We start from the raw sequence: 57671 nt of genomic DNA, 5'->3' as shown, positions 1-57671 counted from the left end.
AATGGCTTGAGCAGGCCGGAAAGCATGCCGAGCTATGGTCAGATGCCCCTTCATTTGACTGGCATTTTGTAGTTGAGCTATTTCATGAGCATGTTTGGCCCGACCTCCTATCCCATACACCTAGATCATGTCTTCCAACGGAAGAAGCATCACTTTCTAGGCACTCCAGGCATGTGGAACAGATGTATGCAACGCAGCATTTCAGGAGGCATCATGCACTGGATGATGCCAGGGTGAATCGCGAAGTGTGGTTGGCAGAAAGTGCTGAGTGAAAGCAGTCCTAGATGGAACTACTTGCCATCTAATATACATGAGATAAATAGGAAAACTTGCTTTTGACTACCCCAATTCTTGTTATTGATCTTGAGGCCACATGCTGTGATCAAGGCACAATTCCGCCGGAGCAGATGGAAATCATCGAGGTGGGTGCAGTATGGGCAAAGCCCAATGGTGAAACCATCGAAACCTTTCAGCGCTTCGTAAAGCCACTGGAGCGACCTAAGCTGACATCCTTTTGCCGATCACTCACTCATATTGAGCAAGACAGTATTGATGCGGCACCATACTGGCCCGCAGTCGCTGCGGAGTTGTTAGAATTTTCCCGGCGTTACACCGGCGAATGTTGGGGAAGCTGGGGCGCCTATGATCGTCGACAGATTGAACGCGAGTGCGTTCGGTACGGTACCGAAAATCCTTTAGCAGATCTACCTCATGTCAATCTCAAAGGCTCATTTGCCAAAGCACGGAGTATTAAACAGGTTGGCATGACCACTGCTCTGCAGATAGCTGGTCTCGAGCTGGAGGGGACTCACCACAGAGCACTAGCAGATGCTCAGAACATTGCTCGGTTGCTGCCATGGGTGATGATTGAGGACGCTCATTTAATTAATATGGTTTACCAAGCGGTTAAGGACTCGCATCCCGAGGCAATCGCAAATGGGTTTGACTCTGGGAAATGGCTCCGAAATTGGCTAAGTGAACCACTTCCGACTCTTGGTGGGGTTGCACCAATTAAACTTATGGCGACACCGCAAGGGCGGGCTCTGGTGACAAAAGTACTGAGGCAGGCGCTTGAGGGTTCTTACGCTTAATTAAACAGCAGTTACTTACGGGAAAGGACACGGCTTATCGAATGGCGTAACGATTGTAGCGTGTCGCATTGCCCTAGTAACACCCACCCGCAAAGCTAAAAGATCCTGATTGTAGGCCCTTGGATATTGAGGAGCCCTGGCAATAGATTTGAACATGCCATCGTAGATGATGACTTCATGAAATTCTTTACCTTGGATTTATGGATAGTCATAAGATGGATGCCACGCCAGTCTTTTTGAGCCGTGGTGAAATACTCTTGCATCAAAGCATTTCTTACTGCATCTTCCGCCCCCTGATATCCGCCCTGCGCCCGCCACTGATGAAGGTAAATGGCGACGTAGAACGTTTCTTAATGCTGCTTCTTTCGATTCACCGTCTGAAGGCCAATGGAAGACAAGGTTTCGTATCCTATTCTCGATTGCATACAACTCTGTTGTTATGGATTTGTGAAATGCAAGAAAGTCTGGAGAGTGAGCCATAGGCAAAATCCTTAAACGTTGGAAAAGTATACGATTAATTGCCTTGGATTTTCCAATCTATCGAAAATAGGTGATAGGTAAATGACAGAATGAAACGTAAGTGAAATTATTGGTTGTAAAAATAATACATAATGTGTATGATTTTCGTACATAGGTTAGGGAGAAATTGCATGTCAGATATTGAGACTAGAATAAAAAGTGAATTAGAAGACTTCTGGGATGAGCGGGCAATCCCTTTAGGGCCGGGGGGTATTACTAGCGTTGATGATCTGGTCGATGGTATTGAATCTATGACAGCTGTCGATGTGCTTGCAACGCTGGATAGACTTCTGGATAAAAAAGTGCCTAATACCGTTATTCAGCCAGGTGGGTATAGAACGAAAGAAGAATTCATTGACAAGCTGACCACCAAAGTTGTTGAGTGGATGGCTGGAAAATGAACACCAACTCGTATGTTGATAATGATGAACAGCGAAGATTGCTTGCTCAGCGGCTCAAAGAGTCACGCGAATATTGTGGTTTATCTCAAGAAGAGGTAGCTGGAGTATTGGGTGTTACTAGGCCGGCAATCTCTAATATTGAATCTGGGTCAAGAAAAGTTGAAGCAATCGAACTAGATAAGTTAAGTACGCTTTATGGACGCACCATTCAATATTTTCTTAATGGGGAAGTGGAGTTTGAAGATGATAGGGTGGCTTTTCTAGCTCGAGCAACTCAAGGAATGGCGGAAAATGATTTGAAGGAGCTGGAGCGATTTGCCAGATTCTTAAGAAATTCACCTGGGAAATAATAATAAGGATAAGCATGGCAAAGCATGGTCAAGTTCTTAATGCAGCAAAAAAAGCTTCAGAAGTTATCATGGATCACAATCTGAAAGCCCGTGTTAAAGAGGATGGCTATACTAGAATAGATCCAGCCTTAATTGCTGCTGCTGAAAATGTTACGCTCATGTATCGACCTTTAGAAAAGTTATTGGGGGGGTTTTTGCGGGAGGATAATGCTGTTGGCATTATTGTTAATGTGGATAGACCAAAAGGTCTTATTCATATGACTTGTGCTCATGAGTTGGGACATTTTTTCCTCAATCACGAAAGTACTGCTGATGAAACGATTGATTACGGAGTAAAAGCAGAAATAGTTGAGCAAGAGGCAAACTATTTTGCTTATGCTCTCTTGGCACCTAAATGGTTGGTGGCATCAGTTATGAATCAAAGAGGCTGGACTTTATCACATCTTACCCTCCCTGCCATTGTCTACCAATTATCATTGCGTTTAGGAATTAGCTTTACTGCGATGATTTGGTCTTTATCTAACTTGAACTTAATAAGTATTGAAACTAGAAAAGTATTATTAGCTACTCAACCAAAGAGAATTAAAGAAGCTACTTTGGATGGGATTAAATATTCCTTGGGATTGAATGATGTATGGCTTCTTGACCATAATGATAAAAATCAAGTCTTACAACCTGTAGTTGGCGATAAATTCATTTTCGAATTGCCGAATCATTCAAGTTCTGGGTATTTGTGGACTATAGATGAGTTGCGTTCTGAAGGTTTTCGCTTGGATCCTATAACAGAGCCAGCTAAATCAAATAAGGAAAAAATTGGATTAAGTAATTTAATGATTGGTGGTAACCCAACACTTAAATATAGACTTGAGCATGCTCTAATGCAAGCAGATGATAATGACGACTTTGAGCATCCTGAGTCTTTGAATTTTCGGAATGAGATATCTTTAAATGAAGAGCGTTCGTGGGTTTCAGAGTCCGATATTAACCGGTTAAATTTCTTCACTGAGTTTGAGCAAGTGAAAGCTGGGCTCTCAACACAAGAAAAAGAGAAGCGCTTTGCTTCATTGAAGAGGTAAGTAATGATTGAGGTTAGTATTGATAATTCTGCAGCGTTGGGTGCTGTAAGAAATCAGGGTTGTCGTCCGACTTGCTTGGTGTTTGTAGTTTCGGATATAAATTCTTATGCCAACGTCACAGGAGAGCTTAGTGTTGAATATTTAGCTCATCATGCAGCGAATTTAACACCTAATTGGAATGGCGAGGGATTTATGGTATCGACTGTAACTCATGCAGTTGAGACTTTTGGGCAACCTCATGAATCCTTACACCCTTATAATATTAATGACCTGTATGCTCCAAAAACGCCTCCTCCTTCAAATTTGCAACCATTTTATAAAGTAAAGTTCAATAATATTGATCTTGGAATGGATGAAGTAATAAGTACTATCGAAAAAGGTAACATTGTAGGCATCGCTGTTGCCGTTACTACATCCCTTTATTACCCTGTTGATAATTTAGTTGAATTTGAAAGTAATGTTTTACCTGGGGAGTATCATGCGCTAGTGGTGACTGGGTTAGGGAAGCATAAAGATTCAACGGAGTTGTATTTTAAAGTTAGGAACTCTTGGGGAGACGCTTGGGGAGTCGGAGGTTATGCCTGGTTGCCAAAATCTTATCTTGATCTTCATCTTTACGGGACCTTTTCTTTGTAAATAACTATGGCAAAACTATTTAACACTTATCAGCGAACAATACCAACATGGTTAGCTGCTGCAAAAGCACTCAACACTGCTCAAGGGAAAAAAGACACGAATTATATTCTTGAGATTGAGGATCCTTTAAGCATGTTGGAGCCAGAGATCAAGCTTTATAACCAAGTTAATGACCTGTTGGTGGCAAAAGGCAAACTAACTCTGAAAACAGTTGCAGGTACAATTTTTCCGTTAGACCTATATAGAAAATTTGGTCATCCTGGATTGTTTGAGGAACATAAGAAAACTCTAGATCGGGGTAAAAAAGAAGGTACCTGGGGTACTTACTTTAGTCGAATGACAGTTAGATCTAAACATGATGGATCAGGAACGATAAATCCATTGTCTATGTTGATTCAAAAACTCTCGCATGAACAACAACCAAAAGGCAAGTCCTTTCCTAATGCCTACGAACTTAGTGTTGCTGATCCTGAAATTGACCTGGCTTATGGAGTGAGGGATATAGGGGGAGAAATACCAACATATAATGCAGACCAAGATGGGAGGCGCTGGTTAGGGAGTCCATGCTTATCTCATTTATCGTTTAAGCGTGAAGAGAGAAATGGATCTTATTATCTCAATCTTACTGTTATGTATCGTTCACATCATTATTGTGCACGAGGCTTGGGTAACCTAATTGGGTTGGGGCAGCTGATGTCATACGTAGCTAAAGAGGCTGGCTTGAAAGTTGGTACTCTTACATGCATTTCTACTAATGCTGAGTTAGATATAGGCAGCTGGGGTGGAGTTGCTGAATCTTATAGCATCTTAAGTGCAACTTTATGAGTGACATGCAAGTAAAGAAAGTTGACTTCCTATTCCCTCCTGCAGATCGTGACCATAAACTTTTCTCATTCCCATGCGAAAGTCTGCAATTCCTCCATAGCTAGGATGGCGGACACAATCAACTTCCAGGCCTAAAGATTTGGCATATGCGGCGGCATCCTGACCAATGCAAATGATGCGTTTAATATCTAACCAAGAGATGAGAGAATGGTTGAGCTCAGATACCATGGCCAGTTCTCGTGATGTGAACCGCCGATTTGTTAATGGGTTCCCAGGCTCGTGAGGGTGGAAAGGGAATACATTCCACAAGAGTGGAGGTTGTGCCAATCTAGTCAAAATGTTCCAGATCTCAGTAGCAGTTCTTTCTGCTATAACTGGCCCCTTAGTTGCTTTTTGCGGCAGGGCCCCAGGGTATAGTTGAGCAAAGAGGCTCAGTCTTTGCTCATCTGTCAGAGCAAGCCCAGTTCTTCGCCCACCCCGATAACCAAGATCGCGCCCCATCCAGATGGTATCGGTTTTAAGTTTCTCTACGGCTTCCAAATAGCTCGTTAGATTTCTCCGGCGCACTTTTGGGCCATCAACCAAATCATGGATGCCACAATGATCGCGATATGGATTGAATACCTCTTGCAGATGTATTTTTGATAGTGCTTCAACGAATAATTTTGCATTCATTTTGGTAATAAGTGTGCAGGTGTGCCAGAGCTAACGAGTACTGTGCTATACGTTTTTACAGGAGCCTCGATTTGCTCATCTGGTAATGTTTCAAATTTCATCGTCCGGTTAACAAGATCACAGTGGACGATCCCGCCACTGTTGTGTACCACTTGCCGGAAGATGTTAAAACCTTCAAGGATGGCTTTTTCCCATTGCCATAGCGGGCAAGCAGCCACTTCGTATCCTTCCACCATGTCCATGACTTGCTTTAAGAGGCCGTAGTCTAACCTACCTACCTTCACATCTTCAAAATGATTTCTACTACCAGCAAGATTGAATATCCAAGTAGCTATCCCTTCTTCTATGATGATGGCGCGGGCCCCATCCTCATTCTCATCAATGTCAGGATCACTCTTTCTTTTCAACTTGAGAAGCGCTCTAATGACAGGAGACCACCCCAAATGGACGAGGTAGGCAAGGTGGAAAACATCATGGAAGCGGTAGCCATCTGGCTCCGTCCGGTTGTCAGTTAGTCTGTCCCCAATATTGATACCTAGCATTTGTTGTATGACATGTGGCTTCCCAGAGGAGTTGTGCCTTTCAATGAAGCGCATCTCGAACTGGCGAGGAAATTGTTCTAAAGCTGGATACTTTTCATCGAATAGAGGGGTGTACTGTGCCTGATCAGAAGGCCATCGGGATTCGATTTTCTTAAGGTTGAATCTCGCAACCTCAGAAAAATTTTGCGTGAAGAGAGAACTTACAGTCACCATGTCGGCTAAAAGCGCAGCCAGAATCTTTAGCGGTGGTTGGTAAACCAAATCCTGCTGTTCACCATTAAATAAAGAGCCGCAGTGGATTCCTAACTGTTTGAGAGCAGCGGTAATTTTCTCAGTAGATGCCTCCTCTTTGGAGAAGGCCATTAATCCATCAAATTTTTCAAAGGTTAATTCGTCTGCAACAGCCGGAGCATTGACATTTAGTCGTTGCTGCAACTCAGTGATTGCCTCAAATCCCACATCTTGAAGAGTTAAGTCATATTGAATGGCTACAGTAGTTAAATACCAGAGTGCATCGCCAAGTTCTTCTGTAATTGCATTATGATCTGCGGCATGGAGATCCCTTGTCGATTTCTTTATTAAAGACAGTAATCCGCCGATTTCTCCAAAAAAACCGAAGCGTAATTGATCTTTTGCTTCCGTCTTTCCCTCGAATTGATTTGATTTGCAGGCCCTGGCTTGATAATCGGCTAGCTTAAGATCTTGTATTGTTTTTACGTTCCTTGGTGCAACCATGATGACTGTCTTCTCCCCAGAGATTAAGTTGGCTGAACGAATTTTGGCATGAGTGATTGTTAGTGTATAGCTGAGTTTTTAGTTCTTTTGCACAAGAAATCATAGTGCTTCTATCCCCTAGTTTCGCACCCATTCTCAAAGCTTTGTCCCTCATATTAACGGTGACATCATAATGCGGATACTTTGATTCATTTTGAAACCAAGACGCTTTCAATCCTAGCTTAACAGCAAATTGATGTAATTCGGGCAAGGTGTCCGCGACCATATGACACCATTCTTTACCTTTCCAAGATATGAGTTCGTCATCAACGTAAATGGTCATAATTGTAATTTTCAAAATATTATGCATAATTATAGCTATGATAAGTCAGAGAATCAAGAATAAATCGGAAGCTAGTGTATTGGCGGAAAGGCTTAGAAATGCCCGTAAATTAAGGGGTTTGAGGCTTGTTGAAGTTGAAAAGATCTTGAGGATTGATGTCGGTCAGCTATCAAAATTTGAAACAGGGAAATTCAAACTTGTGAGTAAGAATTTGCAAAAATACTGCAATTTCTTGCAAATTAATGCGCCCCTTCGTTTTGATGAGCCAGATAGTTTGATCCAAAGATTCTCAAGAGTTTTGTTGTGCTCGCCCCAACATGCAGAGGCAGCAGCACACATGGTGGCGCTTTTGGAGGCTTTTGATACAAAGTAGGTGCCGAACTAAAAGTTGATCCTCATTCGCGGTGGAAGAGCAAGCAAATGGCTCCCTCCCAAAAAGCGAGTGGGATTGAAGTCAATTGGAGGACTCTGTCAGACTAAATTCATCGTGTATCACACAATCACAACCAAGTTGGGATCAAACTCCCAATTTTCAGGTGCTCCACCTCTTGTCCGGTACCCACAGGGATTTGTCAGTACCCTACATCCCTGAATCATGTAGTCGACAGATTCGTGAATATGGCCATGCACCCATAGATCTGCTTGCTTGACCAAGAATTCAAGATCAGAGGCGAAACCAGCGGACACTGGATCATTGATGTATGTCTTGGTGATGGATTTGATGGAGGGGCCCATGTGTGTCACCACAATCGTTTTTCCATCAAATGGCTGCAACAAGCGCTCCTCAAGCCACTGCACATGCCGTTGGTGCAGCACGATTGTATCTTCAGGGGTGATGAATTCTTTTGTCAGAGAAGATCTCTTGATATAGCGGTAGTCAGCCAGAATATCTTTGGCCATGGACATAGCCTTCTGCTTAAGATCTACACTAAAGAGTTCATAGTCGGTCCACAATGTGGCACCTAAGAAGCGATAGCCATCCAAGAGCATCTCACTGCAATTGAGAAACCGAACATTCGACGTAGCACTTGCAGCGCTTGAGATCTTGGCCTCTATGTCCTGGATGCAATGTCCATAGAACTCATGATTGCCAGCGATGTATATCACTGGGGTATTTTGAAAAGTCTTTTGGGCCCACTTCACAGCCTTATCACCAGAATCTATGTCACCTGCAAGAATAACGACATCAACATCAGATGAATGTGTGCCAATCTGCGGGCCGGAATCCAACCAAAGCTCGCGATGTAAATCAGAGAGTATGAGTAAACGCATGGGAGCAAATTTGGCCTAGGCGCAAACTCGAGCTTTTGTATAGATCAAAGTTACTAGGCATGTTGTGTACATTGATCTAAAAAAGAGATTTTGAAGTTTCAAGATGAATCTTACCTGTTAGGAAATTCAAATTGTGCTGCAGCTGCAGTTTTTGAAGATCATCAATCAAGAAAGTTAAGCTAGGCAGGTTTGTACCATCAATGGGAATAATCTCTCCGTTCAGGGTTAGACCAATGAGTTTGGCGATCGCAGTATGCTGGATGTGTTTCTTCTTCAAGATATCTTGAAGCGTGACTGTGGCACCATTGTTGTTTCGACGTGATTTCACTACGGTGCCAAGTACTTTTTTCAGGAAGCCCTCTAAAGATAGCAGATTGTAGCCATGAGTACCGACTGCCAGCCTATCCAATATCAGTACACGCTCTGACTTGAGTGCCTTAAGTAGATTCGGCGAAATTTTCAACCAGGCAGCAGCATGCCTTTGATCCAGTGACTCCCCTTCAGATGGCAAGAAGGGAAGTGAGCTGACATCAAAGATATAGCGAATGCTAGCGCCAGCCTTAATTTTCTTACCTGAGATGAGACCATCCTTCATGTATTGCATAACGGTTGGCTTGGTCACCTTCAAATACTCAGCCAGAGCGTTGATACCCATAATGTTAGGAATCAAATTCGCCCGGTGCAAAGAACGCCTATCTAAAGTACATTTCTTCCAGCGCTGGTTTCCAAAGTCGATGAAGCTAGTATGTAGGAACGTAATAGGTTTGTTTTTTTGGCCTGCCTTGCAGAAGGCAAAATAAAACGTTCGAAATTGGGTAGTAATGTTGAGAGAGGGTTCCGGTTCAGCCGCATGATTCTCAAGATAGTCCCAAAACCCATTTGGCCAGTGGCTGAGCATTGCATGGGCAGCCTCAAGTGACCGTTCTCTAGCCGTGCTATAACTTGAGTTCTGAATATGTAGCTGAGGGCGAAGCTCCAGTCGCTTGAATATGCTCAAGAAAGAAAGTAAATCCAGATTTTCCAAGTGATCTAATGGATAGCTTGAAGCTGAGATTTCATTTAAAGATTGTTCATCTTTGTATAACTTCCATTTGATCAAATGCAATATCTGAGTGAGGTCCTCAGATAATTCGCTGTTGATGTGTTCAAGAGTCTGTCCACAGTTACACTTTAATAGCCCAGGTCTGTTCCATCTCAATTTTCTATCGCATGTAGGGCACTGCCGATTAAAAGCTAAAGCATGATCTGGGCATCCAATTGCATATTTGGTATCAAAGAAATTATGGTGATACCCATTCTGTTTGATGCAAATTGGACAAACGCGTGGAGAATGACTTCCCATATAGACATCTGGAATTTCGATATCATGGGTTAAAGAAGCGTACTTGTTGTGGGTAGAACAGGAAAAATAATCTGCAAGGTTAAAACCTAGTGCTTGGCTCAAAGATGAGTAAACACTGGGGTTGGTGGTGAAATGATCATTATCGATGCCAGCGTACGTCAAGATTAAAGAGGGTCTTGTGTATCCATTGGATTCAGATACCCGCAATAGATATCCTGGGAAGCTTTCGTAAGGGAAAGGCCTGGGGGTAACAACTAAAGTTTTCATTTTTGGAACACCTGAGAAGGAGTGACTCTACGCCTGGATTGCTTTGTATAGTTTGGATTGTTTCTAACTTCATCCCAACCTACCTCATGGGCTAATTTGACATAGTTAGGTATTTGCGCGAGTTCGAAGGTGGGGGAAAAAGGATCTCCGGCATGATTCCAAACAGTGTGATCAGGAACACTGTATTTCCAGGCATCAGAAAAGTCTTTCCAGTCTAGTGATCGTTTTTTAGACTTGATTGCATTAATGACAGTTTGGGTAATGATTTTGGATACATAGCCAATGAATCCACCACTGGCACAGAAGAAGGCATTAACGAAATGAGGAGATGACAACATTGGAACATTCTTAAAGGATTGCTCTAATGTTTTTTGGTATGAGTCCAAGATAGATTTGAACTCATTCGTGTCTCTTGTCTTGCTGATGTTGAATCTTTTGAGGTATACGCTAGACAACATCCTGCGCTTGAACTGGCTGCTTTCCAAAATGACAGGTTCACAAGATGGGAGCCCGGATACAATGATGCCGATATCCATATCCATAAAGTCTTTAGCCATTTCACTGATATCAAGAATTTTTTTCTTAGTTTGCCTATCAATCAAACGTTGATACTCATCAATGATGATTATTTTGGTTTGACATGCTTTTAGTAGAACCAGTATTTTCTGTAACTTATCGCCCAGTGTGCCTTTTGAATAAAGCGGATCACCTAATGCTCTTAGAATTTGCTCGTAAGTATTCTTTAGGTTAGGAGTATTAGGTAGTGCGAGATATAAGATGGGGATATACCAACCATCATTATGCTTTCTTCTTGGGGCTTCAGCTAAAAGGGAATATATGAGCGTAGACTTACCTGTGCCAGACTCACCTATGATAGCAACAGAGTTATGCCTGGAGCCACGTATGGAGTTGTCATAGACATCATGCAATTTGTTTAAGGCTGCTTTATAAGCACAATGTTCAACTACAATCGATTCTACTTGGTCAGCTAACGAGAAATTATTCATCATATCCTCCTGGCCGTTTAACAACTTTAGTTGTGAATGCAATGGTTGGAGAAGATTCATCTGCAGGCAGGGTGTTGGATTCACTAATAGCAATTGTAATTTGCTCGTCTTCTACTTGAGGTTCTTTGTTTGAGTAAGAAGGCTCAATGAATCTCGCAGCACGTTTTCCAATTTTTTTAGGTTCATTCCGGATAACGTCATAAATTTCAGCTAATGCGATACGCCAACTCGTATTGTCTTTTGGTAAACCATTTTTTCTGCAATAATCTTTTATAGTTTTATGCATATAAAGAGATAAGTTCTTGGTATATTCCTTATCTTTAGCTTCAACAACGATGTAATTATCATTGTCGTTCGGTAGAAAAACCCAGATTTTGCTTAGATCATCCTCGTCATATCGAATTTCTGTTTCAAAAACGTCTCCAAATTGTTTTCTTAGCTCCAGTAAATTCCGATTTGAATACCAGATATCTTCAAGAGTAACTCCTCGATGATCTACGGTTAACCTATCTGATTTTGAAAATATGAGATCGATATCATCGATATCTGTCATGAGCGGGATTTGACTCGGATTAATTAATCGTTGCCAGGCTTGGCGTGGAGACTCGCCTTTAAGCCCTTGATGAGGTTTTTCATGATATACGTCAACAATATACTTATTCATTATGGCTTTAAGCATATCCAATGTTATATTGGCTAACTTTTCTGATTTGTAATCTTTACGTTCTTTGGGGTTGCTTTTAGTTGTACCTGGAAGGACGTGTATAAGCTGGGTATTTAGTGTGCGAAAAAATCTTTCATTATTTGGCTTTTCCCATGGTGTACCACGGCCACAATAAAGAATTTCTGTATACATATATGAGCACAGTCGTTCAAAGTCTGAGGCATGAAATTCCAATCCATTGTCTACCATTAGCAAGTCAAATGGGCCAAAAGGTAGCCACTTGTTTTTTATAGATACATATTTGTTAGTAAGATCAGGCTTTGGTGAAACCGCGTGTTTAAAACACTTAGCTACTATATTAAGGCTTGGAGGATTGAAGCCTAAATAGTAGCCATAGATGCATCGTGATGGAACGTGAATGAAGATTGTCAGTGTTGGTCTTCCAAGCAATCTACCTTCTTCGTCGACAATCATGACGTCTAATATTGTATGGTCCATTTGACCGACATGCATTCCATTTGGATATGTTTTTGGTTGATTCATAACCTGCCTATACTTAGCCCTAACATAATTAGCACCATCGCGTGCTAAATCACGCTCATATTTTGGAATATCATTAATTAATCTGCGTAAATATTCAAAGCTTGGGTATTTCAATTTTTCATGTGACAGCCTATTTATATTTTCATCTTCGATTTCTTTAAAGATTGCTGTCATTGTTTTTTGCATTGAAGTTTTCTCTAGCGTCAGATAGTTTTCGTGAATTTTCCTTAAGCAAATATCTGTCACATATGGGTCAATTCTTTCATACTTACCTTTTTTTGAGTTGTCAGGCAGTAAAGATTCAGGGTTATGGTTTGATTCTTGATATTTAATTCTCCAATTCCGCACCGCACTAATGCAGGGTTCTTTACCCGGGTCGTTCATTGCTTTGTGCGCATCAACGATAGCTTGCCTCATCAGCTCACCATGAGGAAGACCTTCACATGCTTTGATGTATCTTTTCCTCTTGTTTATAATTTCCCATTTTTCTTCACTTAGTACTGGTAATTTCCTGATTTTGCTTTCAAATTTAAAAGGATTAACTCTTTGTGATGTGCTTGGTTTAACTTCTTTTTGTATTAAATTTGCATGTAGCTGATCATAAGAAATTAGTGTGTAATTTCCTTTTTCATCAGATACGGATATGCCGTCACTTGTAACAGTCTCAATGACCACTAACTCGTCATTAAAGCTGAATTTTTTCCCAGGTATTAAATGAAGTTTTTCCATGATAATTTTCCTTCTGATGGAGGTGTAAGAGACACAATGCTTCCGCTTTCTAATGGAGCATTCATATTGATATGTAAATGTCCTGACAAAATAAGCTGAGCTGCTAGAGGTATTTGTGTTTCAAGATAACTTCCCCAAGTTGATGGGGAGTTGAAACTTCCATCGTTTGGTAAATCTGTAAGGAATTTAAGTCGTGGTCTACGAGCGTATAAGAGAAGAGTGTGGCAATTTTCAACTACAAGAGTAGGTAGCTCAGACATCGTTACAAGCCTGTAGCGAAACCCAAGTTTTGGTAAATTTTCACTAAGCAACTGTGTGCGATCAATGATCTCTTGGTTGACTTTGCTTGGATGAGGCTTAACTTCCACAAAGGTGGGATAGTGATCACCGCAGTCCACTAGAAAGTCTGGGAAGTGCCTTTTTTGCGCGCCATTTTGAAGAAAATTGATGGTGGCTGGTTGCTCGCGATAGTCAAGGACATCAGGCATGCATTCCAACATGCGTTGGAATTCGATCTCAGCTTTTGACTCACACCTAACAGTCCTCAACGTAGTGGCTTTGTGAGAAATGCCTTTGTATCGTTGATGTAACTGACTTCGGTTGATAGATTGCCTAGCCATTTGGCCGGCAGGTGGGAAGGTTATTGTGATGCCAAGGCTGACATCATAGGTGTCGCGATACTGCATTTGCATTCTCCTTTTACGGTTTTAGCGCAAAAGGGTGGTCGCCCTGCATGTCGTGAAAATTGACATGCAGGGTTTAAAAGAGCAGACTATCGGTGGGTTTGGGGTAACTAAATCCACCAGAACCCCGGGCAGCGCTAACTGTTCCGGGGTTCATCATTTCTACTCATGCCACCCGTTCGGGTAAATCTAAGTCATTAATTTAATTTGTTTTAATCGAATTCTCCACCCAGGTGGAAGAAATTGTCCTTAGTTTTGGCAGGTCTATGATTATTCCTAATTTCCGAATAAAAGTCAATGTCTTATAGCTAATTGGTATAAACGCGTATGTGGTATTAGATACGCATTCTCATAAAAAACCCCTCAATTGAGGGGGAGGGCATTTAAGTTATTGAGAGTAAATATTTATGTTTATGGGTAGTGAATTTAGGTTTATGCCTTTATGCACATTAAACAAAAGCCGCGTTTGCGGGCTTTTCTTAACCACATTTGCTATCGCCGCAATTGAGGCAGGTGAGGCATCCATCCATCACGATCGCAGCCTTGGTGTTGCATTTGCTGCATAGCTGAGCGCCAGGCGGGAAGCCTTCGGCATTGGTTTTAGCACCTGATGCTGCATGCTTTTCCAAGTATTCGGCGCGTTTCTCGTTGATGAGTTTCTGTTGGTGCTCATCGGGCCCTGTTTTTTTCAGCATGCCTATCTGGTATAGGTGTTGTTCCAGCACTTCACCGATTTCGGCGACCAGACTGGGGATATATTTGCCGCCTTTTTTGAAATAGCCGCCGCTTGGTTCAAATACGCTCTTGAGTTCTTCAACCAGAAAGGTGATGTCGCCACCCTTGCGGAAGGTGGCAGACATGACGCGAGTCAGGGCGACTATCCATTGGAAATGCTCCATGTTCTTGGAGTTGATGAATATTTCGAACGGACGGCGGTGTTCCTGTGGCGTGCCCTCGTTCATGATCACGTCATTGATGGTGATGTAAAGCGCATGCTCGGTAACCGGGGTCTTGATCTTGTATGTATTGCCTACCAGCATTTCAGGACGGCTAAGAGGTTCGCCGAGCTGGACGATTTCTGCCAGTTTCTGTTCATGTGCTTTTTGTTCGGCAGCCGCCTTGACCTTGTCCTCTTCGGTGATGACGTTATAGCCGGTGATTTTCTTCTCTATCTTGATTGCCATGGTGGTCTCCTAATGCAATAGACGCTGTATCTGGTTTCCGGTAGAGCGGCGGACTCTTAATCCGTTTGTCTACCGGGGTAGCGGTGACGACAGTGCTAGAACTTTCCGTAGTAACCTTCCTTCAATGCATCGTAGAGGTTGGCAGCGCTGTGAATTTCTCCGTCATACTCAATTTCGTCATTACCCTTGGCCTCAATCACGGTGCCATCTTCCAGCGTGAATTTGTAGGTGGTGTTTTCCAGGTCTTTCTCGGTCACCAATACGCCCTGGAAGGCTTCCGGGTTGAAGCGGAAGGTGGTGCAGCCTTTTAGGCCCTTGTCGTAAGCGTAGAGATAGATGTTCTTGAAATCCTCGTAATCGTAGTCCGTGGGGACGTTGATGGTCTTGGAGATGGAGCTGTCTATCCACTTTTGTGCGGCGGCCTGGATATCCACATGGGCCTTGGCCTGGATGGTGGATGAATCAAGGAAATAATCTGGTAATTGTTCTTCCGCCTTGTCTGAGAATGGCATGGCGCTGGAATTCACCAGTTCACGGTAGGCCAGCAGTTCGTAGGAAAATACGTCGACTTTTTCCTTGGACTTCTTGCCTTCGCGGATCACGTTGCGTGAATAATGATGGGCAAATGATGGCTCGATACCGTTGCTGGCGTTGTTAGCCAGGGAAAGCGAGATGGTGCCGGTGGGGGCAATCGAGCTGTGGTGGCTGAAGCGGGAGCCAGTCTTGGCAATCTGTTTGCGCAGCTTTTCCGGGAATTGCTGCATGTAACGGCTGTAGAGGCCCATGAGCACCTTGCCCTTGAGCTTATCACCCAGCTTGATGCCATCCTTGAGCATTTCCGGGCGTTTTGCCAGCAGGTCTGCGGTGATCTCAAACTCTTCTTCCATGATGGGTGCGGCGCCTTTTTCCTCCGCCAGCTCTATGCCAACCTGCCAGCCCACCTCAGCCATGATCTTGGTCACTTCCTCAGTGAAAGCGAGGGACGAACTATCACCATACTTCATCTTGAGCATGGTCAGGGTGGAACCCAGGCCGAGATAACCCATGCCATGGCGACGCTTGCGCGCAATTTCATCACGTTGCTGTTGTAGCGGCAGTCCGTTGATTTCCACGACGTTATCCAGCATACGGGTGAACACTGCGACCACTTCACGGTATTCGTCCCAGTCAAAATAGGCATCGCCAGTAAACGGCTTGCGTACGAACTTTGTCAGGTTGACCGAGCCCAGCAGGCAGGCGCCATAAGGTGGCAATGGCTGTTCGCCGCAGGGGTTGGTGGCGCGGATGTTCTCGCAGTACCAGTTGTTGTTCATTTCATTGACGCGGTCAATCAGGATGAAGCCTGGCTCAGCAAAGTCATAAGTAGATGACATGATGACATCCCACAAGCGCTGGGCACGGATGGTGCGGTATACGCGGCATGCCACCTTGCCGTCGGATTCACGGGTCAGGTATTTGCCCTTGACCGGCCATTCTCGCCACACCACCTGTTCCTCATCATGAAGGTCGAGATGGTCGATATTGGCTTCTTTTTCGGTGACGGGAAACGCCAGTTTCCAGTCTGAATCCGCTTTCACTGCCTCCATGAATTCCTTGGTAATCAGGCAGGAAAGGTTGAATTGGCGCAAACGGCCAGCTTCACGCTTGGCCTTGATGAAGTCGGTGACATCGGGATGCGAAATGTCGAATGTTGCCATCTGCGCGCCACGGCGGCCGCCGGCGGACGAGACGGTGAAACACATCTTGTCGTAGATATCCATGAAGGATAGCGGGCCGCTGGTATAGGCGCCGGCACCTGCGACAAATGCCCCTTTGGGGCGGAGCGTGGAGAATTCATAACCAATGCCGCAACCGGCCTTGAGCGTCAGGCCGGCTTCATGGACTTTTTCCAGAATGCCGTCCATGCTGTCTTCCACAATGCCGGATACTGTGCAATTGATGGTGCTGGTGGCAGGCTTATGTTCCTGCGCGCCGGCATTGGATGTAATGCGGCCCGCAGGAATGGCGCCACGGCGCAGTGCCCAGAGGAACCGATCAAACCAGTGGCTGCGTTTCTCTTCAGTATCCTCAACATCAGCCAGGGCACGTGCCACGCGCTTGTAGGTATCATCCATGTCCTGGTCGATGAAATTGCCCTGCTTGGTCTTCAGGCGGTACTTCTTGTCCCAGATGTCCAAAGAAACTGACTGCATTGTCACTTCTTGCACTTCTGACTCCTGATTGGCTGGGTTAGCAGTTTTCACGGCCTTGAGCATGGGACTTCCTCTCCGTTGATGGCTAGATCGCCGTTTTTTTTAAGTATGCAGCCTGTACTGCCACTTATGCATGGACCACAAGATATAGTGATGTCATGAAAAATTATGTCATTTTATTGTGTTGGTCAAGGGTAATTTTTGGTGCGTGCGCGCAATTTTAGAGCATTAAAAACTGGCATGTCCCGGCATGCCTTGAGTCGCGGCGATTTAGGTTAGGGTAAGTCCTTGCTCACTAAAGTCAAAATAAATGATCTGGGCCAATCCGGGCAGGAAAGATCAAGAAGATGAGGTTGAGCAATACTGCAAAGCTTGCAATGCCAGTAAAAAAGCATCGCTCAAAATATGCGTTAAAGGTTATTTGGATAGTGGTACTTCTGGTGTCGTCATCAGCCTGGGCCACGCTTCTATCCAGCAACAGTAGTGGTCAAACCCAGGAATGATGACGATCTCTGGCAGTTTCTCTCTGGGGAACCGGTTTTGGTAGGACTTCGTCAAGACAGGCCCAATCACATTGTCGTGCTCGCCTGCGTAATGTAATTGAGGCACGGATGCAAGCTGAGGCCAGGCATCGGCAGGGTTGAGTGAGCCGGTCAATGGGCTTAATTGTTGTTGTGATGTCCATGCCGCTGTGTCCAGGTTGCCAGCAACTGTGATGAGTTTCTTGATGTCATGGCGTCTGGCGGCCACCAGCGCCGCCACCGCACCACCACCTGAATATCCCACCAGCACAAGATGCAGGGCACCATATCGTTGCTTCAATTGAGTGATGGCCCGATCTATAGAGGCAACGACTGCAGGTGCGAATCGTTCGTTTGTCCAGTAACGGGTGCTACAGTTCTTTCGATCTTCTGCATCCACATATTGGCAAGGTCGCGCTAGGTAGACTGCATGATGGTTGGGATCGTCTAAGGCGAGTTTTAATGCCAATGGATTACGTGGTGTGGGGTCGAATGACGGTGTGTATGAGTTGACCCAGGCAAGCCCGTCTCCTTCAATGTAAATCGTCAGGGTATCGGAGCGAGGCAGGTCAGGTGGAACAAATGCAGCCAGCACAAATGCCCCTGCATCCAGATTCAAGCGTTGCCAACCAGCATCATAAGCCACTTTCTCTGCAGCAATATGCCTATCCTGCACAGTGGGCATTTCCGTGCATGCAGAGAGACAGAAACTGATGACGAAGAAAAGGCCGGGTTTCATATGCATGCAGTGTTGTAGTGTTTTGTTGTAACAGTAACTGATGATTGCGCCATAAGCAAAAGCCCGCGCAAGCGGGCTTTTGCAGATCAACTATTCCTGGGAGAGGTATTAGAACGCCCAACGCACCTTGAGTGATGCTGTCTGGCCTACAAAGTCACTGCGGCCTTCTACATCGTAACGTGCTGTGATCTCGGTGCGTTCTGATGCATTGACGGTCAAGCCGAGACCGGCACGACCAATCCATGGGCTCAGTTCCAGCCCTTGGGTACGGAACGCTGCACCACCACCTACATAGCTGGCAGAAATGCTGTTTTGCTCATCGAATAGGTCATACCCGACACCGGCGTTGGCAGTGAATGCTGCACGATCGGTCAGGCGATGCTGCAAGCGGCCTTCCACCATGGCAATCAACTGCTCGCTGGTGGCGCTGCCTACCTTCAGGTTCAGCGCATCAGCACCTTTTTCTGTATAGGATTCGTTGCGGATCCAGAAGTAGTCAGCACGGGCGGATGGAATGAAGGAGGTTCTTTCGCTCAGCTGGATGCTGCGGCTGATGCCAGCACCTATGTGTGCAGTGGTGCTGTCGAAGTCAGACTTCGCTACCCGGTTCAAGCCGCCAAAATTGATCGTGCGGCGGCCATCGTTCTTGTTGATGCCGAAGTCGGCCTGCCAATTGATCTCTACATCGGGATCGTTGGCCAGGTTGTGGCTGCCATAGGCAATCACTTGGTAAGCGTCGATATCAGCGCCGTTGTAGCGCGAGGTCGATTTACCGTCCACGTTGCTGTTCATATACGAGAATGCGACACCCAGTCGGTTGGTGTCATTGACTTCAGCGTCAGCCCCGATGATGAAGCCATAGGTATCGGCATTGTAGCCTGCCACGCCATTGCGGTTGCCCTGGTTGGCTTTGGCCGCAATCGGCTTGAACCAGAAATATTTGTCGCCCAGGAAACCTTCTCCGGAAGAACGTCCGATATTGCCTTCCTGACGGGCCTGGATGACACGGTTGGTACCGCGCATGCTGTTGGTGGCCACTTGGTCTATGCTGGCGCTCATTAACGGCAGGGTCTGGGCAACAGCGTTGGAGACTGCACTGTCGGAACCCAGCTTGCCGAATGCTGTGACCACATTCGCCATGTCGCCCGTAGCGCCGCCCACCACAAAATTGTCCAATACCCGCGCAGCACCTACGCCTTGGCCAAAGCCTTCGTTCCTGACGCTGTTGAGCACGCCGCTACTGCTGGCGGCAATGGTCTTGAGGTCGATGTTATTGCCGTTCACGATGGCTTCAAAGCTGAATAACTGGCTGTTGTCGGTGATGGTGAAGGTGCTTGCGGTAAGCCCGCTGGTATAGACCACGCTAGACAAGACGTCGTTATTGGCTAGGGTATTCACTTGAGCGACATTGACATGCAAACCCGTGCCGGCATCAAAGGTGGCATTGCCAAGAACATGCAGTCGGCCATACTCGCCGTATGATGCACCGCGTGCACCAATCTCAAGGATGGCATTAGCAGTTTGGTGGTAATCGCCATTAATATGGCCGTGCGGGTTATCTGAAGTGAGTACTACTCTGCCGTTATTCTCGATATTACCGGAAATGGCCTGACCGGCATCATAGTTGCCAGGTATAAATATGCCGGTGCTTGCAATAGTGACTCCTCCAACATTGATGGCGTTTTCTTGTGTGAAAGTACCATTGATGTTTATAGCGGAACCTGTTGTTCCTGTGATTGTGCCGGTAATGCGGCCGCTGGTGTCTTCAAGATTAAGCGTGGCACCGCCCAATATGACATTGCCGTCAATCAGGCCGCTATTGTTGATGATAATGCCTGTGTGGCTGCTTGCATCAATCGCTGCTCCGCTGCTTGGGGTGATGCTACCTGCGCTGGTAACAGTCACGGTTTCATTGTTATCTGGCAGACATTGGCTTGTCTCGGCGCTATTGATGGTGGACGTGCTCCCGCTGCCACAAATGCCTGGGGCTGCCCATGCCTGGGTGCCTGCCATCATCGACATGGAGGCCAGTGCGCTAGCTACCAGAAGCGTGCCAAGGCGGGGCTTTGCTGAACAATGCTTGGTTTCTGGCAACTGGTGCCTGTCTGTATGTATCTGTTTCATGAATCCCCCCGAGAATAACAATATGTAATAAGTGCAATGTATCTGGCACGAGCCGGGATGCTAGCAAAGGAAGAGGGGAGAAAACCTACAGAAACCTACAGGATGTAGGGTTAATCGGCGATAGTGATGCTGGCGCAGAGTTGGTAGCCATAGTTGCGGATGGCCTGGATAGGGTTCAAGTCTGGTTGCGGGCTGATCTGCGTGAGTTTTTTCCTGAGACGGACAATCAGCACCTCGAGCGACGCCTTGCTGTAATCGGGATGATCGCGACCCGCCACCTCGAGCAGTTGCCAGGTTTCCAGGCGTTGGTCGGGCGCGCGCAGCAAGGCCAAGACCACAGAGGCCTCCTGGGAGTTGAGGGAGATGCTTGTCTGATGCAGGACTAGCTGGCGTGTCCTGGAGTGAAGCGTCAGGCAAGACAGGCTCGGGCTTTGCTGGGGCTTAATCCGCCTGGTCAGCGCATTGATGGCGCTATTGAGTTCTTCAAGGGCAGCAGGCTTGGTCAGATAGATGTCGGCACCTTGGTCGTAGCCCTGCATTTTGTGTTCGGCAAGATTGTTGGCGCTGACGATGATGATGCCGACATTGGGATGAATCTGGCGGATGCGATGGGTCAGGGTCAGCCCGCTTTCACCTGGCAGGTTGAGATCGATGAGCATCAGGTCGATGCACTGGATGTTGGGATGCTCGTACAGCGCCTCAGCCGACTCCAGCCCGGTGACGTGGTGCCCCTTGCTGGAAAGGGCGTTGACGGTAACTTCTCTCAGTGCGTCGTGGTCTTCCACAACCACGATATTCAATTGGGTAGCCATAGGGTGAGTCTGATACGGTGATGATACACGCTTGCGTTCAGCGAACCATTCAATGATAACGCGACAGTGCGTGACAAATAAAGCCCGAGGCCAAAACCGGTATGCTTGCTTGAGTTGGCTTCACGATAATATTTGTCGAAGATGCGGATGAGGTCGGGAGGCTGGTCCACGCTATTCTCAAATGAAATGGCAACCCCGCTTCTGCCATCATTCTCGGTCTGTGCATTGATTCTGATGGAGATCGGGCTGTTGGTGGGTGAGTATTTTAATGCGTTCTCAAGCAGGTTCCTGAGAATGAGCCTTAGCATGAGCTGGTCGCAGTGGAATGGCCCAGGGATATGGATGGAGAGTTCTATGCGTGCTGCACATGCGTACTCCGTGATCAGTGTATGCAGGAGCGCCCCCGGGTTGCATGCTTCATAGTTGACCTGGATATGCTGGTCTTCCATCTTGTTGATCTGGGCGCAGCGGTCAATCATGCTGCTGATATCGGTTATGCTTTGCTCGATATGCCGTTTCGATGGACCTGTGAGTTGCAGGGTGTCTAGTGACAGGCGGATGACTGATAAGGGCGTTTTGAGCTCATGGGTGATCATGGCCATGAAATAGCCCATTTCATCGCGCTTCTGACGTTCCAGGGTCAATTCCTGTTGTGTGAGTTCGAGTGATAGTTTGGCACTTTCGGATTCCTTGCGAATCATGGTTGAGCGTTGTTGCAGCATGATATACATCAGCAATGCCGAAATCATGCTGTGGCCCAATATCGCATTGAGGTTCCATTCTGCGGCAGAGGACCAGCCCATGATAGGCAGAATGGAGGCAAGAAGCGACAAGGTGTGCAGGGTATAAATGATTTGTAGCATCCTGCGGCTGGGTGCTATTTCCGGTGGATTATCCCGGCGTGTACTCATGGTGATCGGGAGCAGAAGCAGGGTCGCCAGAATGATGATGTAGGCATTGCACGCCAATGCTTCCCGGGCATAGCCATGGAATAACCCAAAGATCAGAACAGGGCAGAAGCCGGTCAAGCCTAACAAGATGCGCATGGCCCATCGATTGGGCTTGTATTGTGATAGCAGGGTGTAATGGAAGAAGATGCTCACCCATGTCACCATGAGAATGGCAATGCTGGTCAGTGTGTCATTAAGCGCAGGATGCTGCTGGGAAACCCAGGGAGCAAAATAGCCCAGGATGGCCAGTGCATAGGTGATATGGCCTGCTTGATAAAGAGTGAATAGCCCTGTGAGCAGGTGCGGCCTGCTGACGAAGTCATTGGCTGACCAGAACCCTAGCCAGAGCATGATTGCCAGGTAAAACACCATCATGAGATGCTGCCGCATTTCCTTGAGATTGGCCTCTGCGTGTGGCAGCGCTTCTACATACATCAAGGCAGTGCTGGTGGTGCGTAGCTTGAGATAGTACACCGCAGGCGTGGATCCCCCGTTAATCACGAAGCCATGCGTGATGGCGTGGCGGCGTTCCCTGTCCTGGTAGGCATAACGGTCGCCTGTTGCTTTTGATCGCCATTGCCCCGGTTGTTGAGGCTCCTGATAATACAGCGTGATTTCGTCCAGGTAAGTGGGGCGTATCCTGAGTTCAATGGTTTTTTCGGAAGTTGGGCCGACGGTAATCCGTAACCACTGGCTGGCGGGAGTATAGCCAGCAGTCAGCAGGTTTTTGACAGGTTGAAAATCCTGCTGCTGGATTTGCGCAATATCCAACTGCCCGCTGGCATCACTGAATACTTCGCGCTTGACGATTAGGTCCGCAGCCTGGACACCATTTATCCATGGCAGGCAAAGAAACAGCAGAAAAACGAAGGCTCTTGAAATCACCGCAGTCGGGTATGTATGCATCAAACAGAATGGCGTGATTATGCCTTTTATTCGTGCAGGATGTTATGCATTGGCCATTCATGCGAAAATCGCCCCCATGCCACGCCTACTTTACAGCCTGCTGATCTACCTTTTATTGCCATTTGCTCCTTTGCGCCTGTTGTGGCGGGGCGTACGTCAACCCGCATACCTGCAGCACTGGGCTGAGCGGTTTGGCTTTTTCCAGGTCCCGGTTACCAGGCCAGTAATCTGGATGCATTGTGTGTCGGTGGGTGAAACACGGGGAGCGGCACCGCTGATCAAGGAACTGCAACAGCGTTATCCCCAATACCAGGTACTGATCACGCATGCCACGCCAACAGGGCGTGAGGCAGGTGAGCTGTTGTTTGGCGATAGCGTGCTGCGTTGTTACCTGCCTTATGACACGCCGGGAGCGGTTTCACGCTTTTTGCGTCACTTCCAGCCCAAAATCGGCTTGTTGATGGAAACCGAGCTCTGGTTCAACCTGATTGCGGCCTGCAGGCGGCGCCAAATCCCTATCCTGCTGGTGAATGCCCGCTTGTCCGCCAAGTCCGCGCATGGCTATGCCAAGGTGGGCAGGCTGGTGGCGCAGGGCTTGCACAATTTAACTGCCATTGCTGCCCAGACTGAGCAGGATGCCAAACGGCTGCGAGAATTGGGCGCGACAGGGGAACATACCCTGAATGTCGAGGTGATGGGAAATCTCAAGTTTGATGTAATGCCTCCGCAACAGGCTGCATCACAGGGCGATGAGTTGAGGGCCGTGTTGGGCAGGCAACGTCCGGTGTTTCTTGCTGCCAGTACGCGGGATGGGGAAGAAGCCATGATTCTGGAAGCAGTGGCTGCCGCCGCGATTCCCCATCTATTGACGGTGATTGTGCCTCGTCATCCGCAACGTTTTGATGAGGTGGCCAACCTGCTTAATCGCCGGGGTATTCATTTCCTGCGGCGTTCGCGTCTGGAACATCCCCTGCCTGCCAAGATCAATGTGTTGCTGGGCGATAGCATGGGGGAGATGTTTGTCTACTATGCAGCCTGCGATGCTGCTTTTATAGGTGGCAGCCTGCAACCGCTAGGTGGACAGAACCTGATAGAGGCCAGCGCCATGAGCAAGCCGGTGTTGGTCGGTCCGCATACATTCAACTTTGCGGCGGCTACCGAGTTGGCGATTGCGGCCAAGGCAGCCTGGCGCGTCAGTGATGTGGCTGATCTGGCGCGCGCCTTGAAGCGTCTATATGGCGATCCGGAGTTGCGCCAGGCGATGAGCTGGAAGGCACTGGAGTTCAGTACCAGTGCGGGTGGCGCCACCCAGCGAGTCGCTGACCTGGTGGCCAGGCATATCCAGCCCTAGCAGCCAGGCTCGCTGCTTCTATCGGGTTAGCGCACCAGCCGGGAGATCTGCTTGAAGGCCTCACCTTCAGCACGGCCAAGCCATTCAAACACAATGGATTCAGTATTGCTGACTACTATACCTGCCTGGCGCAACCTTTCCATGGCATTGGCCTTGTTGGCTGCGGTGCGGGAGAGCACCGCATCTTCTACAATCAATACCTGATGACCGCTTTTGTGCAAGTCCATGGCGGTTTGCAGTACGCAAATATGGGTTTCCATGCCAGTCAGGACCAGTTGCGGTCGGTCAGTGGTGAGCTGGCTGCGGAATGCGGGAACGGCGTGGCAGGAGAAGGCCATTTTCTCTATCCTGGGGATATTCTCAAGCAGGGTTTGCAGTGATGCCAGGGTAGGTCCCAGCCCTTTGGGATATTGCTCGGTATACACCGTAGGTACTTCAAGCAGCCTGGCTGCTTGTATCAGGATGCTGCAATTCCGGATGACTGCCTGCATGCTGTCCTCGGGCATGGCCGCCGCCAGTTTTTCCTGCATGTCGATGATGATAAGCTGGCTTTGATCCGCTTGCGCCAGCAAGGAAGCTTTCATGGCGTTTTGACTTTGCATTATTCAGCCCTGCTGGCGTTGATCAGCCTTTCGTTGATTTGTACCAGGTCGCTTTCATTGAGCAGGCCAGTGGCGGATTTCAGCCTCAATACGTTCATCAGGTAGTTATAGCGGGATTGGAGCAGGTCCCGCTTGGCAGTGAACAATTGTTGCTGGGCATTGAGCACGTCTACGCTATTGCGTACGCCGACTTCATAACCCAGGTTGGTTGAGTCAAGCTGGCTCTGGCTGGAGTTCAGTGCCTGTTCGTATGCCTGGACCTGGGCAACGCTGCCGGTCAGGTTCAGGTAAGCCTGGCGGGTATCCAGCTCCGAACGCCTGCGGACTACCTCTACATCGTCCATGGCTTTCTGCTGGTTTGCCACGGCTTCACGCACGCGAGAGCTGATAGCCCCACCCTGATAGAGTGGGATGTTGAGCCTGAGGCCTATGGTGGCATTCTGCAGGTCACTGCCAAAGCCGTTGGGGCTGCCACCAGCGCGCACATCGTTGTAGCTGCCGACCATATCCAGTGTCGGCAGGTGGCCCGCGTTCATGCGCTCGACTTCCTGGGTGGCAAGGCGCAGTGCCTCCTGCTGTATGCTCAGGGCAAGATTGTTCTGTGCTGCCAGTTCTACCCATTTTTCCATTTCCTGTGGCTCTGGCGGCTGGGCATGGATATCTGCGCGCATCGTTGCCAGGCGTGCGGGCAGGCGGCCTATCACGGCTTGTACTGCACGTTTGCGTACTTCATAGTCATTGAGGGCGGTGATTTCCTGTGCCTTTAACAAATCAAACCTGGCCTGCGCTTCATTCACATCGGTAATGGTAGCGGTACCGACATCAAAGTTGGCCTGTGCCTGTTCCAGTTGCTTGCTGATGGCCGCTTTCTGGCTGTTGATCAGGTCGATCTGGTCCTGTGCGATCAGCACGTCAAAATAGACCTGGGCTGTGCGTAACATCAGCTCCTGCTGCGACTGGATCAACTGCTTGTCGGCCTGTGAAACCTGGGTTTGTGCCTGCTTGTATTGCACCCAGTTTTCCTTGCGGAAGATCGGTTGGCTGAAATTGACGCCGAAGCCAAACGTCTCAAAAGACTCACGTCCCGCATTGCGGAAAATGGCATTCTGACCCAGGTAGCGGATATTGGTTTCCGAATGGCTTGCATCAGTGGTGAAATTGACGGTGGGGCGGTACAAGGCCTTGCCCTGCTCGATCTTTTCCTGCGCTGCCAGATTGCCGCTGCGTGCAGAAGCCCAGGTGGGGTCATTGCTGACGGCCATTTGGTATATATCAAGCAAGTTCTGTCCATCTTCAGCCTGAGCCTGAAATGTGCTTAACCCTGTGATGGCCAGGATGATTAAGTATCTGTGGATGTGAACAAATGTCATGGTATTCATCTCTGGAAGTCTTTTAATGCCGGGTCAGGGATTGATTGTCAGGCATTCTAACCCGATACCAGGCGGCATACAGCGCTGGCAATGACAATATCGTCAGCACGGTAGCCACGGTTAATCCACCCATGATGGCAACGGCCATTGGGCCGAAGAAGGTATTTCTGGTGAGCGGGATCATGGCGAGGATGGCGGCGGCCGCTGTCAGCATGATGGGGCGGAAGCGGCGCACGGCTGATTCGACTATTGCTTCCCATTCAGGCTTGCCATCACGTTTGTCCTGTTCAATCTGGTCCACCAGGATGACAGAATTCCGCATGATCATGCCGGACAGGGCAATGGTACCCAGCATGGCTACAAAACCGAATGGCTTGTCGAAGATCAGCAATGCGATCGTGACCCCTATCAGGCCCAGCGGAGCGGTCAGTAACACCAGCATGGTGCGCGAGAAGCTTTGCAGTTGCAGCATCAGGATGGTCAGCACGGCAAAAATAAACAGCGGCACGCCAGCAGCCACCGATTGGCCACCCTTGGCAGACTCCTCGACTGCACCGCCAGTTTGCAGTTCATAGCCCAGTGGCAAATGCTGGCGGATATCCGCCAATTTGTTTTCCACTTGTCCGGATACCACGGGTGCTTGCAGGTTGCCGTTAAGGTTAGCGCGCACCGTAATGGTGGGCATGCGATTACGGCGCCAGATCACAGCATCTTCAAAACTGGAAGTAATCGTGGCTATTTGCGAAAGAGGCACGCTTGTTCCCGTACCAGTTGGCACCATTAGCTCCGACAGGTGAGAAAGGTGGGTGCGCTCCATAGTGTCGCCGCGGAGCATGACATCTATACGCTCAATACCGTCACGGAATTCGGTGACATACAGTCCGCGCATGGCGGCATTGAGCAGGTTGGCAATATCAGTGGAGCTGACCCCCAGTAGCCGTGCCTTGGATTGGTCCACCTCTACTTTCATGACCTTGCCGGGCTCTTCCCAATCCAGTTGCACATTAGTTAAATTGGGGTTGCTGCGCATGATGTCTGCCACCTGATGGCTGATATCGCGGATTTTCCCCACTTCAGGACCAGAAACCCGAAACTGCACAGGAAAGCCGACCGGTGGCCCATTCTCCAGGCGTAGGACTGATGCCCTCAAGGCGGGAAAGTCCGTATCAAACAAATGTAGCAATTTGCCGCGCAAAGCCTCACGTTGGGTTCCACCTTCGGTAAGGATGACAAACTGGGCGAAGCTGCGTTGTGACAGTTGTTGGTCCAGCGGCAGGTAGAAACGCGGGCTGCCACTGCCGACATAAGCCACATAGTTTTCTATGCCTGGCTGTTGATGCAGCCATTGCTCCAGTTTTTTCACTTCCGCATCGGTGGCGGCGTAGGATGAGCCTTCGGCCAGGCGCAGGTCTACAATCAGTTCAGGCCGTGTGGAGTCGGGGAAGAACTGCTGCTGGACCAGGCCAAAACCAGCCACTGAGGCGATGAACAGTGCCAGTGTGGTCAGGATGACGATCCAGCGGTGGCGTACACAATGCGTGATCAGACGACGCAAGCGTTGGTAGAAACGGGAGTCGTAAATATTGGCATGTTCCCCGGCAGCAATATGCTGCAGGTGTTGCTGCCTGCGTGCTGCCATATACCGGCCCAGCCTGGGAGCTATGCGTTGCAGCCAGCAGGCGGCTCGGGAAGGTGGCGTACCGGCTTGTTTTTGATAGTCAGGCAGCAGGTAATAGCCGAGGTAGGGTACAAAAATCACGGCAGCCACCCAGGATACCAGCAATGCAATGGCTGAGACCTGGAAGATCGAGCGGGTATATTCGCCAGTTGCAGATTCGGCGGTGGCAATCGGCAGGAAGCCCGCCACGGTCACCAGCGTGCCAGTCAGCATTGGTATGGCAGTGGAGGTAAAGGCAAATGATGCTGCTTTCATGCGTTCCCAGCCCTGTTCCATCTTTGAAGACATCATTTCCACGGCAATGATGGCATCGTCCACCAGCAAGCCCAGGGCCAGGATCAATGCTCCCAGGGAAATCTTGTGCAGGCCTACGTCAAAAATTTCCATTAGCAGAAAAGTAATGGCAAGCACTACCGGAATGACAATGGCGACAACGATGCCGGTGCGCAGCCCCAGTGACAGCAGGCTGACGCCCAACACAATCACCAGCGCTTCTACCAGTGAGTGTACAAAATCATTGACCGAATTGATGACGGCCCTGGGCTGGGAGGATACGTTGTCCAAATGCAATCCCACGGGCAGTTGGGCGCTGATGTGAGCGGTAGTCTGATCCAGTGCGCGGCCAAGTTGAATGATGTCGCCGCCCTTGTTCATGGCCACGCCCAGCAACAGGGTTTCTTTACCCATAAAGCGTACACGCGAAGTTGGCGGGTCTTCAAAACCTCGGTAGATCCTGGCGATATCCCCCAGGTTGAATTCATTGCCATTGGCCCGCAGCTTCAGGTCCCGCAAATTATCCAGCCGGTCAAAGCGTCCGCTGACGGCGATCCGGAGATGTTCCGGTCCGCTGTCATAGGCCCCGGCGCTGTTCACCTGGTTTTGCTGTCTCAGGGTTTCCAGCAGGGTGTTGGTGTTGATGCCCAGTGTGGCCAGTTTGGCGTTTGCCAGTTCTATATAGATGCGCTGGGCTTGTTCTCCAACAAACTCAACCTTGGCTACATCCTTGATCTTGAGCAGTTCACCCCGGATGGAGTCGGCTTGCTTCTTCAATTCGGCATAGTCATAGCCGTCCCCATGCAGGGCATAGAGATTGCCGTACACGTCGCCAAATTCGTCATTGAACCATGGTCCATGGACGCCATCAGGCAAGGTGTTGCGGATGTCGCCGATCTTTTTTCTTGCCTGGTACCAGACATCAGGCACTGCAGATGGAGGTGTTGAGTCCTTGGCCAGGATGAAAATCAGTGATTCGCCGGGACGGGAATAACTGCGCAGGATATCCAGGTAGGCCAGTTCCTGGAGTTTTTTTTCCAACTTGTCCGTCACCTGTTGTTCCACTTCGTGGGCGCTGGCGCCAGGCCACGAAGTGCGTACTACCATCACCTTGAATGTGAAGGGAGGATCCTCAGACTGGCCTAGCTGGGTGTAGGCCAGCATGCCTGCTACGGTCAGTACCAGCATGAAATAAAGCACAAGGCTGCGGTGATGCAGTGCCCAGTCCGAAAGGTTGAAATGTCCGCGCTGTTCACTCATCGGTTAACCTCGGCATTGACCGGTGTGACGACCTGTCCGTCAGTGAGGGTGTGTATGCCGGTGATCACGATGGTTTCGCCGCCAATGAGGCCGGAAAGAATGCTGACGCCTTGTTCGCTATAGCCGCCAATGCTGACGGCTTGAGGGTGTACCTGGTTGCTGGCATCAAGCACCCATATTTCAGCCTGTCCGTTTTGCTGGGAAACGGCAGTGGTAGGCAATAAAAATCCATGCTGATTATCATCCAGCCTGACACCGGCCGTCATGCCGATCTGTACGTGTTCATCGGGATCCAGCAATGACACCTGCGTCTGAAAAGTGCGGGTTGCCGGATCAGCTGCGGGCGCTATTTCCCTGATGCGCCCTTGATAAGCCTTGTCACGGTTAGCCCAGAGGCGAATGACCGCAGAATCTCCAGTGAGCCTGTTCTGCATGCGGGATTCAGGGATGGCGATGGTGACTTCCAGTATTTCAGGCACGGCGATGCGTGCGATGGTTTGCCCTGCACTCACTACTTGTCCCGGCTCTGCAGTGATGCTTGTGACTACACCATCACGCTCTGCAGTCAGCATGGTGTATCGGGCCTGGTTGCTGGCTACATTTTCCTGGGCTTTTGCCTGCTGGACCTGCGCATGGGATGATTTCAGGCGGGTTTCCACAGAGTCCAGCGCAGCCGCGGAAATAAAGCGTTGCTCGAAGAGTTGGCGCTGGCGTTTGCTGTCGGCCGCTGCCAATGCCAGTTCTGCCTCTGCAGCATGGAGAGCGGCCTGGGCCGAGGCGAGGGATAGGTTATTATCCTCTGCATCCAGCCTGGCGAGTGCCTGCCCCTTTCTGACGTGGTTTCCCACTTCCACATAACGCTGGACAATCTTCCCTGCAATACGGAACCCCTGGGCTGACTCATAGCGAGGACGAACTTCTCCGGTAAGCCAATGCCCATGGTTGATGTCATCTGCAATGCTCACTTTCATTACCAGCGCAGGTCTCGGTGGAGGAGTTTCCGGAGCTGGTTTCTGGCAAGCAACAAGCGCAGGGATCGCCAGGCTGACGAGCCACAGTGTGTAAGGCCGCTGAGGCCTGCTGACCGCCATTTGCTGGTTGCTTGCCGGCGATGCATCTCTCGGGAAGCTTTTGATTAGCGCGGATTTCTTGATCATATATGTATTTCCTAGTGAACTGGCCTGGGTCTGACAAGACCTTGAATCAAGGCTTCCTGCATGAGAAACACCCGTTGTTCTATAGGCTGCCAATCTACCCAGTCATCTTCTATCATGCTGATTTCCAGGGCGCACACTCCATGAATGCCGGCCCACATTGTCTGTGCAATCAGGTCTATGTTTTGTAGTTCAGGGCGAAAAACCTGCTGTTCGAATGCCTGTGTAACCATGGAACGCAGGAACGCATAGGCGTCCTGCTCTACATTGCCCTGGCGGATCCTGGATTTTTCCTTGCTGTTGACAGGCTTGGGTGTCATGAACATGAAGCGGTAGTGATTGGGGTAAGCCAGCGCGTAGCGGGAATAGGCCGTGCAGAGCTGCCTCAATTGTTCGGTGATGTCCTGTTTGCTGGAGGCATTGATGTGCTGTAGATCATTAGCTAGGATCAGGAAGTCGTTGTCGCACAGGGTTTGCAATAAATCGTTCTTGTCGGCGAAATGCAGGTAGATGGTGGTGGGAGAGTAGGCCATGCGTTTGGCGATCTCCCTCATGGAAACAGCTTCAATGCCACGTTCTATGAAGAGCTGCCGCGCTGCATCAAGTATCAGCATTTTCAGCCGCTGGCGTTCTTCTGGGGTTTTATGTCTCCGGGGCATGAGTGAGCCAAATAATGATTTTTATTATTAGAACACTGTTAATTTAACGGTGTAAAGTTATTGGGAATAAAAAAGCAGCAATCATGCTGCTTTTGTTGGATTCCTGTGACTTAGTTAGAAAGTGAAACGTTCTGGCTGCGCTGCATTGTCCAGTTCGGGCAGGCAGGTTTCAAACAGGATGTCCCTGCGGAAAGTGTCTGCGCCAATGCGCTGGATCATGGTGGCTTCCATAGCCGGTGCTTCCCCGATCACGGCAAACAGGCGGCCGTTTACATGCAGCGATTGTTGTATTTGCTCAGGCAATAGAGGCAGAGAGCCGGTGAAGACAATCACGTCATAAGGACCATTGCTTGGCCAGCCCATGGCACCATCTCCAACGTGCAATGTCACGTTGGTCAGCTGCTGCTGCGCAAGTCTAAGCTGGGCTGACTGGCTGAGTTCAGCATTGATTTCTATGCTGTGCACCTCCCTTGCCAATGTGGCAAGCAAGGCAGTGAGGTAGCCGCTGCCCGTGCCGATTTCCAGTACTTTGTCTGTCGGCTTGATTTCCAACGCCTGCAGGATGCGGCCTTCCATTTTGGGAGACAGCATGGTCTGCCCAAACCCGATGGGAATTTCGAGGTCTGCAAATGCAAGGCCCCGGTATTGCTCAGGTACAAACGCTTCACGGGGCACTTTCCCCAGCAAGTCCAGAACACTACCGTCCAGGACCTCCCAGGGGCGGATCTGCTGCTCGATCATGTTGAAGCGGGCTTGCTCTACATCTTTATGCATCACATCATCCATCGCATGGCTATTGGTTTGCCGATTATAGCGCCAGTCGCCAGAGTTTCAATGCTGTGCTGAATTTCGATTGTTAACCTGCCTGGAGTTCGGTGTGTTTTTCCAGCTTATAACGACTGAGCTTATACCAGAGTGAACGCTCACCGATGTCAAGCAAGCCCAAGCTGGCACACATTATTCTGGCAGAAGGTTTTACTGGGCAAACAGTAAGCATATGTAGCCGGTAAACTTGTCAGCAGACAATGCATTGCGCCATAAGTCTCCCAGCAGGTGCTGGACGGTCTGCTGGAATGCGATTTATTTCCATGGTACAACGCTCATCTTATGCAGGCATTCCCAGGCAGCCATGCTGTGCCATTATGCAGAACTCCGGAGGCACTTGGCTAAGTGAATGCTCGCTATATGGTGGATGTGCTTGTCAAGGAGGAGGTCTGGCTGCCGGTCTGATAGTACCGAAACCAGATGCAACCAAGCATGAATTGCGCACTATAAGCTTGATTTAACCAGGGTTTTAACGTAAATTCCACCTATCGCTGGGGGTCTGTATTTCCTGTTCAGGATTACAGTGAGAGTTACCCTTTGAACCTGACGCGGATCATCCCGCCGTAGGGAAGCGGCTGAAGGTTTCATAGGTTCACTATTATCATTCGATAATTCCCCGTGAAATTTCCATCGCTCCCTGCATCTTTTGGAGCCATGAATGAACGCCACCGACAAAAACCTGCATGCCAAATTCCTGAATGAGACCGCGGAAATTGATGCAGGCACCAAGCAGCCCTTTGCCAATTCCCGCAAAATCTACGTTGAAGGTTCGCGTCCTGATATCCGCGTGCCTTTTCGTGAAATTACTCTCTCTGACACACCGTCAGCATTCGGTGCGGAGAAGAACCCGCCAGTCGTGGTGTATGACACTTCCGGCCCTTATACCGATCCTGACGTGAAAATCGATATCCGTGACGGTTTGCCGGCGTTGCGGGCCAAGTGGATTGAAGAGCGTAACGATACCGAGCAACTGGATGGACCGAGTTCCGAGTTCGGCCAACAACGCAAGGTGGATCCTGCGCTGGCAGCCATGCGTTTCAACCTTACCCGCAAGCCGCGCCGCGCCAAGCCGGGCATGAACGTGAGCCAGATGCACTATGCGCGTCAAGGCATCATTACGCCTGAAATGGAATATATTGCCATCCGCGAAAACCAGCGCCGCGAAAATATGTCCGAGTTGCTGCAAACTCAGCATGCCGGCCATGATTTCGGTGCTTCTATTCCCAAGGTGATCACTCCTGAATTCGTACGTGATGAAGTCGCGCGTGGCCGTGCGATTATTCCTTTGAACATCAACCATCCTGAAATCGAGCCTATGATCATAGGCCGTAATTTCCTGGTGAAGATCAATGCCAATATCGGCAATTCCGCATTGGGTTCCTCCATTTCTGAGGAAGTTGAGAAGATGGTCTGGGGTACGCGCTGGGGCGGCGATACCGTGATGGATTTGTCTACCGGCAAGAATATCCACGAAACCCGCGAGTGGATCATCCGCAACTCGCCAGTACCTATCGGCACTGTGCCTATCTATCAAGCCCTAGAAAAGGTGAACGGCAAGGCTGAAGACCTGACCTGGGAAATCTTCCGCGATACCTTGATCGAGCAGGCAGAGCAAGGTGTGGATTACTTCACTATCCACGCTGGCGTGCGTCTGGCTTACATCCCGATGACCGCCAAGCGCATGACCGGCATTGTCAGCCGTGGCGGCTCCATCATGGCCAAGTGGTGTCTGGCCCACCACAAAGAGTCATTCCTGTACGAGCATTTCGAAGACATCTGCGAAATCATGAAGCAGTACGATGTTTCCTTCAGCCTAGGTGACGGCTTGCGTCCGGGTTCCATCTATGATGCCAACGACGCAGCCCAATTTGCCGAGCTGAAGACACTGGGCGAGCTTACACAGATCGCCTGGAAGCATGATGTGCAATGCATGATCGAAGGTCCAGGCCATGTGCCCATGCACCTGATCAAGGAAAACATGGATCTGCAACTGGAACACTGCGGCGAAGCCCCGTTCTACACGCTTGGTCCATTGACTACGGATATCGCTCCTGGCTACGACCACATCACCTCAGGCATAGGCGCTGCCATGATTGGCTGGTACGGTTGTGCCATGTTGTGCTACGTAACCCCCAAGGAGCACCTAGGCCTGCCTGACAAGGAAGACGTACGCGTCGGTATCATCACCTACAAGATTGCTGCCCATGCTGCCGATTTGGCCAAGGGCCACCCCGGCGCACAGATTCGCGACAATGCCTTGTCCAAGGCGCGTTTCGAGTTCCGTTGGGAAGACCAGTTCAACCTCGGCCTCGACCCGGAAAAAGCGAAGGAATTCCACGATGAAACCTTGCCGCAGGAAGGTGCAAAACAGGCACACTTCTGCTCCATGTGCGGGCCGCATTTCTGCTCCATGAAGATCACGCAAGACGTACGGGACTATGCTGACAAGCTGGGTGTGGATGAAGCGGAGGCCTTGAGCAAGGGCATGCAGGAAAAGGCGATTGAGTTCGTCAAGAAAGGCTCGGAGGTTTACCAGAAAGTCTAGCCGCGGTATTAGTATGGTTGCCATATGACCCCAATGAATAAAGCTGACAGTTAAGCTGTCAGCTTTTTTTATTTGTACGCTTGCTGTGAAAGTCATTTCAAGGCGGGAATGCTATATCAAGCTGTCCAGACCTGCCGAGGTCGCTATGTTAAAATCACTCCATGACCACGCTCAAACTGAAACCCGGTTCTACTTCCATTGCAAAAGATGTGAGCAAGCCACCGGTGCGCCGCGCGGATCCCGCCAAGCGTTCTCGTACAACAGCGCCAGCACCAAAAATCCGTGTTGCTGAAGCTCCCCAGCCTGGCAAGACCCAATCGAGACCTGCAACGGCTCCTGCACCTGGCAGGGAGCGCCAGGCCAAACCAGAGACTGCCAGGGCTTCGGCTGAAAGAGCAGGCAGAAACCCAAGCGGCAATAAGCCTGCTGCTGCAAGGCAACAGCACGGTCAAAAAGATGACCAGCCACGCCAGTTTGCCGATCGTGATACGCCTCGCCGTGGAGGCAAGTTCAGGGACGGTTTTGAGCAAGGCATGTTCAATCAGGATAGAAAGACCAATCCCAAATTTTCGCCACCGCCAGTTTCGAGCCAGCCCGAACAACCGCGCTTGTCCAAGCGCATGGCTGAGCTTGGCTTGTGTTCACGGCGTGAAGCAGATGAATTCATCGTCAATGGCTGGGTAAATGTGGACGGCAAGGTGATTGATGTGCTGGGCACCCGTGTTTCGCCACAGGCTGAGATCAAGATCAGCAAAGAGGCGCAGAAGCATCAGTCCGAGATTGTTACCATCTTGCTGCACAAGCCGGTGGGATATGTGTCAGGGCAGGCGGAGGATGGCTACCAGCCAGCTGTGGTGCTGGTGCATCCAGACAATCAATGGACAGAAGACCCCAGCCAGACCGCCTTCAAGCGAGGGCATTTGCATGGCCTGGCGCCTGCCGGGCGCCTTGATATTGATTCCACCGGTCTGCTGGTGCTGACCCAGGATGGCCGGGTGGCACGCCAGTTGATAGGCGAGGATTCCACGGTGGAAAAGGAATACCTGGTGCGTGTCGAAGGTGTCCTGAGCGAAGAAGGCATGAAGAAACTCAATTTCGGCCTGAGTCTGGATGGAGTGAAGCTCAAGCCGGCCAAGGTCTCCTGGCAGAACGAGGATCAGCTTCGCTTTGTGTTGCGCGAGGGACGCAAGCGCCAGATTCGCCGCATGTGCGAACTGGTGGGGCTGACTGTGGTCGGACTCAAGCGCGTGCGCATAGGCAGTGTGACCCTGGGCAAGCTGCCAGTTGGCACATGGCGCTATCTGCGTCCTGGCGAGCGATTCTGAGGCGGCTACCTATAAGGTGGTGTGCCAACTACATAATTGAAAAAGGATAGGAAAAACAATGGGTTTGTTCGATAGTATCGCTGGTTCAATGATGGGCAAGCTGGCAGGAGGGAGCAATTCCAACCCGATGCTGCAGGCCGGGCTGGATCTGATCAACCAGTACGGAGGTGCGGAAGGCGTGCTCAACAAGCTCCGTGAAAATGGCCTGGATGACGAGGTAAACTCATGGCTGGGCCAGGGTAACAACCTTCCTCTTTCCCTACAGCAGGTTGTGCAGGTGTTTGGCCAACAAGCCGTCACGGCCATGGCGCAAAAATTTGATCTGCCTGCAGATGAGTTTGGCAGCAAGCTTGCTGAATATTTGCCCAAGGTCATAGACAAGCTAAGCCCTGATGGCAAAGTCCCCAGCAGCCAAGTGGAGCTGATGGCGCGGGCATTCTCCTTGCTTAGGAGCTAACTGCATTATCCAGAATTAAGCCTTGCCATTTTATGTCATGCCGGTTTCACGGTGTCCTGATAGAACATTGCCTGGCATAGCGTCTGAGTGGGCATAGCACCAAACATCAACAATAAAGTCTTCAGGAAAAGCATCTAGACATGGATTTCATACTGTTACTCAAAGCATTTGTACTTGGTATCGTGGAAGGTGCCACCGAGTTTCTCCCTATCAGCAGTACTGGTCACCTCATCATCATCGGCGACCTGCTAAATTTCAATGATGACAAAGGCAAGGTATTCGAGATCGTGATCCAGCTTGGTGCGATCCTGGCTGTGTGTTGGGAATACCGCACGCGCTTGACAGGAATAGCAACCAGCCTGCATGCCTCGACGTCGCAACGCTTTATCCTCAACCTGTTCATTGCCTTTCTTCCTGCAGCCTTGTTTGGCCTTGCACTACATAGTTTCATCAAGGAGCACCTGTTCTCGCCTATTACCGTGGCGGGCGCCTTGATCGTAGGTGGTTTTGTCATCTTGCTGGTGGAAAGGATTTACTCGCATGATGATGCGCCTGCGGCGAAAACCTCCAACCTCAACGAAATCAGTCCTCTACAGGCGCTCAAGGTGGGTTGTGCGCAAGCACTGGCGATCATGCCGGGAGTCTCCCGTTCAGGTGCCACTATCCTTGGAGGCATGATTTTTGGCCTAAATCGTAAAACGGCAACGGAGTTTTCCTTCTTTCTGGCAATTCCGGTGATGGTGGCGGCGACTGTCTATGACGTTTACAAGAACCGCGCCCTGTTTGTGGCAGATGATATTGCCATGTTTGCGGTGGGTTTCATCACGGCTTTTGTGGCGGCATTGATCGCGATCAAGACCCTGATTCGCTATGTTGCCAACCACGATTTCAAGGGTTTTGCCTGGTACCGGATTGCGCTCGGCGTCATCGTGCTTGCCTACTACTGGTAAGGCCTGGCTATCCCCCACGGTTAAGCTTGCCCAGTTTGGGATGGCCTGGCTTCATCTAATTCTGGCTGCCCCGATACTGACGGGCAGTGTTAAACTTTCCCCCTCTCGTTCCCAATAACCAGGAAGAGTTGATGAATAAACTTCTTAAATACTCCTTGTTTGGCCTCGGTGGTTTCGTGCTGGTGCTGGTCATTATCGTGGCGGTGTTTGCCGCGACGTTTAACCCCAATGATTACAAACCGATGATCGTCAAACTAGTGAAGGATAAGAAGCAGCGTACGCTGAATATAGAAGGGGACATCAAGCTCGCCTTCTGGCCCAAGCTTGGTGCAGACCTTGGCAGGATATCTCTTTCGGAGCATAACAGTGACAAGGAGTTTGCTGCAGTCAACGGCCTGAAAGTATCCTTGGCACTATTGCCATTGCTCAAGAAGGATTTGGTGGTTGATACCGTTTACGTAGATGGCGCGAGAGCCAATATCGTGCGGTACAAGGATGGCACTACCAATTTTGATGATTTGCTGAGCCAGGATGAGGAAGAACCATCCGAGCAGATCAAGTTTGATATTTCAGGCGTCAATGTCAGTAATTCCGCCGTGAATTTCCGTGATGAGCAGACTGATAGCGAATATAGCATCAGCAAATTCAATCTCGAGACAGGCCGCGTCGCTTTGGCTACGCCATTTGATCTGGCGACGGATTTTCAACTGGCTACTACACAGCCCAAGATTAATGCAATAGTTAAACTCAACGGCAATTTCATGGCCGATATTGAAGCCAAGCATTTTGCTGCAAGCAAGCTTGATGCAGTGGTCAAAGGCGATATTGCTACTGTCAGTGGTGCTGATATCCGGCTGACTGGTGACATGGACGCCAGGCCTGAGAATATGGAACTGTTGGTTAACAGCTTGAAACTGGCTTTTTCGGGCAACCTGGATGGCGCAAAGTTAACGGCGGATATCGCTGCTCCCAAGCTGGTAGTCCAGAAAGATACGGTGAGCGGGGAGCAGGCGGAACTGGCTTTCAGCCAGGAAAAAGGTTCGGATGTCCTCAAGGCTAAGCTGGTATTGGCGGACATCAAGGGCTCGCCACGTGAATTGCAAAGCAGCGGTATCAATGGTGAAGTATCCATCAAGCAGGCTGAGCGCAGCGTGGAGAGCAAGTTCTCATCTCCGTTCAAAGGTAATCTGGAACAGCTTGTGTTTGAATTGCCCAAACTCGCAGGCAAGATAGATATCAAGGATAAGGCGTTGCCAAAAGGGGCAGCCCAGGGCGATTTTGCTCTCAAGCTCCTGGCTGACATCAAGCAGGAAAAAGTGAACAGCGATTTCAGCCTGGATGTGGAAGATACCAAGCTCAAGGGCGATGTGGCCGTAGCCGGTTTCAGCAAACCAGATATCAGGTTCAACCTCAACGGTGACAAGCTGGACCTCAACAAGCTATTGGGTAGCAAGACTGCAGGCGCCAAACCTGCAGAAAAGCCAGCTGGCAAGACGGCTGCCAAAGGCAACGAGCCAGCGCCGGACCTTTCCGCATTGAAGGACCTTCTGTTGCAGGGCAACGTCAATATAGGCAGCATTATTTACGAGCAATACCGCTTGTCCGGCCTCAAACTCGGCATCAAGGCAGATGGCGAGCAGTTGAATGTCAACCCGTTCAACGTCAAGCTGGATGAAACCACAATCAAGGGCAAGTTTGGCATCAGCCGGTTTGCCAAGCCTATCTATAATTTCGACGTGGATATCGACAAGGTGGATGCGGACCGTTACATCACTGACTCCGAAGCCAAGCCTGCCAAGAAAGAAGCGGCTGCACAGCCAGCGAATCCAGATGCGCCGATAGATTTAAGTGCCCTGCGCCAACTCAACGCTAATGGCGAATTGCGGATAGGCTGGCTCAAACTTGCCAATGTCAAAAGTACCAACGTACGCATCAAACTAAAAGCGGACTCGGGGGTGGCCGAATTATCCCCTTTTTCCGCCAACCTCTATGAGGGCTCCATGAATGGCGCCCTGACGGTTGACGCCCGTGCTACGCCAAGCATCGCCATCAAGCAAGACATGAAAGGAATTGCTGTTGGCCCTTTGCTGGTAGATGCCATCAATAACGATATGTTGAGTGGCAAGGGTAGCCTTAGTCTTGATGTGACAACCAAAGGGGATACGGTGGGTGCGTTCAAGCAGGCGTTGAATGGCAAGGCTGCCCTCAATTTAAGCGATGGCGCGGTCAAGGGCATTGATATTGCCGGTACCCTGCGTGGGGCCAAGGATAAGCTCAATATGCTCAAGGGCAATAGCAATGTGGAGGGAGATAAAAGCAAGAAAACTGATTTCAGCGAGATGGTGGCCAGCTTCAACATCCAGAATGGTGTGGCGCATAACCAGGATCTCAGCATGAAGGCCCCGCTGTTCCGTATCACTGGTAGCGGCAATATCGATATTGCACACGAGAAGCTTGATTATCTCGCCAAGCCCACCGTCGTGGCTTCTCTCAAGGGGCAAGGCGGTGCGGACTTGCAGGAACTAAACGGCTTGACTGTACCGGTCAAGCTGACCGGGACTTTTGCCAAGCCGGCTTATGCGATAGATTTTGCAGGATTGGCCACAGCGCTTGCCCAAAAAAAGTTGCTTGAAGGGGCTGGCGGTGCCAAGGCTGACGCAGTCAAGAACCTGCTGGAGGGCAATCGCGAGGATGCCCTGAAATCCCTGTTGAATAAAAAGAAGCAGGACGACCCGAAGCAGGAAAGTACTGATAATCAGCCTCCAGCAGCAACCACGCCTGAAGACAAAGCCAAGAAGAAACTCAATAAATTATTGGGCTTGTGAGTCTGTAAATGCCATCCTCCTCCGACCTTGTCTCTATCTCTGAACGCCTGATTGCGTGGCAGAAAGTGCATGGCCGCCACGACCTTCCCTGGCAGGATACCCAGGATCCGTACGCCATCTGGGTATCTGAAATCATGTTGCAGCAGACACAGGTAGCTGCCGTGATTGGCTATTACCAGAAATTCATGCAACGGTTCCCGGATATCGCCAGCCTGGCCATAGCCAGCCAGGATGATGTGATGCAGCATTGGAGCGGTCTGGGGTATTACTCACGGGCCCGCAATCTGCACAAGGCGGCACAGATTATTATGCAGCAGCATGATGGACGCTTTCCGCAGCATTTTGATGCGATACAGGCCTTGCCGGGCATAGGCCGTTCTACAGCTGCCGCTATTTCCTCTTTTGCATTTGGATTTTCTCAACCCATTCTTGACGGAAATGTGAAGCGTGTTTTTGCCCGGCATTTCCTGGTTGAAGGTTGGCCTGGACTGCCCAAGGTGGAGAAAGCAATGTGGCAGATTGCAGAAAATATGCAGCCGGAGCACGAGATGGGCGCTTATGCGCAGGGATTGATGGATTTGGGCGCGACGCTGTGCACACGCAGTCGTCCACGCTGCCTGGATTGTCCCTTGCATGAAAGCTGTGGTGCCTATTTGCAGCAACGAGTGAAAGAGTTGCCTGCCTCCAAGCCTCGCAAGGCCATTCCTGAGAAACAAGTGCAAATGGTGATCCTGCAGCATGGTGAGCGGGTGTTGCTTGAAAAGCGGCCGGGAAGCGGTATCTGGGGAGGATTGTGGAGCCTGCCAGAGCTGGCGCTGGATGATGATGCCATTGCCTGGTCGCAGCAACGTCTGCATATGCATGGCCTGGTCCTGCTGGAGCCATTGCCTCAATTGACTCATGTCTTTACCCATTTCAAGTTGCATATCCGGCCGCAGCCAGTCATGGCTCTGGAGTCCCCATTATCGCTACAGGAACCAGGCTGGGAGTGGATGGAGCTGCCGCGGGCGATAGAGGCTGCATTGCCGGTACCGGTACGCAAGATTCTCCAGCAATTGCAGAAGCGCGACTCCGCCATGCCTGTTACTGAGCAGCGGCAGCTGGTATTTTCCTGAAACTGAAGCGTTAGGCTGTTTTTGCAGTCAACCTGGCTTTGCGTTTACGTAGCCAGATGATGATGCCGGTAATGCTCAGCATGGCTACTATTGCACCCATGATTGAAATCATCACACGCCCCGGCAGGCCCAGGATGCGCCCGGAATGAAGTGGAAACTGTGCTTGCATGAAAATATCGCCTGCGCTGCCGCTGCCCGGAATGACAGTGCCAGCAGGTGATCCGTCCTGGCCATCAAAATACAGCCAGGGGTTGCCCAGGCCACCATCGCCGTGGTCATTGCCTGCCTCAAAAAATCCCACACCGTAAATGCCAAAGGCAGGTGAGTAGAACACGGCGCCAGCTGGCGCTGTCCAGCCACGGCCGCTGGCTTCCTTTCTTGCAATCTCCAGGATTGCCTCCCGCTTGATTCCTGGCTCTATGGGCTGGTCTTCTGCATTAGGGATGCGTGAGGCAAAAGGGTTGGGGGTCAGCGTGGAGAATGTTTCTACAATCGGGCGCATGACCTGGAAGTTGAGGTTCATGGAAACGGAAGTGACTGCCAGCAGAAGTAACAGCAGCCATACCCATACCCCGCCTGAGCGGTGCAGGTCGAAATTGAGCTTACGGCCGCCCTGCTTCCAGCGAAAAACAAAAGATTTGCGCCATGACTTGACGTTGGGAAAGGATATCCAGAGGGCAATCAGGTTATCAAATACCCAAATGATGGCAATGATGCCCATGAACAGGATACCCAGCTCCATGCCCCACATATCGGGAATATGCATGCTGTAGTGCAGCTTATAGAGGAAAGGCAGCAGGTTCTCCCGGCTGAGGGAAACTTCGCCCCACAGCCGTTTGCCCTGGATTTCGCCATTGACGGGATTGATGGCAACCTGGTTGTAGCCCAATTCATAGGCCTTGGCTGTTTGAGGGTCCATGCGCGCATGGACTCCGAGCCCCAGTGCATGCCCTGCTTCTATATCCAGCGGCAAATAGGTCACCAGTAGCTTGGGATCGCGCTGCTCCAGTGCATTGGCAAGCTGGAGTGCATCCTGGTACTGGCCAGTACTATTGGCCTTGAACAGGTGGGGGTTGAGCCACTCATCCAGTTCGTGGTCCCAGGATATGACTGCCCCCGTGGCACCGGCAATCAACAGGAACGCAGCCATGGCCAGGCCAAACCAGCGATGTAGCACAACTAGATATTTACGCATTACGGCTTGTTTTCATAACAGGTGGAATCTGAAGTGACTATTTTATATAATTGCTAATGAGTTTTATTAAAATAAATAATAAATCTTGATTTTATAATGCAGGGCATCTGAATCGGGGATTATGCGCAGTCTGGCATATTCCGGCTCAGTGTGTCACTTGACCGGGTTTGCTGCTGTGTGTTTTCAACACTTTGCAGGAGCATCATGAACCCTCCATCATTCTATTATCAATGCGCTATTGTTGTTTCATCCATGCTGGCCTCCTGGATTGCGCAGGCAGCGGAAGAAAAACTGCCTGAAGTCCAGGTGAATACTCAAACCGAGAAAGAAAGTCCGACCGGCTTTGTCCGGGGATATACCGCCAAACGTAGCGCAACGGCTACCAAGACTGATACTTCCATCCTCGAAACTCCGCAGTCCATTTCTGTCATCACTGCGGATCAGATCGAAGATCAGCGCGCTCAATCCATACAGGAAGTATTACGTTACAGCGCAGGTGTGGTGGCTGACCAGTATGGCCTGGATTCCCGGGGTGACAGCTATGCGGTGCGAGGCATGGATGCCACGCAATATCTCAATGGTTTGCGCGGCATCAATACCTTCTATTCCGAAACCACACGGCCTGATCCTTATGCCATGGAGCGGGTAGAGGTATTGCGTGGACCTTCTTCCATGCTTTATGGCGGGGGTGGGGTAGGCGGTATCGTCAATCTTGTCTCGAAGCGGCCACAGGAAATTGCAAAGCGTGAAATGGGAGTTTCCCTAGGCAACTATCAGCGCAAGCAGATACAGGCGGACTTCACTGGTCCAGTGGCTGATTCAGACACATTATTCTATCGGCTGGTATTGCTGGGTCGGGATAGCGACAGCCAAGTCAAGCATGCCTATGATGAACGCACGCTGATAGCGCCTTCCCTTACCTGGAAGCCCAGCGACAAAACCAGCCTGACCCTGCTGGGACAATACCAGCTCAATGATGGCAGGCCTACCCCGCAATTTCTGCCCTGGTCTGGTGTGTTGCGGACTAACCCTAATGGCAAAATTCCCGGTGACCACTATATCGGTGACCCCAGCTTTGACCGCTATACGACAGAGTCTACCCACTTGGGATGGGCGTTTGAACATGCATTCAATGACACAATCAGCTTCAGGCAGAATGCCAGATATACCAGTAGCCGCAATGACTACCGCAGCCTTTATCCCAACAGCTTCAGCAGCAATCCCTATATCGATGCCGGCCAGCGCGTGTTGAATCGCTATGTGGATGTATCAATCAGCGACTCCACTACGGTTAATATCGATAATCACCTGCAGGCTAAATTCAATACTGGCAGTGTTGAACATACGGTGCTGCTGGGGCTGGATTACTCGCGTTTCCGCCAAGCCAAAACCAGTGGGTCCGATGATGGCACAGGGAACCCGATTGATGTCTATGACCCGGTCTATAGCACCGTGGATACCTCGGGTTTGTTGTTAACCGACCAACCGGTGGCGCGTCTATTCCAGACGGGTGTGTATCTGCAGGATCAGGTGAAATTCGACCGGCACTGGATACTCACGGCCGGTATCAGGCGGGACGAAGCTAAAAACCAGACAGATGGCTCAGATGCGCAACGCGATCATGCACTGACACAGCGCTACGGCTTAAGTTACGTGGCAGACAATGGCTGGGCACCTTATGTGAGTTATGCGGAATCTTTTTTGCCGGTGGCGGGCACCACAAGGGGAGGAGATCTATTCAAACCCCAGGAAGGCAAGCAGTGGGAAGTGGGTATCAAGTACCAGCCTGTAGGCTCACGTAGTCGCTTCACGGCCGCGCTGTTTGATATTCATGACAAGAATCGCACCACGACAGACCCGCTCAGCCCTAACAACTCTGTGCAGAAAGGAGAAATCCACTCGCAGGGGCTTGAACTTGAAGCGGTCACTTCGTTGCCCAACCATTTGGATATCATTGCCAGCTACAGTTATACCGATGCGCGGTACAGCAAGACCAATGTTGATTCCGAGAAAGGCAATCAGGTGGAGACCATACCCAAGCACTTGGCCTCAGCATGGGCCGTGAAGCGGTTTTCAATAGGAGAGATTAACGGTTGGCGTGCAGGGTTGGGCGTGCGTTACCTCGGTAGCTCATCGGATTCCAATCATCAGATCAAGGCACCAGATGCCACCCTGGTGGATGCGATGCTAGGGCTGGATTATGGCTCGTGGCGCTATGCCCTGAATGCCAGTAATCTGTTTGACAAGGAATATGTATCCACTTGTATTGCGCGTGGTGATTGTTGGCTGGGTGCTCGGAGGCAGGTGATAGCGAGTGCTACCTACTATTGGTAATCGAAGTCGGTAAGTTTTAGGTATAAAAAAGCCCGCATAGCGGGCTTTTTTTTAATTACTTGCAAGGCTGAGAGTTAGATATCGCCCCAGCTCTCTTCCCACATGCAGTGCTTGATCTTGTGACGGTTGGCAATCAGTTCATCAATGGTAGGCTCATCATTCAGTGCACGCTTGATAGCAAGCTTGGTGGCTTCGTAGTTGTTCTTGTACATGTCGGCCTTGTCCAGCTTGCCTTCCTTGGCCAATGGGCCACAGCCTGGATCAATCCAGACCAGGCTCACGATGCAAAGGTCGTTCACTTGATCCTTGGGGATAATGCCTTCGATGACACAGTCCAGGATCGCGTCAGCGGTAGCGGCTTGCACAACACCACCGAACAGTTCGATGTTGATGGAGTCTTTCAGGGTGACTTTAGGCACCATCATGGTAGCAGGACGTACCAGCTGATTGATGTCGCGCACGGCAAACATCGCTGTGTGGCCTTTGCTTTGTGCCATCATGTTGGCAAATGCAGTACCGACTGGGCCATCAACGGCGCCAATCAGGATTTCTGGCATGGCCGCGGTAACGTCCTTGCCTTCGCTGAAAATGGTGGCTTCACCAGCCTTGAAAACGATTTTTGACATCTGGGTATCCTTAAGGAGTGGTAACGAACTAAACGGCGTATTTTACCCAAGCAACAGTAGCTGGGCAAATAAGCGCCGCGGTCAATCAATTACTTATGTGTAGTTTCATGGCTTTATGGGGGATGCCGGCGTCCATGTATTCATCACTGGCAATCTTGAAGCCTGATTTTTCATAAAACGGAATGGCATGCGTTTGTGCCGATAGATGAATATCCAGCCAGCCGTTCTGTCTGCAGGTTTCAATGGCTGCCTGCAATAAGGCTTTACCAATTCCCTTGTTACGCCAATCCTTGATGACAGCCATGCGGCCTATGCTGGCATCGCTCAGTATCCTGACGCAGCCAATCGGCCTGCCATCCTCTGTGAGTGCCAGAAGGTGGAGGGCCGTTTCGTCCAGTCCATCCCACTCCAGTGATGCAGGGACTTGCTGTTCCTGAATAAATACATACTCCCTGATTGCAGAAATCAGTGTGTGTTCGGTTTGCCAATCGGCTGTCTTGATATAGAAGTTCATTGTTGCCATTTTACTCTGAGGTTGATTCATCGATTTGCTGCTGGCGTTGCCGTGCAGCTTGTTCCAGGGTAGCGCCGGCATCCTTGGCTTGATTGAGCATCTCCCGTTGGCTTTCGGCAATTTTGTTGCTGGAAGTATCGCTGGGGGTACAGCTATTCAGCATAAGGAGTAATGGTATGGCCAGGATGGTTTTCATCAAAAGGGTTCCTTTTGTCGGCTTGCAGCAGCGGACGCTTACGGGCATCATCTCTTCTTCGCCACAGGCGATCCTATAATTAAATCTAAAGCACATTGCAAATGTGCGTACGGAAGAGAAGGTAAGATAATGACTAAGTTTTTAGGTTTTCTTGGGCGCATTTTGCTGGCGCAAATTTTTCTGGTCTCCATACTGTTTCAGTTGGCAATCATCCTGCAAAATCCGTCTGGATATGAAAGTTACCAAGCGTACCTTGGCCATTTCGGCCTGCCGGGCCTGTTTGCACCCCTCATGATCCTGGTGCAGTTGGTATTCGGCCTGGCCTTGCTCCTGGGCTTCAAGACAAGGCTGTCTGCCTATGTTCTGGCCGTGTATGCCATATTTGTCGCTGTTTTCCTCAAGCTGCCTGATCCAACCCCAGGGAGTGGCTTGATCGGGTTTATGCAGTATCTGGCAATTGCAGGCGGATATATCACTCTGGCCTTGCATGCGCCTACTGCCTTTAGCCTGGACAATCTGCGCAAGAAATCCTGAGCATTATATTTGGCGTGTGAAAAAGGGCGGTTGATCCGCCCTTTTATTTTCCTTGAATATTCAAGCTTCTGCCAGGTTTCGCGGTATCTTGAATACCACGTTTTCTACTACTCCGTTTAGCTCCTGCACATCGGCAGCCCCCAGGTCCTTCAGTTTCGCGATCACTTCTTGCACAAGTACTTCAGGTGCAGAAGCGCCTGCGGACACACCTATGCGTTTTTTGCCCACAATCCAGGCCGGATCCAGCAATGAAGCGTTATCCACCATATAGGACTCTATACCCTGGTTTTGCGCCACTTCACGCAAGCGGTTGGAGTTAGAGCTATTGGGGGAGCCTACCACCACGACAAGATCGCAATCCTTGGCCATGACCTTCACTGCATCTTGGCGGTTTTGTGTCGCATAGCAAATAGAGTCGCTACGCGGCGGAGTGATATTCGGAAATTTTGCCTGAAGGGCGCTGACAATGGAGGCCGCGTCATCAATGGATAAAGTAGTCTGGGTGACATACGCCAGTTGTGCAGGGTCCTTGACTACCAGGGCGGCAACATCCTCGGGCGACTCTACCAGATACATGCCGCCTTCTGACTGGCCCATGGTCCCTTCGACCTCTGGATGGCCCTTGTGGCCAATCATGACAATTTCCTTGCCTGTGGCACGCATCTTGGCTACTTCTATATGAACTTTAGTCACGAGCGGACATGTTGCATCGAAAACCTGCAAGCCACGAGATTCTGCTTCTGCGCGTACATCCTTGGAAACGCCATGAGCGCTGAAAATGACCGTATTGCCGGCAGGCACTTCGTCCAGCTCTTCGACAAAGATAGCGCCCTTCTTTTTCAGGTCATCAACGACAAATTTGTTGTGCACCACTTCATGGCGTACATAAATTGGCGCGCCAAATTTTTCCAGCGCCTGTTCGACGATAATGATTGCGCGATCAACACCGGCGCAGAAACCGCGGGGATTTGCTAATACTATTTCCATTGTTTTCTCTGAGTTGCTCTTGCAGGTTGCTGCGGGTATGGCATTTACTGGCCCAGCCAGTGCGCAAACGTCAGCAGCAACAATAATCCTATCATCAATACCAGTACACGCCAGACCAGGCCCACCGCACTGCGCAAATAGTCTGCGTCCGCTTCATCGCCAAGGCCAATTTCCGGCCTGAATACCAAGACGCCTTTGAGAGGCAAAGGTTCACCTATCCTCACACCGAGCGCGCCAGCGCCACTGGCGAGTATCATACCCAAAGCCTTGTCTGGCCAGCTTTCTGCCTGGGCACGCCAGCAATACACTGCGTCTTCAAAGTCGCCGACAATGGCAAAACTGCCTGCAGTGACAAAGGACGGGGGCCAGTTGAGCCAGGAAAATATCTTGCGCGCCAGTTGGTTGAACGGCGTGGCTTCGTTGGGTTGCCACTCCATGGTCACGATATGGGACAGTCTATAGAGTAACGCACCTGCCGGCCCCAGGATGACAAACCAGAAAATGGGTGCAAATAACCCATAATGGGCACGGGTCAGCGTGGTTTCTATGCCTAGCTTGGCAATCTGGGCTGTGTTGAGGTTGTCTGTTTCCACTTTTTCCCAATTGGCGAGCAGGATACGCGCCTCATCTATATTACGGTTGCGCAGTGCGGCAATGATTTGTTCTGCACGGGGGCCGAATTGGCTCAATCGCAAGGTAAAGTAAAGTATGGCCACGCCAAAGATAATGCCGAGGATGGCGTTGATTTCCAGCAAAATGTAGTAAACGATGCCGATCAGCAAGCTCGGAGCAAAAACCGTCAGTATCCAGGCTGTTAGTCCTTGCAAGCGGTTGCCGCCATTGAAATTACGTTCCAGCAGGTTGGCAAATGGGGAAAATATCTCTTGTAGCCAGTCCAGTTTCTGGTGCGGTTTATAGTAAGTGAGCGCTAATGCTCCAATGAGCGCGATAAAATTCAAGGTGTTGCTCCTGCAGTCTTTTCAGATTGTGGGGAGGGTTCCAGCGGCATTTCCACTGATAATACACTGTCATCCACGATTTCCACCGTAGGAAGATTGAGCGTGGTTTGCTTGGATTTTACGAATTCCAGCAGCTTGGAATAGGTTTTGCCGTAAGCCAGCAGGGGATGCGCCTTGATTTGTGCTACAAATACCTTGCGGGTGGGGACGGTGTCCACCTTGAGTGGCGCGGCTGGCGCGGCATCTGTATCAATGATGAAGCCAGCCCTGGCATGCAACTCTTTATAAGAGGTAGTCCGAGGATCGCTGAATATCAGCGTGATCTCAGGGCCCGGCTTGATATGCTGTTGTTGCAGTTCATACAAGACTTCTTCCTGTTTGGCCGAAAGTTTGGAGTAAGGGCCTTCCGCATCCAGATAGGCATAGCGATAATTGCCGCGCTCGCTGATTTCAACGGTAGCTGAAGAGAACAACCCCCACCACCACAATACCAGCAGAACGGGGACCAGGAACACCAGCAGGAAATAGGGTAATTGTTTTTTCACGTTGTTGTATTGCCGGGGGCATGCGGCTGTATTGATTGTCTGTGGAAAAGATACCACATACCAGTGGCCGGGTCACAGTACTTTTGCAGCTCGTCATGCGGGCTGCATGGGGCTTAAATGTCAGTATAATAGCGCTTTTGCGCCAACCTGCTTGCTGAGCTCATCATGAAAAACACTGCCACACTGCTTGTGACTTGCCCTGACCGTAAGGGGATTGTTGCTTCCATTGCCGATTTTCTCTATCGGCATGATGCCAATATCCTGCATGCCGACCAGCATCAGGATGCCGAGAATAATCTGTTCCTGATGCGGGTAGAGTGGGATCTGGATGGTTCTGCCATTAATCTGGATAACTTTTCCGAACATTTCACGCCGATTGCCGAGCAGTTCGAGATGGACTGGCAGCTCAAGGCCTCACGCAGACGTGCACGCATGGCCATCATGGTATCGCAGTACGATCACTGCCTGGTTGATTTGCTGCACAGGCACAAAAGCGGTGAGCTGGATTGCGACATTCCATTGATCATCAGCAACCATGGTGATACGGAAAGCCTGGCAGCATTCCACAACATCCCGTTTTTCCATATTGAAGTCACCAAGGATAATAAAGCCGAAGCGGAGGCGCGCCAGTTTGCCTTGTTTGACGAGTATCAGGTAGACCTGATTGTGCTTGCGCGCTACATGCAGATTCTTTCACCGGAATTCGTCAGGCGTTATCCTCATCGAGTCATCAATATCCATCATTCCTTTTTGCCTGCATTTATTGGTGCACGCCCCTACCATCGCGCATTCGAACGGGGCGTCAAGCTGATTGGAGCAACCAGCCACTACGTGACTGAAGTACTGGATGAAGGCCCCATTATCGAACAGGATATTGCACGTATTTCGCATCGGGACCAAGTAGAAGACCTAATCCAGAAGGGGCGTGATCTTGAGCGCGTCGTCCTCTCGCGTGCGGTGCGCTGGCATATTGAAAACCGCATCCTGTTGTATGCAAATAAAACGGTGATTTTTGACTAAGGTAGTGTGTTGAAAGATTGACAGATATGCCGATTCTTCGGCATATCTTCATATGATTGGAAGTGCCCGCCTTTCCTTTTTTTCGTTGCTGCAAGCCTGACCTGCCTATAGTCCAATCGGACTAACACCCTTACAAAAGCAGTTGTAAACACTGACATTTAAGAAACATGCCTTTAGACTAGGCCGCGTTCCTGCTATGTGGCCTGGATAGATGTTGGCATGTTAATTGCCACCATCACTGCGAGTGTGAGCAGGAACTTTGTTGCGATAACGAACAGTTGCAGGGAATTTGATTTGACAATAGTTGACAATGACGGTGCTTGAATTCGGCTAAGTTGCGACTGATGGTTAGTCGTGAATATCAGTGTCATTACAATATTACTAAAATATAAAAAAATTAATTAAGGGTTTCATGTGTTGAGCAAACGTAAACACTTCGTGCTTAAGTGCACGTGGCCTATGTTAGTGGTTTCAACGGCTTGGGCTGCTGATCTGCAAGGGGATTCCAAAACCACTGTTACGCCTTTACAGGCTGCTTCCAGTGCTGCGCATGCAGCCGTTGAGGCTGCAAATGCTGCAGCTGTGGCGGCGACTGCGGCTGCCACAGCTGCCACTGCCGCGGCAAATGCCGCTAGCGAGGCAGTCAAGGCAACTGAACAAGGGATGAAGCAGCCGCAACTGGTAGTGGCGCCTGCTACACCAGAGCAGCTTGCCACGCCACCAGTGGTTGCTGTTCCCAATTCTGTTCAAAGCCAGCCTCAGCAGGCTGCCAAGCTTAATATTTCCCCGATAGGCCTGCAGTCACTGAATCTTGACTTGCCTACGCAAGCGCAGTCGGTCGCTGAAGTAAGGGAGTTGAGCCTGTCGCGCCTGTTTGGTGTGGGTGCTATACCAGTGGCGGTTGCCAATGAAATTCATAATGAATATCTGAGCAGCGATTATTCCGACCGTCGTTCATCTGATGTGCCAGCTAATGTGATCGATAGCATGGATTTGCGTGGCGCAACTGATGCAGCGGTGGATTTCAGTCGTGATGTACACGTGGCTGATGAGCGTGTTAACCAGGCTGAGGCACAATCCAAACAAGCGCGTGCCTTGCTGTTGCCTAATCTGTCCGTACGTTATGGCAAGGGACGGGAAATTTCCTCGCCTTCTTCCGCGATTGATGCCCGTACCGGCTCACGCATGGAAGAGTCTACCCATACCCGTACTGACCGTGCGATCACCTTGCGCCAGCCATTGCTGGATTTGCCATCAATTTACGACTGGAAACGTCGCCAGGCTGTGATCAGCTCTCGCGAGGAAAGCCGTCGCGGCAGCCAGGGCGATGCCTGGTTGTCCACCGTCAACGCTTATCTGGGTCTGACAACCAGCCGCTTGATTGCAGATTTGTCGCTGGGCTATGAAAACCAGTTGAACGAGCTGTTCAGCTATGTGGATAAGCGTGCCAATGCTGGCGCCTCCAGCAGCGCCGATAGAGAGCGTGTGCGGGCGCGCAGTTTGTCAGCCCGTTCTGCACGCACTCAGCAGGAGGCTGCTCATTCTGCTGCCAGTGTTGAATTCCTCCGCCTGACCAATATGGCACCGCAGCAAATCCAATTGCCCGACCGCAAGGATATGGGGGTTATTCCAGAAACAGCGTCTGATGCAGTCAAGATCGCCATGAATAACAGCCCGGATATTGCTTCCCTGCGTGAAGAGCTCAAGGCGGCACAGATCGACCAGAATGTGGCGCGTACACGTTATGCGCCTCGCCTGGACCTCGAACTGTCGCGCTTGACTACAGATAACGCTGGCGGCCGGGTTGGAGAGCAGGATGACAAGCGGTTTATGGTGGTCCTGAACTGGAATCTGCTGAATGGCGGCGGTGATTACTACATGACCAAGGAAAAACTGTCCCGCATTGAGGAAGTCCGCTACCGCGTGGATGACCTGCAGCGCCGCATTACCCAGGCCATGATTTCTCAATATGCCATTCTTGAATCATCCCGGGAGCAATTGGTGGCAGGTTATCGTGAGCTCAACGCGATCACCTCGGCTGCCAGGTCCATGTCGGAAAAAATGTTTGCCGGCAACCAGTCATTGCTTGATCTGCTCGATGTCTATGACCGCCAATATCAGGCACGCACCAGGTTGGTAACCTTGCATGCCCAGGAAATTGATGCCCTATCTCAGATCAGCCGCCTGCTTGGCCAGACACAACCTGCTACCACGCTTGCACTTGGCTCTCCAGGTTTCAGTGCAGCTCCAGCCAGAAACGCAGATGCTGACGAGTCTGACACCGTAGTGACGCCGTTGCTGCCAATTGAAGATGGTGCTGCTGCGCCATTGGTCAAGGAATAAGCGAGGAATATGCATGCAAGTGGATAACGAACAGGAAGACGGTGGAATTTTCTGGCCAGGCTACGTTGATGCCGTTAGTAACCTGGTGCTGAATCTGTTGTTTGTGGTCGTCATCATGACCATCGCCGTATTTATTTTTGCGATGGAGCTGGGGCGTCGCCATGTCACAGCAGAAACGCCGGTCGCACCGCCCAGTGAGCAGCAATTGAGAGTCTCCCAATTGACTCCGTCGGATATGGAGGCTATCGAGCCGACTTCCAATCAATCCGATGACGATGCCGCCAGGTTGCGCCTGCAGGTGGATGCCTTGCAGCAGCAACTTGCCGCGTTGAAAGGCAAGGATCAGGAAGCCAGGCGACTCAAGGAAGAACTGGCGGCATTGCAACATGAGAAATCCATAGGCAAGGGTGGTCCGCGGCGAGTGGTCACTGCCAGCATCAGGGCTGAAGAGCCAAGCATGACGGTACAGGGTGCCAGTGGTGGCTTGGTGGTGGACTTCGTTGATGATGCCATTACCATTTCTACCGATGAAGCGGCAGAGTTGCGAGGCCCGTTGGAGGCGATTGTTGCCAGCGGTGCCGCTACGCTGGAAGTGACTGTGCCTCCAGGGTTTACCGAAGCGCGCCGCCTGGCTTTTTATCGTGCCATGGCTGTGCGTAATCTCCTGATGGAGATGAAGCTGCCTGCTGATCGCATCAGCGTATCCATAAAGGATGGCAACGCAAGGTCTGACAGCTCGCTGGTGTCGGTGATCCCGGCAGCCAACAAGCCTGAGTGATGAACTGGCTGAACCGTCAATGGGCCGCAATGACTCCGCAGCGGGCGTTCGTGCTGATTACAGTGATTGCGGTTGCCAGCTTGCTGCTATGGGCATCACTTGCCAAGGTGGACCTGATTGTGAGAACTGTTGGCCGGGTTGTCCCGGCCGGCAAGGCCCAGATTGTGCAGCATCTTGAAGGCGGCATAGTGCGCACCATCCTGGTTCAGGAGGGCGAAGTGGTCAAGGCAGGCCAGCCGCTGATCGAGTTGTCTGACATCAAGGTGCGTTCAGACCTTGGGCAGGAACGTACCAAACGTGATTCATTGCGTGGTCGGGAAGCCCGGTTGCTGTCAGAAGCCAGGGGCAAGACCAGTATCGACTTTCCGGCAGACTTGAATGATCCGGAAGTCAGGCAGGTGGAATCAGCTGCTTTGCAGGCCAGGGTATCCAGCATCAATGAGGAATCACGGGTGCTGCGTGACCAGAGCGCGCAAAGACGTGGCGAAATTGCCGAGATTGAAACCAGGCGTAGAAATCTGTTGAGCGAAATTGACCTGGCACGCCAGCAACACAGGCTGATTGATGGCCTGCAAAAGAATGGCGCGGCTTCCAAGATGGAGCTGCTGGATGCAGAAAGCCGGCTGCAGCGCATGGAATCGCAATTGAAGGAAGCGGAAGCCGCATTGCCCAGGTTGAGGGCTGCGCAATCCGAGATTGAATCCAAGATAGGTGAGTTATGGGCGCGTTTTCGCGCAGATGCGACGGCCCAATTGACGGATGTCAGGGCGGAGCTGCAACGCTCATCGCTCGAGTTTGAGACCAGTGCAGACCGCTTGGACCGTAACGTGGTGCGAGCTCCCATGGCAGGTTTTGTTAACCGCATGATGCTGTCTACCGTAGGTGGCGTGATTCGCCCCGGTGAACCGCTGCTGGAGATTACGCCGGAAGACGAGCATATCGTGGTGGAGACGAAATCCAGGCCAGATGACAGGGCTAACCTGCGTAACGGTTTGCCTGCCCGTGTACGCATAGGTGCTTTTGACTATGCCACTTATGGCGCCCTGCCAGGCAAAGTGACGGAAGTAAGTGCAGACACACTGTTTGATGAACACGAAGGCTATTACTACCGGGTGAGGGTAGATGTAGGGAGTATCGGCGAGATCAAGATGGCCAAGTCGGCGGGGCCAATCTCTCCTGGTATGTCAGTAACGGCGGATATCGTGGTGGGTAAGCGTACTGTGCTTTCCTATCTGTTGTCGCCGATGATGCGGTTCGGGGATCGTGTATTTCGCGATCCAAGATAATTAAAGATCAATTTTAAGATCAATTGTTAAAGGTAAGATCTTCATGCTTAAGCGACTAAGAATCTATTATTTTTACGCGGCATTGCCATTTGTTCTGCTGTTGCTGGGCGCAGCGTTCTATCACAACGCCATCCTGAAAACTCTGGTCGAGAACCCGCATCCGCAGATCAATTATGTGATCTTTTTCATCACTCTGCTTGGTGGCATTCTGATTCTGATGACAGTACACCGACTGCTTAAGGAAGCGGCCAGGCTGGATGATTTTACCTCGGCGATACAATCAGGCGAAGGCCCTGCTCAATTGCAGGACAGGGCACAGGCATATGATGGTGATATTGCCTATGTGCTGCGCATGATGGCAACTTCCAGTGGTCGCGGCATTGCCCACCAGGAACAAGTGGCGATTGATGCCGAACTGAACAGCGCAGGCCGTCGCCTGACCAACCGCAATGCCTTGCCGCAGTTCCTTACCAGCCTGCTGGTGGGTCTTGGCCTGCTGGGTACTTTTATCGGTTTGTTAGCCACGTTGGATGATATTGCATCCCTGATTTCCAGTTTTGCGACAGTGAACCTGGCAGTGGATAGCCCGGTGGAAGTATTCCGCGATATGGTGGCACGTATGCGAGCGCCTATGCGCTCCATGGGGATTGCGTTTTCGGCATCCCTGTTCGGTTTGCTGGGTTCCATCATCCTTGGTTTCATGATGGTGGCGGTGCGCCGTTGCAGCCAGGAAGTGCTTTCCTTGCTTGGATCTGAAGTTGCGCAGCATATTGAACAGGCACTGGCCCGTGTTGCTACCAGCCAGCAGGCACAGGGCAATGATGTAGTCGTCAGGGGCACAGAACCTGTGGTGGTTGACAGCGTTGGCGGCCTGATTGGCACGGGCGGTGGACATATTGCTGGTATGGACCCGGCAGAACTCAAGTTTCGCCGTGAAATTGCCACTGAAGAAATTCGCGTATTGCGTCGCATTGAAGAGCGCTTGAGTGAGTCTTCACGCTTACAGGACAGGGCATTACAGGCCGAATTGGATAACTTCAGCAAGCAACGTAGTGAAATGATGCGTGCCATGGCTGACCATAATGAGTCTGTCTCCCAATTCCGTGGCGAGTTGCAGCGTGTGGGTCGTCAGCTTGGCACGATTCTTAGCCTGATGGAGCGTGGCAATGCCGACATGCTGACCCAGTTGAACGATCATTTCTCCGAGCTGATCCAGACCACTGCCCGCCAGGGCACCGATCTTGCGCGCATGAGCGACATGATGACGCGTATGACCGATGACTCCATGGAGTTACGTACCAATATTACCGAAATGATGGATAGGTTCTCTCCCGCTGAGCAACGTGCCTTGATGGAAGGCCTGCTTGAGGAAGTGAACAAACAATCGGGTGGCCTCAATCGGCGTTAAGCGATATAGCCACAATGATGTAAATGCCGCCAGCCAAGGTTGGCGGAAAACGATAGCAAGGAGTACCAGATCATGGCAATTACACAACCAGCAGTGACCGAGCAACGTAACGGACCAAGTGCCAAGCAGAACCACGTGACCAACGTCACGCGCGTCAATGCAGATGCAGATGGCATCATCCGCCTGACGGAAAGCCATGGCGCACTGAAGTCAGTGGATGTGGCCGACGTTGATCTGGTGCTGGGTTTTGCCGACGGTACTTTTATCATCATCCCCAATGGTGCTTTAGATGCACTCGAGCCTGATGCTCCTAAAGTGCAGTTTGGGGACAGCTTCAATACAAACCTCACTGATCTCTTCAAGCAGGTGGGCACCGTCGACGCTGCGGATGCCGGCAATCTGCGCATCATCAGTGAAAATATCGACACCCGCCTTACCGAGCTGCAACCGGACGAAATTGATTACAGCTCCCTGTTCATGGCGATGAACAATAATACAGCTGCGCCGACAGCCCCAGCCGCGCCATTGCCTCAAGCGCCTACCTTGCCTGTGTCTTCGCAAGTGCAGCGCGGCAGCATTAACGGTCGCGGTAACAACAGCGGTGAGATGATGGACGCGATTATTCCGCCGAGGGTGGAGTCGCCGCCAGTCTACCGATTGGGCAATAGGGTCGAACAAGGTGAGTCTGCTCTGCCCCCTCTAAACCCCGAATACAATGGTTTACCTGTGCTGAGTGGGAGACTGTTTGTGAACTCAGAATTCAAAACTGGGGCAAGTTTAGCAGGCGTCAATGGAACCGAGAGCAACCCTATAGGCTCCCGCCCTGACCTGACTGGCCTTGACCAAGACCAGCAAAAAACGGCTCTAGACAATGCAGCTACTCCTGCTAATCAAGCAATTCGGCAAACTATTCAAGGCGGAGCAGGCGATGATGTCATTGACCTGAACGGCAACTTTGCTACAGAAACACAATGGAATAAAACTTTCTTTCTGAATACCAATGGCATCGATAATGTTGATGAAATCACGATTACATTAACCGGGGATAAGCCTGCTGGATTCGATCTGTTGCTTAATGGGCAATCACTAGCTTCGGGGACAGATACATGGACTATCCCAGCTTCTGCCTTGCAAGGTGCTAGTGGCTGGGATATCGAGATTGTGTACGACTTAACTCCAGATGGCACACCAGTTGATATAAAGGACTTTGTACTACGTGCTGAAGTGTTAGGCGACATTCAATCCGTTGGACTCAAGTTTTCAGAAAACTTTTACTTCCGCTATAAGGATGCTACCAGTCCAGACGACTTCAACGTGAGCGTGGATGGAAAATCCTGGCTGGTATTGCCCGCCAACGGCATTGGCTATGACATAGAGACAGGCAATGGCAACAACCTCGTCAATGCCGGAGCAGGCAACGACAAGATTACAGGTGGCGCCGGGAATGACA

Annotated in this window: 51 protein-coding genes and 1 riboswitch (2 of these 52 only partly in view); of the genes, 24 read left to right on the top strand and 27 right to left on the bottom strand. The window is 50.3% G+C overall.

The genetic code is table 11. From position 1 onward, the window contains the following. The 8 genes from LG200_RS12795 to LG200_RS12760 all read left to right on the top strand — a co-directional run. Window positions 1–272 carry the 3' portion of a 3'-5' exonuclease family protein gene (locus LG200_RS12795; RefSeq protein WP_226758015.1) on the top strand. It extends 301 nt beyond the left edge of the window, so only the last 272 of its 573 coding nucleotides appear in the window; its start codon lies beyond the left edge, outside the window; it ends in the stop codon at window positions 270–272. A 63-nt stretch (window positions 273–335) separates the two neighbouring features. Beyond that, window positions 336–1091, top strand: a complete 756-nt coding sequence (locus tag LG200_RS12790) for an exonuclease domain-containing protein (RefSeq protein ID WP_226758014.1) — start codon at window positions 336–338, stop codon at window positions 1089–1091. A 215-nt stretch (window positions 1092–1306) separates the two neighbouring features. After that, window positions 1307–1573: a hypothetical protein gene (locus LG200_RS12785; protein ID WP_226758013.1), complete on the top strand. Its 267-nt coding sequence runs from the start codon at window positions 1307–1309 to the stop codon at window positions 1571–1573. 168 nt (window positions 1574–1741) lie between these two features. Next, window positions 1742–2011: a bifunctional DNA primase/polymerase gene (locus tag LG200_RS12780; protein ID WP_226758012.1), complete on the top strand. Its 270-nt coding sequence runs from the start codon at window positions 1742–1744 to the stop codon at window positions 2009–2011. After that, window positions 2008–2361, top strand: coding sequence for a helix-turn-helix domain-containing protein (locus tag LG200_RS12775; protein WP_226758011.1), 354 nt, complete (start codon window positions 2008–2010; stop codon window positions 2359–2361). The genes LG200_RS12780 and LG200_RS12775 overlap by 4 nt, the downstream gene beginning before the upstream one ends. 14 nt (window positions 2362–2375) lie before the next feature. Next, entirely contained in the window at window positions 2376–3437 is a 1062-nt protein-coding gene (locus LG200_RS12770; RefSeq protein ID WP_226758010.1) for an ImmA/IrrE family metallo-endopeptidase, read from the top strand. Between the two features lie 3 nt (window positions 3438–3440). Beyond that, window positions 3441–4073 carry a C1 family peptidase gene (locus tag LG200_RS12765; protein WP_226758009.1) on the top strand — a complete coding sequence of 211 codons (633 nt, stop codon included), beginning with the start codon at window positions 3441–3443 and terminating at the stop codon, window positions 4071–4073. A 6-nt stretch (window positions 4074–4079) separates the two neighbouring features. Continuing rightward, the gene (locus tag LG200_RS12760) at window positions 4080–4898 is read left to right on the top strand and encodes a thymidylate synthase family protein (protein WP_226758008.1); all 819 of its coding nucleotides are present in this window, start codon (window positions 4080–4082) and stop codon (window positions 4896–4898) included. Here LG200_RS12760 and LG200_RS12755 read toward each other — a convergent pair. The 3 genes from LG200_RS12755 to LG200_RS12745 are packed head-to-tail and all read right to left on the bottom strand — an operon-like array spanning window position 4893 to window position 7187. Then, on the bottom strand, window positions 4893–5573 hold the full coding sequence (locus tag LG200_RS12755) for a uracil-DNA glycosylase (RefSeq protein WP_226758007.1): 681 nt from the start codon (window positions 5571–5573) through the stop codon (window positions 4893–4895). The two genes, LG200_RS12760 and LG200_RS12755, sit on opposite strands and share 6 nt — an antisense overlap. Then, on the bottom strand, window positions 5570–6850 hold the full coding sequence (locus tag LG200_RS12750) for a nucleoside triphosphate pyrophosphohydrolase family protein (RefSeq protein WP_226758006.1): 1281 nt from the start codon (window positions 6848–6850) through the stop codon (window positions 5570–5572). The genes LG200_RS12755 and LG200_RS12750 overlap by 4 nt, the downstream gene beginning before the upstream one ends. Next, entirely contained in the window at window positions 6810–7187 is a 378-nt protein-coding gene (locus tag LG200_RS12745; RefSeq protein WP_226758005.1) for a DUF4031 domain-containing protein, read from the bottom strand. Before LG200_RS12745 ends, LG200_RS12750 begins: the two co-directional genes overlap by 41 nt. 64 nt (window positions 7188–7251) lie before the next feature. Here LG200_RS12745 and LG200_RS12740 point away from each other — a divergent pair, with 64 nt between their 5' ends. Beyond that, window positions 7252–7545: a helix-turn-helix domain-containing protein gene (locus LG200_RS12740; protein WP_226758004.1), complete on the top strand. Its 294-nt coding sequence runs from the start codon at window positions 7252–7254 to the stop codon at window positions 7543–7545. Window positions 7546–7664: 119 nt separating this feature from the next. Here LG200_RS12740 and LG200_RS12735 read toward each other — a convergent pair whose 3' ends face one another. The 11 genes from LG200_RS12735 to LG200_RS12685 form a co-directional block, all read right to left on the bottom strand. Then, on the bottom strand, window positions 7665–8444 hold the full coding sequence (locus LG200_RS12735) for a metallophosphoesterase (protein WP_226758003.1): 780 nt from the start codon (window positions 8442–8444) through the stop codon (window positions 7665–7667). A gap of 76 nt (window positions 8445–8520) precedes the next feature. After that, complete coding sequence (locus LG200_RS12730) at window positions 8521–10053, bottom strand: TniQ family protein (protein WP_226758002.1); 1533 nt, start codon at window positions 10051–10053, stop codon at window positions 8521–8523. Next, window positions 10050–11063 carry a TniB family NTP-binding protein gene (locus tag LG200_RS12725; RefSeq protein ID WP_226758001.1) on the bottom strand — a complete coding sequence of 338 codons (1014 nt, stop codon included), beginning with the start codon at window positions 11061–11063 and terminating at the stop codon, window positions 10050–10052. The genes LG200_RS12730 and LG200_RS12725 overlap by 4 nt, the downstream gene beginning before the upstream one ends. Continuing rightward, window positions 11053–12996 carry a Mu transposase C-terminal domain-containing protein gene (locus LG200_RS12720; protein ID WP_226758000.1) on the bottom strand — a complete coding sequence of 648 codons (1944 nt, stop codon included), beginning with the start codon at window positions 12994–12996 and terminating at the stop codon, window positions 11053–11055. Before LG200_RS12720 ends, LG200_RS12725 begins: the two co-directional genes overlap by 11 nt. Beyond that, complete coding sequence (locus LG200_RS12715; protein WP_226757999.1) at window positions 12978–13682, bottom strand: TnsA endonuclease N-terminal domain-containing protein; 705 nt, start codon at window positions 13680–13682, stop codon at window positions 12978–12980. Before LG200_RS12715 ends, LG200_RS12720 begins: the two co-directional genes overlap by 19 nt. Before the next feature lie 476 nt (window positions 13683–14158). Further along, window positions 14159–14863 (bottom strand): TSCPD domain-containing protein, encoded by a 705-nt coding sequence (locus tag LG200_RS12710; RefSeq protein ID WP_226757998.1) that lies wholly within the window; start codon window positions 14861–14863, stop codon window positions 14159–14161. Between the two features lie 95 nt (window positions 14864–14958). Next, the gene (locus LG200_RS12705) at window positions 14959–17118 is read right to left on the bottom strand and encodes an adenosylcobalamin-dependent ribonucleoside-diphosphate reductase (RefSeq protein ID WP_226757997.1); all 2160 of its coding nucleotides are present in this window, start codon (window positions 17116–17118) and stop codon (window positions 14959–14961) included. 354 nt (window positions 17119–17472) lie between these two features. After that, on the bottom strand, window positions 17473–18315 hold the full coding sequence (locus LG200_RS12700; protein ID WP_226757996.1) for an alpha/beta hydrolase: 843 nt from the start codon (window positions 18313–18315) through the stop codon (window positions 17473–17475). A gap of 108 nt (window positions 18316–18423) precedes the next feature. Next, entirely contained in the window at window positions 18424–20439 is a 2016-nt protein-coding gene (locus tag LG200_RS12695; RefSeq protein ID WP_226757995.1) for an autotransporter family protein, read from the bottom strand. A gap of 110 nt (window positions 20440–20549) precedes the next feature. Further along, window positions 20550–21251: a response regulator transcription factor gene (locus tag LG200_RS12690; RefSeq protein ID WP_226757994.1), complete on the bottom strand. Its 702-nt coding sequence runs from the start codon at window positions 21249–21251 to the stop codon at window positions 20550–20552. Next, window positions 21236–23107: a sensor histidine kinase gene (locus LG200_RS12685; protein WP_226757993.1), complete on the bottom strand. Its 1872-nt coding sequence runs from the start codon at window positions 23105–23107 to the stop codon at window positions 21236–21238. The genes LG200_RS12690 and LG200_RS12685 overlap by 16 nt, the downstream gene beginning before the upstream one ends. A gap of 76 nt (window positions 23108–23183) precedes the next feature. Here LG200_RS12685 and waaA point away from each other — a divergent pair, with 76 nt between their 5' ends. Further along, a complete protein-coding gene (gene waaA / locus LG200_RS12680; RefSeq protein ID WP_226758258.1) occupies window positions 23184–24458 on the top strand; it encodes a lipid IV(A) 3-deoxy-D-manno-octulosonic acid transferase in 1275 nt (424 codons plus the stop codon). Between the two features lie 26 nt (window positions 24459–24484). Here the strand turns inward: waaA and LG200_RS12675 are convergent, their stop codons facing one another. The 6 genes from LG200_RS12675 to LG200_RS12650 form a co-directional block, all read right to left on the bottom strand. Beyond that, window positions 24485–25060 carry a hydrolase gene (locus tag LG200_RS12675; RefSeq protein ID WP_226757992.1) on the bottom strand — a complete coding sequence of 192 codons (576 nt, stop codon included), beginning with the start codon at window positions 25058–25060 and terminating at the stop codon, window positions 24485–24487. Continuing rightward, window positions 25060–26430 (bottom strand): TolC family outer membrane protein, encoded by a 1371-nt coding sequence (locus tag LG200_RS12670; protein ID WP_226757991.1) that lies wholly within the window; start codon window positions 26428–26430, stop codon window positions 25060–25062. The genes LG200_RS12675 and LG200_RS12670 overlap by 1 nt, the downstream gene beginning before the upstream one ends. Before the next feature lie 22 nt (window positions 26431–26452). Then, on the bottom strand, window positions 26453–29641 hold the full coding sequence (locus LG200_RS12665) for an efflux RND transporter permease subunit (protein WP_226757990.1): 3189 nt from the start codon (window positions 29639–29641) through the stop codon (window positions 26453–26455). Continuing rightward, on the bottom strand, window positions 29638–30798 hold the full coding sequence (locus LG200_RS12660; protein ID WP_226757989.1) for an efflux RND transporter periplasmic adaptor subunit: 1161 nt from the start codon (window positions 30796–30798) through the stop codon (window positions 29638–29640). Before LG200_RS12660 ends, LG200_RS12665 begins: the two co-directional genes overlap by 4 nt. Before the next feature lie 11 nt (window positions 30799–30809). Then, window positions 30810–31454: a TetR/AcrR family transcriptional regulator gene (locus tag LG200_RS12655; RefSeq protein ID WP_226757988.1), complete on the bottom strand. Its 645-nt coding sequence runs from the start codon at window positions 31452–31454 to the stop codon at window positions 30810–30812. A gap of 114 nt (window positions 31455–31568) precedes the next feature. Then, the gene (locus LG200_RS12650) at window positions 31569–32228 is read right to left on the bottom strand and encodes a protein-L-isoaspartate O-methyltransferase family protein (protein WP_226757987.1); all 660 of its coding nucleotides are present in this window, start codon (window positions 32226–32228) and stop codon (window positions 31569–31571) included. A 534-nt stretch (window positions 32229–32762) separates the two neighbouring features. After that, window positions 32763–32866: riboswitch (TPP riboswitch) on the top strand. Window positions 32867–32937: 71 nt separating this feature from the next. Here LG200_RS12650 and thiC point away from each other — a divergent pair. The 6 genes from thiC (at window position 32938) to mutY (ending at window position 41496) form a co-directional block, all read left to right on the top strand. Further along, complete coding sequence (gene thiC, locus LG200_RS12645; RefSeq protein WP_226757986.1) at window positions 32938–34824, top strand: phosphomethylpyrimidine synthase ThiC; 1887 nt, start codon at window positions 32938–32940, stop codon at window positions 34822–34824. A 161-nt stretch (window positions 34825–34985) separates the two neighbouring features. Further along, window positions 34986–36149 carry a pseudouridine synthase gene (locus tag LG200_RS12640; RefSeq protein WP_226757985.1) on the top strand — a complete coding sequence of 388 codons (1164 nt, stop codon included), beginning with the start codon at window positions 34986–34988 and terminating at the stop codon, window positions 36147–36149. 58 nt (window positions 36150–36207) lie between these two features. Continuing rightward, window positions 36208–36606, top strand: a complete 399-nt coding sequence (locus tag LG200_RS12635; RefSeq protein ID WP_226757984.1) for a YidB family protein — start codon at window positions 36208–36210, stop codon at window positions 36604–36606. 140 nt (window positions 36607–36746) lie between these two features. Beyond that, window positions 36747–37556, top strand: a complete 810-nt coding sequence (locus LG200_RS12630; RefSeq protein WP_226757983.1) for an undecaprenyl-diphosphate phosphatase — start codon at window positions 36747–36749, stop codon at window positions 37554–37556. 131 nt (window positions 37557–37687) lie between these two features. Beyond that, window positions 37688–40381, top strand: coding sequence for an AsmA family protein (locus LG200_RS12625; protein WP_226757982.1), 2694 nt, complete (start codon window positions 37688–37690; stop codon window positions 40379–40381). An 8-nt stretch (window positions 40382–40389) separates the two neighbouring features. Continuing rightward, a complete protein-coding gene (gene mutY / locus LG200_RS12620) occupies window positions 40390–41496 on the top strand; it encodes an A/G-specific adenine glycosylase (RefSeq protein ID WP_226757981.1) in 1107 nt (368 codons plus the stop codon). Window positions 41497–41506: 10 nt separating this feature from the next. On the opposite strand, the gene LG200_RS12615 is transcribed toward mutY, so the two are convergent. Further along, window positions 41507–42691 (bottom strand): PepSY-associated TM helix domain-containing protein, encoded by a 1185-nt coding sequence (locus tag LG200_RS12615; RefSeq protein WP_226757980.1) that lies wholly within the window; start codon window positions 42689–42691, stop codon window positions 41507–41509. Window positions 42692–42895: 204 nt separating this feature from the next. On the opposite strand from LG200_RS12615, the gene LG200_RS12610 reads away from it, so the two are divergent. Then, window positions 42896–45025 (top strand): TonB-dependent siderophore receptor, encoded by a 2130-nt coding sequence (locus LG200_RS12610; RefSeq protein WP_226757979.1) that lies wholly within the window; start codon window positions 42896–42898, stop codon window positions 45023–45025. A gap of 74 nt (window positions 45026–45099) precedes the next feature. Here LG200_RS12610 and fae read toward each other — a convergent pair whose 3' ends face one another. The 3 genes from fae to LG200_RS12595 form a co-directional block, all read right to left on the bottom strand. Beyond that, the gene (fae, locus tag LG200_RS12605; protein WP_226757978.1) at window positions 45100–45651 is read right to left on the bottom strand and encodes a formaldehyde-activating enzyme; all 552 of its coding nucleotides are present in this window, start codon (window positions 45649–45651) and stop codon (window positions 45100–45102) included. Between the two features lie 85 nt (window positions 45652–45736). After that, entirely contained in the window at window positions 45737–46174 is a 438-nt protein-coding gene (locus LG200_RS12600; RefSeq protein ID WP_319004568.1) for a GNAT family N-acetyltransferase, read from the bottom strand. Window position 46175: 1 nt separating this feature from the next. Further along, on the bottom strand, window positions 46176–46361 hold the full coding sequence (locus LG200_RS12595; RefSeq protein WP_226757977.1) for a hypothetical protein: 186 nt from the start codon (window positions 46359–46361) through the stop codon (window positions 46176–46178). 129 nt (window positions 46362–46490) lie between these two features. Between LG200_RS12595 and LG200_RS12590 the strand changes: the two genes are divergently transcribed. Further along, window positions 46491–46895, top strand: a complete 405-nt coding sequence (locus tag LG200_RS12590; protein ID WP_226757976.1) for a DoxX family protein — start codon at window positions 46491–46493, stop codon at window positions 46893–46895. A gap of 60 nt (window positions 46896–46955) precedes the next feature. Here the strand turns inward: LG200_RS12590 and ispH are convergent, their stop codons facing one another. Genes ispH through LG200_RS12575 form a run of 3 tightly spaced genes read right to left on the bottom strand, consistent with a single transcriptional unit; the run spans window position 46956 to window position 49386 of the window. Then, on the bottom strand, window positions 46956–47882 hold the full coding sequence (gene ispH, locus LG200_RS12585) for a 4-hydroxy-3-methylbut-2-enyl diphosphate reductase (protein WP_226757975.1): 927 nt from the start codon (window positions 47880–47882) through the stop codon (window positions 46956–46958). A 44-nt stretch (window positions 47883–47926) separates the two neighbouring features. After that, complete coding sequence (locus tag LG200_RS12580) at window positions 47927–48841, bottom strand: CobD/CbiB family protein (protein WP_226757974.1); 915 nt, start codon at window positions 48839–48841, stop codon at window positions 47927–47929. Beyond that, window positions 48838–49386: a GyrI-like domain-containing protein gene (locus LG200_RS12575; protein WP_226757973.1), complete on the bottom strand. Its 549-nt coding sequence runs from the start codon at window positions 49384–49386 to the stop codon at window positions 48838–48840. Before LG200_RS12575 ends, LG200_RS12580 begins: the two co-directional genes overlap by 4 nt. A gap of 165 nt (window positions 49387–49551) precedes the next feature. Between LG200_RS12575 and purU the strand changes: the two genes are divergently transcribed. From purU to LG200_RS12545, 6 genes are all read left to right on the top strand, one after another. Beyond that, window positions 49552–50406 (top strand): formyltetrahydrofolate deformylase, encoded by an 855-nt coding sequence (purU, locus tag LG200_RS12570; protein ID WP_226757972.1) that lies wholly within the window; start codon window positions 49552–49554, stop codon window positions 50404–50406. Window positions 50407–50865: 459 nt separating this feature from the next. Further along, a complete protein-coding gene (locus tag LG200_RS12565) occupies window positions 50866–52749 on the top strand; it encodes a TolC family protein (protein WP_226757971.1) in 1884 nt (627 codons plus the stop codon). A 13-nt stretch (window positions 52750–52762) separates the two neighbouring features. Then, window positions 52763–53527, top strand: coding sequence for a hypothetical protein (locus LG200_RS12560; RefSeq protein WP_226757970.1), 765 nt, complete (start codon window positions 52763–52765; stop codon window positions 53525–53527). Next, on the top strand, window positions 53527–54813 hold the full coding sequence (locus LG200_RS12555; RefSeq protein WP_226757969.1) for an HlyD family type I secretion periplasmic adaptor subunit: 1287 nt from the start codon (window positions 53527–53529) through the stop codon (window positions 54811–54813). The genes LG200_RS12560 and LG200_RS12555 overlap by 1 nt, the downstream gene beginning before the upstream one ends. Before the next feature lie 43 nt (window positions 54814–54856). Beyond that, window positions 54857–56221, top strand: coding sequence for a hypothetical protein (locus LG200_RS12550; RefSeq protein WP_226757968.1), 1365 nt, complete (start codon window positions 54857–54859; stop codon window positions 56219–56221). A gap of 72 nt (window positions 56222–56293) precedes the next feature. Continuing rightward, window positions 56294–57671, top strand: the start of a protein-coding gene (locus LG200_RS12545; protein ID WP_226757967.1) for a beta strand repeat-containing protein. Its footprint extends 1748 nt past the window's final position; the window shows 1378 of its 3126 coding nt (coding positions 1–1378); its start codon is at window positions 56294–56296; its stop codon lies off the right edge, out of view.

It is taken from the genome of Methylobacillus caricis (genome assembly GCF_020532705.1).
Taxonomy (GTDB): Bacteria; Pseudomonadota; Gammaproteobacteria; order Burkholderiales; family Methylophilaceae; genus Methylobacillus; species Methylobacillus caricis.
The sequence above is the reverse complement of the archived record's forward strand: the minus strand, read 5'-3'. Positions and strand labels throughout refer to the sequence as shown.

Coding starts and splice junctions, on each gene's coding strand:
- LG200_RS12785 (WP_226758013.1), top strand. CDS start 1,307: ATGGATGCCACGCCAGTCTTTTTGAGCCGTGGTGAAATACTCTTGCAT.
- LG200_RS12625 (WP_226757982.1), top strand. CDS start 37,688: ATGAATAAACTTCTTAAATACTCCTTGTTTGGCCTCGGTGGTTTCGTG.
- LG200_RS12775 (WP_226758011.1), top strand. CDS start 2,008: ATGAACACCAACTCGTATGTTGATAATGATGAACAGCGAAGATTGCTT.
- LG200_RS12780 (WP_226758012.1), top strand. CDS start 1,742: ATGTCAGATATTGAGACTAGAATAAAAAGTGAATTAGAAGACTTCTGG.
- LG200_RS12590 (WP_226757976.1), top strand. CDS start 46,491: ATGACTAAGTTTTTAGGTTTTCTTGGGCGCATTTTGCTGGCGCAAATT.
- LG200_RS12690 (WP_226757994.1), bottom strand. CDS start 21,251: ATGGCTACCCAATTGAATATCGTGGTTGTGGAAGACCACGACGCACTG.
- LG200_RS12665 (WP_226757990.1), bottom strand. CDS start 29,641: ATGAGTGAACAGCGCGGACATTTCAACCTTTCGGACTGGGCACTGCAT.
- LG200_RS12555 (WP_226757969.1), top strand. CDS start 53,527: ATGAACTGGCTGAACCGTCAATGGGCCGCAATGACTCCGCAGCGGGCG.
- LG200_RS12750 (WP_226758006.1), bottom strand. CDS start 6,850: ATGGTTGCACCAAGGAACGTAAAAACAATACAAGATCTTAAGCTAGCC.
- LG200_RS12595 (WP_226757977.1), bottom strand. CDS start 46,361: ATGAAAACCATCCTGGCCATACCATTACTCCTTATGCTGAATAGCTGT.
- LG200_RS12735 (WP_226758003.1), bottom strand. CDS start 8,444: ATGCGTTTACTCATACTCTCTGATTTACATCGCGAGCTTTGGTTGGAT.
- LG200_RS12635 (WP_226757984.1), top strand. CDS start 36,208: ATGGGTTTGTTCGATAGTATCGCTGGTTCAATGATGGGCAAGCTGGCA.
- LG200_RS12670 (WP_226757991.1), bottom strand. CDS start 26,430: ATGACATTTGTTCACATCCACAGATACTTAATCATCCTGGCCATCACA.
- LG200_RS12715 (WP_226757999.1), bottom strand. CDS start 13,682: ATGCAGTATCGCGACACCTATGATGTCAGCCTTGGCATCACAATAACC.
- LG200_RS12685 (WP_226757993.1), bottom strand. CDS start 23,107: ATGCATACATACCCGACTGCGGTGATTTCAAGAGCCTTCGTTTTTCTG.
- LG200_RS12695 (WP_226757995.1), bottom strand. CDS start 20,439: ATGAAACAGATACATACAGACAGGCACCAGTTGCCAGAAACCAAGCAT.
- LG200_RS12640 (WP_226757985.1), top strand. CDS start 34,986: ATGACCACGCTCAAACTGAAACCCGGTTCTACTTCCATTGCAAAAGAT.
- LG200_RS12730 (WP_226758002.1), bottom strand. CDS start 10,053: ATGAAAACTTTAGTTGTTACCCCCAGGCCTTTCCCTTACGAAAGCTTC.
- fae (WP_226757978.1), bottom strand. CDS start 45,651: ATGTCAAAAATCGTTTTCAAGGCTGGTGAAGCCACCATTTTCAGCGAA.
- LG200_RS12675 (WP_226757992.1), bottom strand. CDS start 25,060: ATGCAAAGTCAAAACGCCATGAAAGCTTCCTTGCTGGCGCAAGCGGAT.
- waaA (WP_226758258.1), top strand. CDS start 23,184: ATGCCACGCCTACTTTACAGCCTGCTGATCTACCTTTTATTGCCATTT.
- LG200_RS12760 (WP_226758008.1), top strand. CDS start 4,080: ATGGCAAAACTATTTAACACTTATCAGCGAACAATACCAACATGGTTA.
- LG200_RS12655 (WP_226757988.1), bottom strand. CDS start 31,454: ATGCCCCGGAGACATAAAACCCCAGAAGAACGCCAGCGGCTGAAAATG.
- LG200_RS12600 (WP_319004568.1), bottom strand. CDS start 46,174: ATGGCAACAATGAACTTCTATATCAAGACAGCCGATTGGCAAACCGAA.
- LG200_RS12560 (WP_226757970.1), top strand. CDS start 52,763: ATGCAAGTGGATAACGAACAGGAAGACGGTGGAATTTTCTGGCCAGGC.
- LG200_RS12765 (WP_226758009.1), top strand. CDS start 3,441: ATGATTGAGGTTAGTATTGATAATTCTGCAGCGTTGGGTGCTGTAAGA.
- LG200_RS12650 (WP_226757987.1), bottom strand. CDS start 32,228: ATGCATAAAGATGTAGAGCAAGCCCGCTTCAACATGATCGAGCAGCAG.
- ispH (WP_226757975.1), bottom strand. CDS start 47,882: ATGGAAATAGTATTAGCAAATCCCCGCGGTTTCTGCGCCGGTGTTGAT.
- LG200_RS12755 (WP_226758007.1), bottom strand. CDS start 5,573: ATGAATGCAAAATTATTCGTTGAAGCACTATCAAAAATACATCTGCAA.
- LG200_RS12770 (WP_226758010.1), top strand. CDS start 2,376: ATGGCAAAGCATGGTCAAGTTCTTAATGCAGCAAAAAAAGCTTCAGAA.
- purU (WP_226757972.1), top strand. CDS start 49,552: ATGAAAAACACTGCCACACTGCTTGTGACTTGCCCTGACCGTAAGGGG.
- LG200_RS12700 (WP_226757996.1), bottom strand. CDS start 18,315: ATGAAACCCGGCCTTTTCTTCGTCATCAGTTTCTGTCTCTCTGCATGC.
- LG200_RS12615 (WP_226757980.1), bottom strand. CDS start 42,691: ATGCGTAAATATCTAGTTGTGCTACATCGCTGGTTTGGCCTGGCCATG.
- LG200_RS12710 (WP_226757998.1), bottom strand. CDS start 14,863: ATGGCAATCAAGATAGAGAAGAAAATCACCGGCTATAACGTCATCACC.
- LG200_RS12725 (WP_226758001.1), bottom strand. CDS start 11,063: ATGATGAATAATTTCTCGTTAGCTGACCAAGTAGAATCGATTGTAGTT.
- thiC (WP_226757986.1), top strand. CDS start 32,938: ATGAACGCCACCGACAAAAACCTGCATGCCAAATTCCTGAATGAGACC.
- LG200_RS12550 (WP_226757968.1), top strand. CDS start 54,857: ATGCTTAAGCGACTAAGAATCTATTATTTTTACGCGGCATTGCCATTT.
- LG200_RS12610 (WP_226757979.1), top strand. CDS start 42,896: ATGAACCCTCCATCATTCTATTATCAATGCGCTATTGTTGTTTCATCC.
- LG200_RS12565 (WP_226757971.1), top strand. CDS start 50,866: ATGTTAGTGGTTTCAACGGCTTGGGCTGCTGATCTGCAAGGGGATTCC.
- LG200_RS12660 (WP_226757989.1), bottom strand. CDS start 30,798: ATGATCAAGAAATCCGCGCTAATCAAAAGCTTCCCGAGAGATGCATCG.
- LG200_RS12630 (WP_226757983.1), top strand. CDS start 36,747: ATGGATTTCATACTGTTACTCAAAGCATTTGTACTTGGTATCGTGGAA.
- LG200_RS12720 (WP_226758000.1), bottom strand. CDS start 12,996: ATGGAAAAACTTCATTTAATACCTGGGAAAAAATTCAGCTTTAATGAC.
- mutY (WP_226757981.1), top strand. CDS start 40,390: ATGCCATCCTCCTCCGACCTTGTCTCTATCTCTGAACGCCTGATTGCG.
- LG200_RS12705 (WP_226757997.1), bottom strand. CDS start 17,118: ATGCTCAAGGCCGTGAAAACTGCTAACCCAGCCAATCAGGAGTCAGAA.